General features: G+C 34.1%; 43 protein-coding genes (2 of these 43 running past the window's edge). 20 read left to right on the forward strand and 23 right to left on the reverse strand.

The window, feature by feature from the left end; translation table 11 throughout:
• On the forward strand, positions 1 to 142 hold the 3' portion of the coding sequence (locus tag OYT91_RS12875; protein WP_269224484.1) for a lysophospholipid acyltransferase family protein. It extends 1,661 nt beyond the left edge of the window; only the last 142 of its 1,803 coding nucleotides appear in the window; its start codon lies off the left edge, out of view; it ends in the stop codon at positions 140 to 142.
• A 63-nt stretch (positions 143 to 205) separates the two neighbouring features.
• Here the strand turns inward: OYT91_RS12875 and OYT91_RS12880 are convergent, their stop codons facing one another.
• From OYT91_RS12880 to OYT91_RS12890, 3 genes are all read right to left on the reverse strand, one after another.
• Positions 206 to 643 (reverse strand): DUF2752 domain-containing protein, encoded by a 438-nt coding sequence (locus OYT91_RS12880; RefSeq protein WP_281238286.1) that lies wholly within the window; start codon positions 641 to 643, stop codon positions 206 to 208.
• Positions 644 to 645: 2 nt separating this feature from the next.
• Positions 646 to 1,029, reverse strand: a complete 384-nt coding sequence (locus tag OYT91_RS12885; RefSeq protein ID WP_269224482.1) for a DUF4234 domain-containing protein — start codon at positions 1,027 to 1,029, stop codon at positions 646 to 648.
• Between the two features lie 92 nt (positions 1,030 to 1,121).
• Complete coding sequence (locus tag OYT91_RS12890) at positions 1,122 to 2,072, reverse strand: 2-hydroxyacid dehydrogenase (RefSeq protein WP_269224481.1); 951 nt, start codon at positions 2,070 to 2,072, stop codon at positions 1,122 to 1,124.
• Between the two features lie 253 nt (positions 2,073 to 2,325).
• Here OYT91_RS12890 and OYT91_RS12895 point away from each other — a divergent pair, with 253 nt between their 5' ends.
• From OYT91_RS12895 to OYT91_RS12930, 8 genes are all read left to right on the forward strand, one after another.
• Positions 2,326 to 3,222, forward strand: a complete 897-nt coding sequence (locus OYT91_RS12895; RefSeq protein WP_281238287.1) for an OmpA family protein — start codon at positions 2,326 to 2,328, stop codon at positions 3,220 to 3,222.
• 26 nt (positions 3,223 to 3,248) lie between these two features.
• On the forward strand, positions 3,249 to 3,797 hold the full coding sequence (locus tag OYT91_RS12900) for a hypothetical protein (protein ID WP_281238288.1): 549 nt from the start codon (positions 3,249 to 3,251) through the stop codon (positions 3,795 to 3,797).
• Positions 3,798 to 4,043: 246 nt separating this feature from the next.
• Positions 4,044 to 5,210, forward strand: coding sequence for a Na+/H+ antiporter NhaA (nhaA, locus tag OYT91_RS12905; protein WP_281238289.1), 1,167 nt, complete (start codon positions 4,044 to 4,046; stop codon positions 5,208 to 5,210).
• A gap of 146 nt (positions 5,211 to 5,356) precedes the next feature.
• Complete coding sequence (locus tag OYT91_RS12910) at positions 5,357 to 6,016, forward strand: hypothetical protein (protein ID WP_281238290.1); 660 nt, start codon at positions 5,357 to 5,359, stop codon at positions 6,014 to 6,016.
• A gap of 91 nt (positions 6,017 to 6,107) precedes the next feature.
• Positions 6,108 to 8,102 carry a hypothetical protein gene (locus OYT91_RS12915; RefSeq protein WP_281238291.1) on the forward strand — a complete coding sequence of 665 codons (1,995 nt, stop codon included), beginning with the start codon at positions 6,108 to 6,110 and terminating at the stop codon, positions 8,100 to 8,102.
• 3 nt (positions 8,103 to 8,105) lie between these two features.
• The gene (locus tag OYT91_RS12920; protein ID WP_281238292.1) at positions 8,106 to 9,479 is read left to right on the forward strand and encodes a hypothetical protein; all 1,374 of its coding nucleotides are present in this window, start codon (positions 8,106 to 8,108) and stop codon (positions 9,477 to 9,479) included.
• Between the two features lie 172 nt (positions 9,480 to 9,651).
• Positions 9,652 to 11,493, forward strand: coding sequence for a DUF1800 domain-containing protein (locus tag OYT91_RS12925; RefSeq protein WP_281238293.1), 1,842 nt, complete (start codon positions 9,652 to 9,654; stop codon positions 11,491 to 11,493).
• An 87-nt stretch (positions 11,494 to 11,580) separates the two neighbouring features.
• The gene (locus OYT91_RS12930; protein WP_281238294.1) at positions 11,581 to 13,188 is read left to right on the forward strand and encodes a DUF1501 domain-containing protein; all 1,608 of its coding nucleotides are present in this window, start codon (positions 11,581 to 11,583) and stop codon (positions 13,186 to 13,188) included.
• Positions 13,189 to 13,507: 319 nt separating this feature from the next.
• On the opposite strand, the gene OYT91_RS12935 is transcribed toward OYT91_RS12930, so the two are convergent.
• Entirely contained in the window at positions 13,508 to 14,377 is an 870-nt protein-coding gene (locus OYT91_RS12935; protein WP_281238295.1) for an endo alpha-1,4 polygalactosaminidase, read from the reverse strand.
• Between the two features lie 323 nt (positions 14,378 to 14,700).
• On the opposite strand from OYT91_RS12935, the gene OYT91_RS12940 reads away from it, so the two are divergent.
• Together OYT91_RS12940 and OYT91_RS12945 are read left to right on the forward strand one after the other, a co-directional pair.
• On the forward strand, positions 14,701 to 15,219 hold the full coding sequence (locus tag OYT91_RS12940) for an outer membrane beta-barrel protein (RefSeq protein ID WP_281238296.1): 519 nt from the start codon (positions 14,701 to 14,703) through the stop codon (positions 15,217 to 15,219).
• Between the two features lie 219 nt (positions 15,220 to 15,438).
• Positions 15,439 to 17,355 carry a M1 family metallopeptidase gene (locus tag OYT91_RS12945; RefSeq protein WP_281238297.1) on the forward strand — a complete coding sequence of 639 codons (1,917 nt, stop codon included), beginning with the start codon at positions 15,439 to 15,441 and terminating at the stop codon, positions 17,353 to 17,355.
• Between the two features lie 108 nt (positions 17,356 to 17,463).
• Here OYT91_RS12945 and OYT91_RS12950 read toward each other — a convergent pair whose 3' ends face one another.
• From OYT91_RS12950 to OYT91_RS12960, 3 genes are all read right to left on the reverse strand, one after another.
• Positions 17,464 to 18,003 (reverse strand): DMP19 family protein, encoded by a 540-nt coding sequence (locus tag OYT91_RS12950; protein ID WP_281238298.1) that lies wholly within the window; start codon positions 18,001 to 18,003, stop codon positions 17,464 to 17,466.
• A 130-nt stretch (positions 18,004 to 18,133) separates the two neighbouring features.
• Positions 18,134 to 18,283, reverse strand: a complete 150-nt coding sequence (locus OYT91_RS12955) for a hypothetical protein (RefSeq protein ID WP_281238299.1) — start codon at positions 18,281 to 18,283, stop codon at positions 18,134 to 18,136.
• A 288-nt stretch (positions 18,284 to 18,571) separates the two neighbouring features.
• Entirely contained in the window at positions 18,572 to 18,991 is a 420-nt protein-coding gene (locus OYT91_RS12960) for a lipocalin family protein (protein ID WP_281238300.1), read from the reverse strand.
• 302 nt (positions 18,992 to 19,293) lie between these two features.
• On the opposite strand from OYT91_RS12960, the gene metG reads away from it, so the two are divergent.
• The 4 genes from metG to OYT91_RS12980 all read left to right on the forward strand — a co-directional run bounded on the left by metG (position 19,294) and on the right by OYT91_RS12980 (position 24,384).
• Entirely contained in the window at positions 19,294 to 21,381 is a 2,088-nt protein-coding gene (gene metG / locus OYT91_RS12965; RefSeq protein WP_281238301.1) for a methionine--tRNA ligase, read from the forward strand.
• Between the two features lie 77 nt (positions 21,382 to 21,458).
• On the forward strand, positions 21,459 to 22,148 hold the full coding sequence (locus OYT91_RS12970) for an HAD family hydrolase (protein WP_269224466.1): 690 nt from the start codon (positions 21,459 to 21,461) through the stop codon (positions 22,146 to 22,148).
• A gap of 134 nt (positions 22,149 to 22,282) precedes the next feature.
• A complete protein-coding gene (locus OYT91_RS12975; RefSeq protein WP_269224465.1) occupies positions 22,283 to 22,912 on the forward strand; it encodes a chloramphenicol acetyltransferase in 630 nt (209 codons plus the stop codon).
• Between the two features lie 53 nt (positions 22,913 to 22,965).
• A complete protein-coding gene (locus OYT91_RS12980; RefSeq protein ID WP_281238302.1) occupies positions 22,966 to 24,384 on the forward strand; it encodes a hypothetical protein in 1,419 nt (472 codons plus the stop codon).
• A 64-nt stretch (positions 24,385 to 24,448) separates the two neighbouring features.
• Here the strand turns inward: OYT91_RS12980 and OYT91_RS12985 are convergent, their stop codons facing one another.
• The 7 genes from OYT91_RS12985 to OYT91_RS13015 form a co-directional block, all read right to left on the reverse strand.
• On the reverse strand, positions 24,449 to 27,277 hold the full coding sequence (locus OYT91_RS12985; RefSeq protein WP_281238303.1) for a M16 family metallopeptidase: 2,829 nt from the start codon (positions 27,275 to 27,277) through the stop codon (positions 24,449 to 24,451).
• Between the two features lie 189 nt (positions 27,278 to 27,466).
• Complete coding sequence (locus OYT91_RS12990) at positions 27,467 to 29,008, reverse strand: hypothetical protein (protein WP_281238304.1); 1,542 nt, start codon at positions 29,006 to 29,008, stop codon at positions 27,467 to 27,469.
• A 429-nt stretch (positions 29,009 to 29,437) separates the two neighbouring features.
• Complete coding sequence (locus OYT91_RS12995; protein WP_281238305.1) at positions 29,438 to 30,175, reverse strand: hypothetical protein; 738 nt, start codon at positions 30,173 to 30,175, stop codon at positions 29,438 to 29,440.
• Between the two features lie 253 nt (positions 30,176 to 30,428).
• A complete protein-coding gene (locus OYT91_RS13000; protein ID WP_281238306.1) occupies positions 30,429 to 31,010 on the reverse strand; it encodes an LOG family protein in 582 nt (193 codons plus the stop codon).
• 194 nt (positions 31,011 to 31,204) lie between these two features.
• On the reverse strand, positions 31,205 to 31,732 hold the full coding sequence (locus OYT91_RS13005) for a hypothetical protein (protein WP_281238307.1): 528 nt from the start codon (positions 31,730 to 31,732) through the stop codon (positions 31,205 to 31,207).
• A gap of 205 nt (positions 31,733 to 31,937) precedes the next feature.
• Entirely contained in the window at positions 31,938 to 32,351 is a 414-nt protein-coding gene (locus tag OYT91_RS13010) for a type II toxin-antitoxin system VapC family toxin (protein ID WP_281238308.1), read from the reverse strand.
• A complete protein-coding gene (locus tag OYT91_RS13015; protein ID WP_269224458.1) occupies positions 32,348 to 32,596 on the reverse strand; it encodes a DUF6364 family protein in 249 nt (82 codons plus the stop codon). The genes OYT91_RS13010 and OYT91_RS13015 overlap by 4 nt, the downstream gene beginning before the upstream one ends.
• Positions 32,597 to 32,886: 290 nt before the next feature.
• On the opposite strand from OYT91_RS13015, the gene OYT91_RS13020 reads away from it, so the two are divergent.
• Positions 32,887 to 33,288, forward strand: coding sequence for a hypothetical protein (locus OYT91_RS13020; protein WP_281238309.1), 402 nt, complete (start codon positions 32,887 to 32,889; stop codon positions 33,286 to 33,288).
• Between the two features lie 166 nt (positions 33,289 to 33,454).
• Here the strand turns inward: OYT91_RS13020 and OYT91_RS13025 are convergent, their stop codons facing one another.
• The 3 genes from OYT91_RS13025 to OYT91_RS13035 all read right to left on the reverse strand — a co-directional run bounded on the left by OYT91_RS13025 (position 33,455) and on the right by OYT91_RS13035 (position 35,947).
• Positions 33,455 to 34,108, reverse strand: coding sequence for an HD domain-containing protein (locus OYT91_RS13025; protein WP_269224456.1), 654 nt, complete (start codon positions 34,106 to 34,108; stop codon positions 33,455 to 33,457).
• A gap of 103 nt (positions 34,109 to 34,211) precedes the next feature.
• The gene (locus OYT91_RS13030; RefSeq protein ID WP_269224455.1) at positions 34,212 to 35,198 is read right to left on the reverse strand and encodes an acyl-ACP desaturase; all 987 of its coding nucleotides are present in this window, start codon (positions 35,196 to 35,198) and stop codon (positions 34,212 to 34,214) included.
• 14 nt (positions 35,199 to 35,212) lie between these two features.
• Entirely contained in the window at positions 35,213 to 35,947 is a 735-nt protein-coding gene (locus OYT91_RS13035) for a lysophospholipid acyltransferase family protein (RefSeq protein ID WP_281238310.1), read from the reverse strand.
• Positions 35,948 to 36,414: 467 nt separating this feature from the next.
• Here OYT91_RS13035 and OYT91_RS13040 point away from each other — a divergent pair, with 467 nt between their 5' ends.
• From OYT91_RS13040 to OYT91_RS13055, 4 genes are all read left to right on the forward strand, one after another.
• The gene (locus OYT91_RS13040; RefSeq protein ID WP_281238311.1) at positions 36,415 to 36,963 is read left to right on the forward strand and encodes a hypothetical protein; all 549 of its coding nucleotides are present in this window, start codon (positions 36,415 to 36,417) and stop codon (positions 36,961 to 36,963) included.
• A gap of 69 nt (positions 36,964 to 37,032) precedes the next feature.
• Complete coding sequence (rnpA, locus tag OYT91_RS13045; protein WP_281238312.1) at positions 37,033 to 37,413, forward strand: ribonuclease P protein component; 381 nt, start codon at positions 37,033 to 37,035, stop codon at positions 37,411 to 37,413.
• 89 nt (positions 37,414 to 37,502) lie between these two features.
• On the forward strand, positions 37,503 to 38,339 hold the full coding sequence (locus tag OYT91_RS13050) for a DUF4349 domain-containing protein (RefSeq protein ID WP_281238313.1): 837 nt from the start codon (positions 37,503 to 37,505) through the stop codon (positions 38,337 to 38,339).
• 2 nt (positions 38,340 to 38,341) lie between these two features.
• Positions 38,342 to 39,979, forward strand: a complete 1,638-nt coding sequence (locus tag OYT91_RS13055) for a S41 family peptidase (protein ID WP_281238314.1) — start codon at positions 38,342 to 38,344, stop codon at positions 39,977 to 39,979.
• An 86-nt stretch (positions 39,980 to 40,065) separates the two neighbouring features.
• On the opposite strand, the gene OYT91_RS13060 is transcribed toward OYT91_RS13055, so the two are convergent.
• The 6 genes from OYT91_RS13060 to OYT91_RS13085 all read right to left on the reverse strand — a co-directional run.
• Positions 40,066 to 40,512, reverse strand: coding sequence for a GNAT family N-acetyltransferase (locus OYT91_RS13060; protein ID WP_281238315.1), 447 nt, complete (start codon positions 40,510 to 40,512; stop codon positions 40,066 to 40,068).
• 607 nt (positions 40,513 to 41,119) lie between these two features.
• The gene (locus tag OYT91_RS13065; protein ID WP_281238316.1) at positions 41,120 to 42,091 is read right to left on the reverse strand and encodes a DUF4837 family protein; all 972 of its coding nucleotides are present in this window, start codon (positions 42,089 to 42,091) and stop codon (positions 41,120 to 41,122) included.
• A 184-nt stretch (positions 42,092 to 42,275) separates the two neighbouring features.
• Positions 42,276 to 44,318, reverse strand: coding sequence for a LysM peptidoglycan-binding domain-containing protein (locus tag OYT91_RS13070; RefSeq protein ID WP_281238317.1), 2,043 nt, complete (start codon positions 44,316 to 44,318; stop codon positions 42,276 to 42,278).
• Between the two features lie 647 nt (positions 44,319 to 44,965).
• Positions 44,966 to 46,153: a phosphoglycerate kinase gene (locus OYT91_RS13075; RefSeq protein WP_281238318.1), complete on the reverse strand. Its 1,188-nt coding sequence runs from the start codon at positions 46,151 to 46,153 to the stop codon at positions 44,966 to 44,968.
• Positions 46,154 to 46,634: 481 nt separating this feature from the next.
• Positions 46,635 to 47,597 carry a PorP/SprF family type IX secretion system membrane protein gene (locus OYT91_RS13080; protein WP_269224444.1) on the reverse strand — a complete coding sequence of 321 codons (963 nt, stop codon included), beginning with the start codon at positions 47,595 to 47,597 and terminating at the stop codon, positions 46,635 to 46,637.
• 40 nt (positions 47,598 to 47,637) lie between these two features.
• Positions 47,638 to 57,671: the 3' portion of a T9SS type B sorting domain-containing protein gene (locus OYT91_RS13085; RefSeq protein WP_281238319.1), read on the reverse strand. It continues 4,654 nt past the right edge of the window; the window shows 10,034 of its 14,688 coding nt (coding positions 4,655-14,688); its start codon lies off the right edge, out of view — the gene reads right to left on this strand; the stop codon is at positions 47,638 to 47,640.

Consider the following 57,671-nt stretch of genomic DNA (forward strand, 5'->3'; position numbering starts at 1 on the left):
TAACGTAGATCCTTTATTCAACAATGCAATAGACGGACTGATGTACATTCGAATTTCGGACATTCCAGAGAGCACCATGAAACCAGTAATGGAGGAATTTCAAGCAGAATTAGAACGTAAGTTGAATGATAAAGAAGAGTAGTTTAGACTGCAGAACGCAGAATTTAGATTGCAGAATTATAAAAAAATCCCTTTGGGGATTTTTTTATTTCCAAATGGATTCTTTTAGAATTGAATCGTAGGTATTGTTTTCTACAAAATAGGTTATTCTAACTATTTGATAAAAAATCAAAAAACAGGCTAGAAAGTAGGCTAGTTTTTTATTGTATAAAATTCCGTTGAAGTATTCTTTTTTAGTAATTAATTCGGCAATTAGAACAACTATTGTCACCAAACAAAAAAGAACCACAAATGGTCCTAAAACATGGTAATACATGCTTTTGTACAAATCCCCTTCATAGAGATACACCAATGATTTGGTAATTCCACAGCCAGGACAAGGAAAACCAGTAAGCATTTTGAAAGGACACAAAGACTGATCGGTTTCAAGATGATTATTCTGATTGTGTAACATTAAAAAAAACGGAATTACAAGGGTTATCACAGCCCCTATAATTCCGAGTATTTTACGGTCTCGTTTCATTGTTATGAATACAATTTATTGATCTCACTTTGCACAATCATTGCAGCGACCATTGGAAATAATAATCCTAATACTAATAAAAGTACAGAATCATCTTTGACAGGCAATCCGAGTCTTTTTTGTGTCGCTGGCAATCCGTCTTTACCCACCAAATAAAAGAAATAGGCATTTATTGGATAGCAGCATCCTGCAAAAATAGCTATGGGGCTCGAAATAATTTCTTTTTCTCCTACTGCATTTAATACTTCGGATGCTTTTAAATTCCAGTAAATTAAATACAAACCACAAGTTAAAAAACTTAAAATTAACACCACCACTGGGTCTACTTTGAATGTTGGGATTGGATTCTTGGGTGTATTCCAAGTTTCTTCAGGTTTATTTTCCATAATTTATTCTTTTAGTTTTTGTTTGTTATCGGACGAAATTATGAAAAATAACACAAAATCCTATTTTTTAAACAATTAAAAATCTTACAAGCCTAGCTTTTTCCATACAAAGCTTTAATTTTATCTACAATTACTTGCGCCAATCTTTCATGACTTTCATATGTCCATCCTGCTATGTGCGGTGTAAGAATCACTTTTCGACCATCCAATAAATACTGAAAAGCTTCGGGGGTATTTTTGTCTTGAAAGAGTGTTTCAAAAGATAATTTTTCGTATTCTAAAACGTCCAAGCCAGCACCAAGAACTTTTCCGGATTGCATAGCGGTAACCAAATCGGCAGTAATAATATTCTTTCCCCTTGAGGTATTGATTATCCAAATATTTTTTGCGAAAGCATTTATAAAATCCAAATTTACCATTTTATCCGTCTCGGGTGTCCACGGAATATGCAAACTCAAGACATCGGTTTTTTGTTGTAATTCTTGTAATGAAACCTGTTTGGCATTGGCATCACCTACATTTTCTTTGATGTCGTAACACAAAACTTCAACCTCAAAACCACGAAGTTTTTTAGCAAATGCTTTTCCCATGTTACCATAACCAATAATCCCAACGGTTTTACCATCGAGTTCGTATCCGCGATTTTTCTCTCTGTTCCATTCACCAGAACGAATTTCGCTATCGGCTATGTTTAATTTGTTGAAGAGTGACAAAATCATTCCCAAAGTATGTTCGGCAACGGCATTACAATTCCCTTCGGGTGCGGCAATGAGTGCAATATTCTTAGAGATTGCATAATCACAATCGATACTTTCAAGCCCCGCGCCCACACGAGCAATGAATTGCAAATTTGTAGCTTTGTCTAGGAACTGTTTGTCTATTTTAAAACGGCTTCGAATAACAATTCCTTGATAATCTTGAATTTTAGCTTCAATTTCTTGTTTTGAAGAAGTAAAATCGGCATGATTGATAAAACCTGCTTGTTCCAATTGATCCCAAAGTAAAGGGTGATTGCTGTCTATATGAAGGATTTTTATGTCCATAAATTTTGTTTTTTTAGTAATCAAAATAACAAAAAAAATACGGTTTTTAGTAACAAAACTTACTATAATTAATGGAGATTCTTCGTATCACCGACTAAATGAACTATTATAGTTTATAAAATTATGGTATAAAAAAATTATAATGCTTTAAAAATTACTCAAAAAAAATTGAACTAATAAATTTATTTCCAATTAGTTACAAAATATATCTTAATATTTTTTAAATTTGAGTAAACTTCTAAATTTTAATCCTATGTCAAAAAAATTTTTATACCTATTGGGTATATTATTGGCAATGCTTCTGGGAACTTGGATGTATCCAGATGAATGTTGTGCCAATGAGGAAAAACAAGGAACAGATGAAAAGATTATGGATGTTACAGCATCTGGTAATTCGTTTCAACTACAGGGAAATGGTTTTGATTATAAAACCAATCAAAATTTAAAATTCTTAAATGATGACAGTAATTTATTGAATCCAATAAGCGATTCGATCAACATTGGAATTGTTAAATTAAAAGAATTTCTGGATCAAAGTCCAAATCAAAAACTACTAATTACGGGTTATGCTACTTCACTCGAAAAAAACACGACTAGTTTTGAAAATTTAGGATTTGCAAGAGCAGAAAATATAAAGAACTATTTTGTCACTATGGGAATACCTAAGGAAAAATTCACTACTGATGGAAAGATAATCGATTCATGGAAAAGGAGCGGCGACACTTTATTAGGCCCAGCCAAATATCAATTCATATCAACAGAAGCTACTTCTAATGATAACAAATGGAATAGCCTTAGAGACTCAATAAATGCTAATCCATTAGTACTTTATTTTAAAACCAATCAAATAAACATCCAATTAAATCAAGAAGAAGCTGCAAAAATCGCAACTATTCAGAGGTATTTAGAAAAAGTTCCAGACAGCAAAATTTCGGCTATAGGGCATACGGATAATGTTGGTTCTCCTGAAAACAATATGCTTTTAGGTCAAGAAAGAGCCGATTTTGCCAAACGATATCTAATTAAAAAAGGCATAGACGAAACTAAAATAATCAGCACTTCTAAAGGGCAAACGGAACCAATTGCTGACAATGAATCAGCTGAAGGAAAAGCCAAAAATAGACGTACCGTAATCACAATAAATAAATAGAATTTATAAACTAAAACAATATAATTATGAATATACCATGTTATTTAATTCCCGCACTTGTTGGACTAATAAGTGGAATTTTAGGCTATTTGATAGGAAAAGCATCAGGAAATAATGATGAAGACAAAAACACAACATTACAAGCAGAATTAAACGCTTGCCAGAGTAATACTCAGAAACTTAAAACAAAAATTAACAATCTTGAAGCGGAACTCAACAAGCTACATGCCGATTCCACCGCAAAAATTCAATCTTTCGCCGCTACCACAACTAGTTTACCATTTGACTCCAATTTGGCTTTTACAATTTTTGGCAAAAAAATTATTGAAGATGATTTAAAAATCATTGAAGGAATTGGACCTAAAATTGAGGAATTGTTTCAGCAAAATGGCATCAAAACATGGAAATTACTGTCTGAAACTAGTGTTGATAAATGCCAAAGTATTTTAGATTCTGGTGGTGAACGATTTGTGGTACACTCACCATCTACATGGCCTAAACAAGCCGAAATGGCCTACCTAGGTAAATGGAAAGAGCTAAAAGAGTGGCAAGACAACTTAAAAGGCGGGAAATAATTTATATTAATTATTTCTTATTAATTTATTTCTTTTATCTAAGGCAACGAAAATAAAACGGGCGATAACTTATTGAGAAGTTATCGCTCATTTTTTGCTGTATTTTATACTAAAAATTAAATAAACCCCGAATCGCATTTAAAATCTACTATATCTGGGTTAAAAAAACATGGTTTCTGGTTATATACTAAAATAATTAACCTACAATGATTAAATTAGCGAATCGTATTAAAACCAATGCAAAAAATGAAATTAAGCAAAACATTTGATGCTTTTTTCCAAAGTGAAAAAGCTGGAGGAATAATCCTTTTATTAGTTACAATACTGTCATTACTTTTGGCGAATTCTTCTATTCAAACCGAATACATCGGCTTTTGGAATACCGAAATTGGACATCATTCTATAACCCATTGGATTAATGATGGATTAATGACAATCTTCTTTTTATTGATTGGACTGGAATTAGAACGAGAAATTTATGATGGTGAATTGTCCAACATCAAAAATGCGATACTTCCAATTTTTGGAGCATTGGGAGGCATGATTGTTCCCGCTGGAATTTTTTTGGCATTCAATTATGGCACTCTTACTCAAAACGGTGCCGGTATTCCTATGGCTACAGATATTGCTTTTGCCATTGGTGTTTTGTCATTATTAGGGAATAGAATTCCTGCCTCGTTAAAAATATTCTTAACAGCTCTTGCAGTCATTGATGACTTGGGTGCCATACTTGTGATTGCCATATTTTATACTCAAACCATTGCATTTGATAATTTATTAATTGCATTTGCTATTATGGGGTTCCTCTTTATCTTAAACCGACGAAAAGTACATCACCTGGCACCTTACTTAATTGGAGGTGCATTTATGTGGTATTTTATGTTGAATTCAGGCGTTCACGCCACTATTACTGGTGTCTTATTAGCATTTGTCATTCCATTTGGTGACGGTAGTTCAAAAACAGCTTCTTATCAATTGCAACATTTTCTTCATAAACCGGTTGCCTTTTTTATCCTTCCCCTTTTTGCTATTGCCAATACTTGCATAGCTATAAATTCGAACTGGCATGCGGGATTAAGCCATGAAAATTCAATAGGAATTATATTAGGACTTGTCATAGGAAAGCCTTTGGGCATCTGGTTCTTTTCATTTCTGGCAGTAACCTTAGGCATTTGTACATTGCCTAAAGATTTAAAATGGAAAAACATTTTGGGAGCAGGCATGCTCGGAGGTATTGGATTTACCATGTCTATTTTTATCACTTTATTAGCTTTTAAAAACGATGGTGAAGAAATTATAACCTATTCTAAAATAGCCATTTTGATTGCTTCCTTTCTATCTGGAACTTTTGGTTTTTTATGGTTAAAACTCACTTTTAAAAATCCAATAAAAAAATTAAAATCAAATAAATAGGACTAAAAAACGTCTCAAAACATTTGTAAAATAAAATTTATTCTTTTCTTTGTAGAGAAAATATTTACAAAGATTACGTTTTCCATGTCATAAACTATTAGAATCTTAAATTATTTTGTTCTATAAACCAAGTGATGCATGTAATCATGAAAAAAATATATTTTTTGCCTTTATTGTGTTTCACTTTTTTATTTCAAAGTTGCTTTGAAGTGATCGAAGAAGTAAAAATGAAGGATGATGGATCAGGGCATTTTAATTTCGTGATTAATTTTAGCCAAAGCAAAACTAAAATCAATTCGGTTTTAAAAATGCAAAAAATTAATGGCTACACCATTCCTTCCAAAGAAGAAATTAAAAAGGAAGCCAACAAACTAGAAGAACTAGCTCAAAATACCACAGGAATTTCAAATGTAAAAACCAATATTGACTTGACGAATTATATTTTTGTAGTTGATTTGGATTTTCAAAAAATTACTTATTTGAATGCTGTTTTTTTAAAACTTAAAAAAAGTAAAAAAATAGACCCTAGCATTACAACCGACTATTTTTCGTATAACGATAAAAAATTTATTCGCAGTCAAAAAGTACCTATAAAAGCGCTGTATGACAAAATGGAAAAAGCAGATGCAGCAGTTTTTGAAACTGCAAAATATACCTCTGTTTACAAATTTGATTCGACTATAAAATCATTTTCTAACAAAAACGCTACTCCATCTAAAAGCAAAAAAGCCATAAAATTAAATAGCTCAATAATCAACGTGATTAACGGCAACGAAAAAATTGAAAACACCATTACACTCAATTAAAAACAAATGAAATCGCTATGACAGAAGTCGTCACAATTACCAATAAAGAACTAGCGAAACCATATCTCCTCAATTAAAATAGTATTTAAAAATGAAAAATTTTATAATAATCCTTATTATTTGCTTCTCAACTACTTCACAAGCCCAAGATTTAGCAAACAAAGTTCCTGAAAACGCTCCTTTTGCTTTAAGCTTCAACGGTAAAAACATAAACGAAAAAGTCCCCATAAAAACCATACAAGACTACCCGTGGATGCAGTCTTTAATAGAAAAAGAATTGAAGTTTTTACCTAAAGATTTAACCCAAACCGGTATAGATTTCAATAACAAGCACTATCAATACTACATCAAAAAAGATTCTGTGATGAACTATGTAATTTTGATACCATTAAATAATACCTCCCTATTTGAAAAGCTAGTTCAAAGTAAATATGGAGATAGTCTTAAGATAAAAAACCAAGGATCATACTCCAGAGTAAGTACCTCAAAAAAACATCATTTGGCTTGGAATGACAAATTTGCTGTATTAATCAATGCCAGTTATACCAAACCATACCAGTATAATGATACCGATCCGTATGCAAACCTAACAAGTATGGACACAACTGGAGTATTAGTTGATACAGCAGCAGTCAATTATGACATGGCAGCACCAGCTTATGAGGCTGAAGAAACGGTTAAAACTACTCCAGAGAAAAAAACAAAATCAAAAAAAGGCAAGAAATCAAAAAAAGTAAAAACAGAGCCTGTAATTGTTGATCCAACAGAAGAGGAAATTTATGCTGCACAAGATAAAGCAAATGCAGAATTAGAAGAAACCAATAGAAAACTTTTAGAACTTGAACTTAAGAAAACAGATTCTATTGAGAGTTTAAAAATAAATCCGATTGTAGATTTAATTTTTAAAGAGGCATTTGATTCCAAAACAGAGTCGCCAATGGGTAATTCTATACTCTTTAAAAACAACAATCCTAAATCTGATTTTTATGTTTTTGCAGATTTGGATACCTTAACTAATCAAGTATATACTTCATTATTAGGAAGTAATTCACATTTGTCAGGGATTTACAAAAATGGATTATTGAATAGTAGTTTCTACGCAAATGTATACTTCGAAAATGACAAAATTCGATTGAGTCAAGTCGTAACTCCTAAAAACGAAGAAACAAAAAAATCATATCAAGGGATGTTTAATTCAAAAATAGATAAAAACCTTTTGAACTATGTCGGGAAAAATGTGATGGGGTATTATTCCATTGCGATGGACACCCAAGCCATTATGAATTATGAATATACCATTTTGAAAAACACATTGAATTCAGCTTACCAAACGTATGCCAAAGACGCCAGTGGTAAAGAAGCCGATGTAATTATTGATGCTCTTGCTTTGCTCTTGGATGAAAAGGCCATAGCAGATTTAGTTCCGGGTACTGCCCTTTTTGTGCTTCACGATTTGAAAAAAGTACAAAGAGATTACGTTTCCATTACATACGATGAAAATTATGAACAACTGGAAACAAAAGGCACTAAAGAAGAAATTCAACCTGATTTTACGTTTCTTATGAATACGAGAAACGAATCATTTGTGAATAAATTATTGCAGCTTCCGCTAAACAAAAGCAAATTTACAGCGACCGATTACCAATTGACTAACGGGTATTATTCGATTCATTTTGAAAAAGACAATATTTTAGAATACTTATATATAGGTTTAAAAAATGGTGCGGTAATGATCACTACATCCAAAGAAAACATAGAAAACCTCATCAATCAAAAAGTAATGCCAATACAAGAAGCATTCAAGAAATCCATCTCCAAAAACAATTCGGCAGTCTGGATCGATCTTCAAAAAATAATTAAAGCTTCTAAAACTGAATTTGACAAGGAGTCCAAAACCAATTATTTTGATATTGCCCTAAAAAATGCTGGAGAAATTTCGATGGAAACCAAATATAAAAATGGGAACATTGTTTCAGAATCTTCATATACTATTAAAGGGGAACACTCCAATAGTTTACAATATTTCTTTGATGTTATGAACGAAATGTATACGGAAAGCAAAAAAGAACCAACTGTTACAGAATAATTGATGAAATTTTTTAAAAGTATTTTCTTTAAAGTTGTCATACTTCTTATTGTTTTAGGAAGTATGACAATTTTTTATTGGTACGGATACCCTAAAGAATTTGATGCCAAATGCATTCCTAAAAATGCGGATGGAATCGTGATGATAGATGTAAAGAATCTCAGAAATTGTTTTATGTATTCCTATCTAAAAAATCCTTCTAAATGGTTCCATAATAAGAATGAAAAAGGAATAAATGAAACATTTTCTTTTTCTAATTCTGGTATTAAAACCCCCAATTATCTGGCTTTATTTCACCTCGAAAACCAATCCTTAACGCAATGGTATTCTGTTTTAAAAATTGAAAATGAGACAGCATTTGAAAGTGCAATATTAAAAGGGAAATTCAGCAAACTAAAACTAAAAAACGGTTTGAGTTGCTATCATTCCAGTGCGATGGAGATTCTAATTTTAAAACATTCAAATCAAATTTTAATTTCGAATCTTTCAGAAAAACAAAAAGCAATTGGAATACAAACCGCAGAAGAGTTGTTCTTGAAAAAGCAGTTTTTGAATTCTGAAAAAATAGCGAAAACAATAGACACTCCGAATGCAATAACTATTTGGATCAAAAAAAACAGTTTTCTAGAAGACGATGGAATTGTAAATATTACTTTGGAAGGACAAAAAATTATAGCAGAAGGACAATTAAAATTAGATTCAAAATATAAAAAACAAACTCGATTTTCTCAAAATCCAGATGCATTGATGTCACTTGGTTTTGATTTTGGAATGATTCAGAATCAAAAAATCATCACTGGAAATTCCGATAAAATCAAAAAAACTATGGGATTCAACTTGGATTCTATTTTGGCTTATAAACCAAGTAAAACGGAACTATTCATCTATCCAATGATGGAAAAGAAAGTTTCTGCAATAAGTTATGATTATGATGACGACTTTAATCTGGCGAAAAAAATAACTGTACATACGAATCGGGAACCTTCTTTTTACTTTTCAATTCAATCAAAGAATTCTCAAAAAGTCTATAATTATCTTAAAACTCAAAAAACGATTGATAACCATAGTGTTTTTTTGAACTTTCCTTTGGCAACGACCAAAGCATATGTTAAAAACAACACTTTAGCATTCGAAGCAAATCCATCAAAACAAAGCATTTTAAAGGCTTCAGAACCTAAAATTGGTTATTTACTATTAAATTTCAAAAAGCTAGAATCGAAAGATTGGAAGTCTATTATTGGCAAAAACAAAAATTTTGAACTTCTAAAATCGTTTGAACACTTTGAAATTAATCTTAAACAAGAAAATAATCTAGGACATTTTCAAGCTGAATTAACAACCAAAAAAGGAAAAGATCTTATTACTATTTTGAAGTAAAAACACTAAAAAAGAGTCAGTATTATAATGTAGTAAATATTACAGTTTTTATTCACATATTACGTAAAAATACGTGTTTTGTCGTATTTATCATCCCAGTTATACCTATTTGAATATATTTGTCGTTTGTAGTTAGTCATTAATCATCACTACTAAATTTGAATAAATATTTATGGGAAACAGTATACTAACAAGGCGCGCTTTATTTACAAAATTACTGAAAAGGTTGTTAGTGAATGCCCAGGAAAAGGACCCTCTTTTTGAAAAATATTCTCGTAAAATATACAATGGCCGTCGTTATTCTTCTTTAATAAACCCAAAAAAAGACCAAACCAGTAAATCAGGTTCAGAAACCGAACGCGTGACGAATGTTACAAGCGGTCTTGCTCCTTACACAGGTACATGGTCAACATCTGAAGCCTTACATTTATTAAGAAGAACAGGATTTGGTTTCCAAAAAAAGGATGTAGATACTTTATTGGGACTTTCCATGAATCAAGCCGTTAATCTAGTTTTAACGATTGATACTACTCCTCCTGCCCCTCCGGTAAATCATTACAATAACGAAAAACCAGACGAAAATGGTCTTCCTTATGGTGCCGATTGGACAAATGATGCTTTTATTACAAATGATATTGGTGGAAACACAAATGGCAATCGAACTTCAGGACTAAGTTCATGGTGGCTGGGACTTGCTTTCAATCAAGATATTAGCATTCGAGAAAAAATGACACTCTTTTGGTATCACTTTATTCCAGTAGATTTTGAGTTTATAAAGCAATCATCAAATGAATATTGCAATACCAATTCGGCTCGAATTTGTTACAAATACATCAAAATGTTTCGGGATAATGCCACTGGGAATTACAAATCCTTAATTCGCAATATGGCCACACAACCCGCAATGATGTTCTATTTGAACAATCAGGCCAATACCAAATCAGCTCCCGATGAGAATTTTGCCCGTGAAGTTATGGAGCTTTTTACACTTGGTAAAGAAGAAGCCAGTCAATACACAGAGGCCGATGTTATTCAAGCCGCCAAAGTACTTACAGGATGGAGAGTTCAAAATCTTAACACTATTAACGAGGCCACTAATTTTGTAGACAAACTGCACGACACAAGTACCAAGAAATTTTCTTCTTTTTTTAACAATAATCCTATTGCAAACACTGGGGCAGGAGAATTGGATTTATTTATAGATATGATTTTCTCCAAATCGAAAGTAGTCTCCGAATACATTTGTCGCCGTTTGTACCGTTTCTTCGTGTATTATGATATTGATGCCAATATAGAAGCCAATGTAATTGTTCCTTTGGCACAGCATTTTGTCGCTAATAATTGGAATATCTTACCCGTTTTGGACAAATTATTTAAAAGCGAACACTTTTTTGACATGGCTAATCGAGGTGTTTTCATCAAATCTCCTCTGGATGTTATTGTCGGAACGATGCGGACGTTTAATCTCAATTACAACGTGGCCGATGCCACCAATTATGAGGCACAATATGATCTTTGGAACACCTTTAATTATGCGATGTACGACATGCAGCAAGCTATGGGATCTATTCCAAATGTAGCAGGTTGGCAAGCTTTTTACCAAAAACCCTCTTTTCATGAATATTGGATTAATTCCAATTCGATTCAAAGACGTTATGGCTTGATTGAATATTTATTTTATGGTTTTGATAAGGAAAAAAATGGTTTAATCACCAGAATGGAAGTCGATGTCATTGCTTTTGTTAAACAATTTCCAAATGCAACTTGTAAAGATCCAAACGCATTGGTTAACGAATGTATCAAATATTTATTACCAATCGATTTTAGTATGGGTGCCAAAGATGCCATTAAAACGCAAACCCTTTTAACAGGGCAGGCTTCCGATTATTATTGGTCTAGTGCTTGGCAAACCTATATCAATAACCCAAACGAAATGAACCTTCAGATAGTCAAAACAAGAATACGAAGTTTATTGCTCACTATTGTTGAATTTGCAGAATATCAGTTAATGTAGCTAAATAGAGGCTAAGATTCTAAGTTGCTATGGCGCTAAGATTCTTAGAAACTCAGAAGGGTAGGAACTTAGAAACTAAATAAAAAAATGGAAAGAAGAAAATTTATAAAGACAACTGCTCTTGCATCAACAATACCTTTGGTTTTTAATCATATTCCCGTAATGGCATCTTCTCAAATTGAGAACAAAAGTTTGCAATTACTAGCTAATGCAGCAGCTGGTTGTGGAAAAATTTTAGTTATTATTCAGATGAATGGTGGAAATGATGGACTAAATATGGTTTTACCCAGAGATAAATGGAGCGAGTTGACCAATGCCCGTTCTAATATTTTAATGAAAGAAACCGATGTTTTGCCTTTGCATTACAACGAAACAACAGGTTTACATCCCGCCATGAAGGAAATGCAACAATTGTACAATAACGGTAAAATGATGATCGTACAAGGAGTTTCTTATCCCAATCCAAGTTACAGTCACTTTAGAGCAACTGATATTTGGTTCACGGCCTCGGATAGTGATGAAACATTGCAGTCGGGATGGCTCGGAAGAGCATTAGACACTGTGTATCCTAATTTTCCAACAGGCTATCCTAATCTAAATATGCCAGATCCTTTGGCGATACAAATTGGATCAACTTTGCCATTTTCATTGCAAGGGCCAAAAATAAACATGGCCTATAGTGTCCCTAAACCTGAAGATTTATTGAATGTAATAAATGCTACTTCGGATCCAACACCCAACTCTGATTATGGCCATGAATTGACCTTTTTGAGATTGATGAAAGACCAGAGTAATGCCTATAGAGAATCGATACAAAAAGCCTATAATGTACCTAAGCCGCAATCGCCAAACTATCCCAATAAAAATGGATTGGCTGATCAATTAAAAATTGTGGCTAAACTCATTAATGGCGGATTGCAAACTCCTATTTATGTGGTGAACCATCCCAAAGGTTTTGACAGTCATGAAAATCAAGTATTGGATTCGGATAAAAAATTAGGCAAACAAGCCGAAAATTTAAGTATTTTGTCTCAAGCTATCGGTGCATTTCAAGAAGATTTAAAGTTAATGGGTAAAGCCGATATTGTAACTGGAATGACGTTTAGTGAATTTGGACGACGTATCAAAAGCAATGACAGTTCAGGTACTGATCATGGTTCAAGTGCTCCAGTTCTCTTTTTTGGCGCGGCATTAAATACAGGTCGAGGAACTGTAGAGGGAACACCTAATCCGGTTTCGGGTATGATAGGGACTTCTCCCAATTTGCCACAAACTGCAACAGTAAATGATCAAATTCCTTTTCAGTATGATTTCAGACAAATTTATGCTACCATAATGCAAGATTGGTTGTGCATGAGTGAAGCGCAATCGGATGCGGTTTTAGGAGGTTCATTTGAAAAATTACCCATTTTTAAAACAGACAAAACGATTTATTATCCAAATACGGATTTCATGAGGATTTTTCCAAATCCAGTAACAACCAACCAAATAAATCTACAGTTTTATAACTTTATAAACAGTACCGTTCAGGTAAATATCTATTCTATGTTGGGTTCTAAAATTTTTGGAAATTCCTATTTGGTAGATGGCGATATTTTGAGTTTTAATACAACCCAAATATTTTCAACAGGCACCTATATCGTTCAAGTAATTTATAATGGAATAAAATATAATGCCAAAATGTTAGTACTGTAATTATTATTTAAAACACGTTTTGTAAAATTATTTTTTGCCATATAGAAACCAATTTCGTTTGCTTAAGGAACTCTCAGACCAAACTCGTTTAATTTGTCATTTCGACCAGCGGGAGAAATGACAAAACCAACTCTTAAAGAAACGACATTGACATAGAATCATAGAATTTATAGTTTTTAAAAGAAATAGACGTTTTACTATTCACATAGCTATTCTATGTGAGAAATAGTGCTATTTCTATTTATTCTTGACCTTTTTAATACTAATCTATGATTCTATATGGTTAAATTTTATATTTTATTTAATTTCACCCAACGGGTTATTCATAATATTCATATGCATCAATAATATCTAAGTAAACTCCATCAAAACCAGCATCTAGAATTTTTTTTACATAGGAATCATCATTTCCATAAATAATTTTCTGCCATTCAGGATACCAATATTTAACTTTAAAATTCCCAGCCCAGTCCGGATTTTCAGAATCAATCCATTTGGGTTTTGAAGAATTCCAAGTGCTTTGCCAATAATATCGGTAATTTTCGGCTTCGCCAATAGACATATATGAAATTACCAATCTCTTTCCTCCATTAGCTTTATTTCGTAAAGTATTTATTTCTGATTTTGTAAAGCTAGTTCCATCATGAAAAAATAAATCCATAATAATTAAATCATAATTAGTAGCAATCACTGCATTAATAAAGGCAGTTTTTGTTGCGAAATTATCAGGATTAATCAGATACAGAAAATTTTTGATTTCAGAAATTTTTGAAATGACTTGATTGTTTTCTTGATAAACTGTAGTTGAAGGAATATTATTTAATTCTCGCTGATTAGCGGCAAATGAAACATATCCTAATTTATTATTCTCAAAATAGGAATCGTTTATTTTTGAAATTGTGCTACAATAATCGGTCACAAGTATTGTTTTTCCAGCTTTTTTGGAAAGATTCAAAAAGTTTTTTAAATATAAAGTTGTTTCAACTGGTGTAGCTTTATCATCAGTATCATATCCATACCACAAATCTTCTTGACCGTTGGCATCTATAGCGTTGAGATAATCGGAATTCGATTGTGTACTATTTTCTCCATCACTACTTACAAGTTCAATCCCATTCTGCGGAATGATATTGAAATTAGGATTTATTGCTTTGGCAAATTGACTAATTCCTATTACAAATTCCCTCATTTTTTGTTTGGAATTGGCTATAGATTGAGGATTGCTATTGTCCTCTTTACTGCAGGATCCGAAAAAAAGAATAAAAAACAGAAAAAAATAGTGTAGTCGCATATAGGATTCTTTCTTACAAAACGTTGTTTGCCTTTTAAAATTGCTTTACTAGTGCAAAAATCTTTATCTATTATCCAAAACTATAGTATTTCAATTTGCAAAACAGGTATTTACAAAAGTGGATATTTGTAAAATTCACTGAAATCTGACATTTTTACCAAAAATTAAAAATAAAACCATGAAAAAAATATACTTTTACGTTGTATTAAAAAACAAAAATTATGAAAAAATTTATTCTAATAATTGCCTTTGGTTTTATATCAAACGGTGTATTAGCTCAAAGTCCACTTGAAGAAGGTGGAGTACAATTAAACGCAGGTTTAGGTCTTTCTGGTTGGGGTGTTCCTGTTTATTTTGGTTTGGATTACGGAATCGCCAAAGATTTTACACTTGGTGGTCAACTGTCTTTTCAAACAGACAATGACCCATACTATTATGGCGGTAAAGATTATAAATACAACTCAACTGCTATAGGAATTGGAGCAAACGGAAATTATCATTTCAACAGAATATTAGATATCCCAAGCAAATTTGACTTTTACGCGGGTGCCAGTCTTACCTATTACATTTGGAATTATAACGACTACAACAACAACCCTCACCCAGACAATACATCTTTAGGTCTTGGACTTCAAGTAGGTGGTCGCTATTTCTTTACCGATAAATTTGGTATTAATCTAGAATTAGGAGGAAACACAGGTACGAGTGGTGCTAAATTTGGGGTTACTTTCAAAATCTAAAATCACTAAAATAACATATTACGATAAGCCAACTGAGAAATCAGCTGGCTTTTTTTTATGTAAAAAACCGAATTTCAACTTAACTGGGAATTATTTTCATTCGAACTATAAATTGTTTTATTACATATCCTTTGCTAACCCATTTAGAAAAGAGAGAGTAAATTGAATTAGTACGTATTTCGAAATGGTATTACTATATTTGTGTCTAATCTATTCCAAATGAAAGCAACTTTTCTCTATTTTCTACTCTTTACTGTTTTTCTAGTTTCGGCTCAAAAAAACGATCTTCAATTGGATGAAATTGCACATTCTGAAATGAAAATGGCTAGTAAAAAATTGAATTTATTAGTCAATCCCAATACTCAAAATTATGACATTACTTATCATGAACTTCGCTTTAGTGTAGATCCTGCCAATTATTACATTTCTGGGGTTGTAACTACTACTTTTACAGCATTATCAGATCTTTCAACAGTTACATTTGACTTAACCAATCAATTGACAGTAAATAGTGTTACCCAAAATGGAATCCCGTTGATGTTTGCACAAAACAGCAACAATGAATTGGTTATTACTTTACCAAGTGTACTTACCTCAAATACTCCCGCAACAGTTGTCATATCTTATTCTGGTGCTCCCGCAAATGGAGAACAGGCCTTTACCACATCAATACATAATGGCTCGCCTGTTTTATACACTTTATCCGAACCTTATGGCGCCCGTGATTGGTGGCCGTGCAAACAGGATTTGAATGATAAAGTAGACGCTATTGATATTTATATAACTGCTCCTTCCCAATATGTAAGCGTGGCAAATGGTATTGAACCAGAAGCACCTGTGATTAATGGCATTAATAAAACAACACACTTTCATCATAACTACCCAATACCTGCCTATTTAATTGCTATTGCCGCAACCAATTACAGCATATACAATCAAACGGGTGGTACTATTCCCAACCAATATCCCATTATTAACTACATCTATCCAGAGACTCTAGCATCGGTACAAACACAATTGGATCAAACACCTTTGATACTAAATTTGTATGAAAGCCTCTTTGAAATCTATCCTTTTCACAACGAAAAATACGGTCACGCCCAATTTGGATGGGGCGGCGGAATGGAGCATACCACGGTTTCGTTTATGAATAGTTTTGGTCGAAGCCTCATCGCTCACGAAATGGCACATCAATGGTTTGGTGACAAAATCACTTGTGGCAGCTGGAAAGACATTTGGCTCAACGAAGGTTTTACTACTTATGTTGCGGCTCTGGTCATCGAAAACTTTGATGGACAAGCGGCTTTTGTAACCGAAAAATCCAAAATGATTAGTAACATAACTTCCCAAACCAATGGAGCAGTATACTTGACAGATGCACAACTCACAGATGTCAATCGGATTTTTAGCTCAAGATTAACCTATAATAAAGGAGCGATGGTACTGAATATGCTCCGTTTCAAAATGGGAGATGCTCTATTTTTTCAAGGAGTAAAAAATTATTTAAAAGATGTAAATTTAGCCTACAAATATGCCAAAACTCCCGATTTACAATCGCATTTGGAAGTGGTTTATGGCAGTAGTTTGACCGAATTCTTTAATGATTGGATCTACAATCAGGGCTATCCCATTTATACAATATCAGGTCAAAATATAGGAGGCGGTCAAGCCAAATTTACTATCAATCAAACGCAATCGGACGCTTCAGTATCGTTTTTTGAAATGCCCGTACCCATTCGTGTTTTTGGATCGGGTGGTCAACAATTGGATTTGGTTTTGAATAACACCGTGAATGGAGAAAATTTTATTGAAAACGTTCCATTTACTATTTCTAGTATCACTTTCGATCCAAATAAAAATATCATTTCAAAAGGAAATACGGTAACCTTAGGAAACGAAAACTTTGAATTGAATGCTTTACAATTGTACACGAACCCATCCAATACAATTTTGAATCTAGCTTTACCAACAGGAATAATCCTAGAGAAAACGGTCTTTTATAATGTAACTGGACAAAAAATAATGACAAGTAATTCGGCAACTTCATGGGATATTAGTTCTTGGTCAACGGGCGTCTATTTTATAAAAATCAACACCGATTCGGGCTCTAAGAAATTGAAGTTTGTGAAGAATTAAGCGTTACAAAAAGACGCGCAAAAGTGACACAACCATTAGCAAAGTTTTTTTTAATTTTCTTCGTGTGTCTTTGTGGTTTTCTTTGCGTGACTTTGCGATACAACTAAACTATTCCCTTTTAATTTCATGACCCACAAATTCTTCCAAAGCAGCAAACATATCATCTACCGAAAGCACTTCGAAATCAGGATGGGATTTTAGAAAATTGGCATTCAAAGTAACTAGGTTTTCTTCGATTTCAAAAAAAGTGTCGTTAATAAGCAAATCTCTAATAGGATTTACACCTTCTAACTTTCCTTTCAGAAATTTATTGAGCTTTACACTGCTCATTAGTTTTACTTTCTTGCTTTGCTGTTTGAATAATTCCAAATGCTTTTCGGCACCAATTAATGCCAAACCTTCTTCCAGCAATTCATTTAATTCATTGTTCCAACCCGAATGGTGTACAAATTGAGCAAAATTTCCGGCGACATATTGTGAGTAATAATAGTCCAAATAATAACTCATCAGCGCATCTTCATGAATTAATTCATCTTTCACCCCTTCCTCACGCATTAGGTTGATCACCGAGATATTAGAGTGAATCACATCTTGAGCATTTTCACTGTTGAAGGCCGTTTCCGAAACTATTATTCTACCGAATTCCATAGGATTTTGTTTTTTGAATATTTGCTGCAAATTTCCGTTAAATAAAAACAGAAAAGAAATTTTCTTTAGACTTTGTAACCTTTGTCAATCCCGATAATTATCGGGATGAACTTTGACAAAGGTGTTGGTACTATTCTTTTTTCTGATTCATTCTTGCGACCAATGCTTTCAAACGCAATGCTTGGGCTTTTTTCTCTTCTTGAAGTTTAGCCTTTTTTCTATTAAGCAATTTGGTATGCAAAGCCTTGTTTTTGGTATTTTTTTCGGGTCCTTTTGCCATGATTCAGATCTTCTATAATTCAGGTTACAAATATAAACAAATGAATAGATTAGATCATTACGAAACCGTTCTGAAACCCCAAAAGCCTAGCCCCGATAGTAGTGAAAATCCTTTCTATTTTTTCTTTAAAAATAGAAAGATTGCAACGGATAGCGGGAAATAGCTTCTAATAAACACCATTTTCATTCTTAACAATTCAATCCATAAAAAAACGGAAATGACTTTTAAAATCATTTCCGTTTCTTACTATTTCTCAAAAAAACTTTATCCAACACCAGAATAAAGGAATTATCTGATGTAAACTGAGATAGCGTTGCCTTGTCTTAACTTCAAATCGGTAAGTGTAAGATTAACAATATCATAAGTTGTAGTCACTCCATTTATAACCGTTGTTAATTTACTATCTGGTCTAGAATATGTTCCTGACACAGTTGTTAGAGCACATGGGCTAACAGCAGAATCATAATCTCCAGATGTTAATGTATTATCAATCTTTAGATTAAGATAATCATGATCACAACCGCTCGTGTTTTGTGGCGGATCTACCAATGTTTCAATACCATTAATATTGGTACCCACTTTGACAATACTCCATTTTCCAGTTATTGGTGTTATCGTATCTCCTTTGTTTTCATCATTAGAATTACAAGACGTTGCAAATAATCCGATACTTAATGCTAATGCAAATAATATGCTTCTAGTTTTCATGCTCTATTTATTTATAATTAATAATGGCTAAATTAGTTTTAGAGTGTATGAAAACTGTTATATAATTATTGATATAGTTTGCATTATTATTTCGAGAATTTAGAAATTACCACTCTCTCCAGTGAATAAAAATGACTTTTGTTCTTTCTCTAAAAAGAAAAAGATTACCTCATATAATTTTATAAAACTAAGAGTTCAGTAAATATATTTGCAACGGATAGCAGGATTAGCTCCTAATCCTTCGATTTCGCTCAGTATGACAATAAATAATTGCTTATTTTTGCAACAAATTAAACTGAATTATGTTACAGAATCCAAAAAGATATACGATTACAGCGGCATTGCCTTATACGAACGGGCCTATACACATTGGTCATTTGGCAGGGGTTTATGTGCCTTCGGACATTTATTCACGCTATTTGCGTTTACAGGGAAGAGACGTTTTGTTCGTTTGCGGAAGCGATGAACACGGTGTTGCGATTTCGATGAAAGCAAAAAAAGAAGGGATTACGCCACAGGAAGTAATTGATAAATACGATGGAATTATTAGAAAATCATTCTCTGATTTCGGAATTTCATTTGACAATTATTCCAGAACTTCGGCAAAAATTCATCACGATACCGCTTCGGAATTTTTTAGAACGCTATATGATAAAGGTGATTTTATTGAAGAAGTAACTGAGCAATTGTACGACGCCAAAGCGGATCAATTTTTGGCAGACCGTTTTGTGGTGGGAACTTGCCCTAAATGTGGCAACGAAGAAGCCTATGGAGATCAATGCGAAAAATGTGGTTCTACGCTAAATGCAACCGACTTAATCAACCCAAAATCGACTATTACGGGTGAAACTCCTATATTGAAATCAACGAAACACTGGTTTTTACCTTTGGATCGTTATTCAGACTTTTTGAATGAATGGATACTTGTTGGACATAAAAACGACTGGAAACCGAATGTTTACGGACAAGTAAAATCTTGGATTGATGGTGGATTGGAGCCTCGTGCGGTAACCCGTGATTTGGATTGGGGAATTGACGTGCCAGTTGAAGGTGCCGAAGGAAAAAAATTATACGTGTGGTTTGATGCGCCAATTGGCTACATCTCATCGACCAAAGAATGGGCAGAGCGCGAAGGAAAAGAGTGGGAACCGTATTGGAAAGATCAAGATACGAAGCTGGTTCACTTCATTGGGAAAGACAATATTGTTTTTCACTGTGTGATTTTCCCAGCGATGCTAAAAGCCGAAGGAAGTTATATTTTGCCAGACAATGTTCCTGCAAATGAGTTCTTAAACTTGGAAGGAAACAAATTGTCGACTTCTAAAAACTGGGCCGTTTGGTTGCACGAATATTTAGAAGAATTTCCAAACCAACAGGATGTTTTGCGTTATGCATTAACATCAAACGCACCTGAGACTAAAGACAATGATTTTACTTGGAAAGATTTTCAGGCGAGAAATAACAATGAATTAGTAGCGATTTATGGTAATTTCATTAATCGTGTAGTGGTTTTGACCAACAAATATTATGAAGGTATCGTACCTCAACCAAGCCCCCTAACCCCCGAAGGGGGAACTCCTAGCTTCACGGATTATGACAATGAAGTATTAACCGAGTTGAAAGCCTATCCAGCCGTGATTTCGAGTTCATTGGAAAGATACAGATTCCGTGAAGCTTTGGGCGAAATGATGAATGTAGCCCGTTTAGGAAACAAATATTTGGCAGACGAAGAGCCTTGGAAAATGGTCAAAACCGATCCAGCTCGCGTACAAACCCAAATGTATGTAGCCTTGCAAATTGCCGCAGCATTGAGTTCACTTTGTGAGCCTTTCTTGCCATTTACAGCGACAAAATTATCACGAATCTTAAAAATTGAATCGCCATTAGACTGGAAAACGATTACAGACAGTTCTGATTTATTGCCTGCGGGTCACCAAATTGGAGAAGCTGAATTATTGTTCTCTAAAATTGAGGACGAGGAAATTCAGAAACAAATAGACAAATTGGAAGCAACAAAAACTGCCAACAAAGCCGAGAATAAAGTTGCAGAACCTCAGAAAGACTTAATTCAGTTTGAGGATTTTGCCAAAATGGATATCCGTGTAGGAACCATTCTGGAAGCGGAGAAAATGCCAAAAGCCAACAAACTTTTGATTTTGAAAGTGGACACTGGAATTGATGTTCGTACTATTGTTTCGGGAATCGCAGAGAGTTTTAAACCCGAAGATATCGTTGGAAAACGCGTAACGGTTCTTGTGAATTTAGCCCCAAGAAATCTTCGCGGTGTAGAAAGTCAAGGAATGATTTTGATGACCACCAATGCCGAAGGAAAACTGGTTTTCGTAAATCCTGATGCAGATGGTGTTGGGAATGGGGAGACGATAAATTAAAAAAATACATCACAACCCTTTCAGAGTTAAAAACTCTGAAAGGGTTAAATACTCTGAAAGGGTTAAATACAACTAAAATGAACCTAAAAGTAATTGCTTTCGACGCCGATGACACCTTGTGGATCAACGAAACGTATTTTGATGAAACCGAGAAAAAATTCTGTGGTTTGATGGAAGATTACTTGTCACATCAGGGAATTTCGAAGGAACTTTTTAAAATTGAAATCGATAATCTCAAATTGTACGGTTACGGAATCAAAGGCTATATTCTTTCGATGATCGAGGCGGCGATGAAAATTTCGAACAATACCATTCCGATTGAAATAATTGAAAAAATTATTCAGTATGGAAAAGAGTTGTTAGAAAAACCGGTGATTTTATTAGACGGCGTTGAGGAAACTCTACAAGCCTTACATGGGAAATACAAATTGGTCGTTGCCACCAAAGGCGATTTATTGGACCAACGCCGAAAACTGCACAATTCGGGTTTGGGGCATTATTTTCATCATATTGAGGTGATGTCAGACAAGCAAGAAGTAGATTATTCGGATTTGATCAAACGCTTGGAGATTCAATCAAAGGAATTTTTTATGATTGGAAATTCTTTAAAATCAGATGTTTTACCTGTTTTGGCAATTGGCGGATACGCAGTACATATTCCGTTTCACACCACTTGGGCTCATGAAAAAATTGACCATAAAGTAGAACATAAAAACTTTCAGGCCTTCGAAAAAATAACAGAAGTCTTACAATTATTAGACGTTTAAAAATCGTTTTTTTAATCTTTTGAACCTAGTTAAAATGCTTTTTATTTAGTATTTTAGCTAGGTTTTAAATTTAGGCCTATTTCGGTAAAAAAGTTTGCACAACTATCCCATTGAACTCAAATAAACACTAAAAAATGAAAACGATTTTAGACCTAGACAATTGGAATAGAAAAGAACATTTCCTTTTCTTTAAACAAATGCAAGAACCTTTCTTTGGTGTTACAGTTGATATAGATTGTTCGAAAGCATACATAAATTCTAAATTTTTAAACACTTCCTTTTTTATTTATTATTTACACAAAACCCTAACCGCCGTCAATGCTTTTGAGAATTTTAGATACCGAATTTTAAATACCCATGTCTACATTCATGATCGAATTGATGGATCAGCAACCATAAGTAGGGCTGATGGTACTTTTGGATTCTCTTTAATTGAATACCATCCCGATTATCAAATTTTTGAAGAAACCGCATTGGCAGAAATTGAACGCATTCAAAATACAACTGGTTTATTTACCCGTGAATTTAATGGTGAAAACCTGATTCACTTTTCGGCCATACCTTGGTTAAAATTCACATCCCTTTCTCACGCTCGCAGCATGACTTTCCCAGACAGTTGCCCAAAAATATCTTTTGGTAAAATGACAATTGACCAAAATGGCAAAAGAACCATGCCGATGTCTATTCATGTGCATCATGGATTGATGGATGCCATGCATGTAGGGCAAATGGTAGATTATTTCCAAGAAATAATGAATCAATAAATTCTATTGATAGAAATGGAATCCCTATTTTTGGATCTATTTTAAACGAACTTATGAAGAAAATCATTCTTTTTTTGATTCTAAGCCAATACAACCTGCTATTTAGCCAAACTATATTGGCCACTTATCCATTGGAACTCAAAAAATCCAAAGAATACAAACAAATTGTAAATGCCGAAAATACAAGTACACACGATGTATTTGTGTTTGCTTCCGACAAAGAAACGGTTACGATCCTAAAGTACAATAGCGCTTTGTTTCTTACCCATCAATATTCGCTTCCAAGACCCGATTTAACCTATAAACTAATAACAGGTTATAGTTTTAATGCCGAAGGAAACCCTACTCTTTATTGGTCATCTGAAGATTTAAAAAAAATAATGGCCGTACAATATGATCTCAATTCTAAAACCACTGTGGCAATTTTGAATTATGACCTTCCTTTTCACAAGGAATCGATTGTCTGCCAATTTCAAGAGAACAATACTTTTTATATCCTTTCGGAAAAAGATTCAGAACAAAAAATGGTTCTGTATGTTTTTGAAGATGGTAAAAAAGAAGAAAAAATACTGGATTTCACTTCTTTTAAATTTCAAAATAAGAATACCGAAGTCTTAACAATGAATCAGATACTAGAAGTTTGTCCCATTGAAAAAATGGAAACCAATCAGTTCAATCCATTGTTCAAAGGCACTCAAAAAACAAAACTGTATGTTTTGAAAAACCGATTACTCCTCACTTTTGATCATAATTTTAAGGAAACTCAAACCTTTGATATTGATTTAACCACTTTTTTAATTCAGGAAAAAAGGTTTTTGAAACCAGCCACCAAAAAACAAACAGGAGTGTCTAATTCGTTTTATCACGAAAAAAAAATGTATCAAATTACCGCCAACGAAGATGAATTACTTTTTGAGATAAAGAAATATCAATCTGGCGAGAGTATTAAAAGCATTACTGTTTCAAAAACAGATACTATTTCCTTTAAAAACTCGCGTTTATGGATTCAAATGAATGGCCAAAAACCAAGAGAACTAAAAAACACAGCTAAGTTCCTGCAACGAATGTTGTTTTTGAATGTTGGATTATCGGTTTACAAAACGCCTAAAGCTATTTTAATTACACTAGGAGGAACAAACGACGGTCAAAGCAATTACGACCTCTCAACAGGAATTAACGCCGCTATATCAGGTAATTTTACCGATGTTGCTTATGACTTGCTAAATTATTCTGGCCCAACAACAGTTTATTTTGAAAGTGTATTCGACAAAAAGCTAGAACATAGCGCACAAGAACAAGATCCGCTTGCTGTAGATTTTATTTCTCGTTTTGAGGAAGAGCATTCAGAAGTAAGTTTACCAAGTATCATCAGATTCAAAAACTATTACATTTTGGGATATTATGATTCCTACGCCAAACAGTATACTATGCGGAAATTTACAGATGGTTTTGATCGTTTGAATACTTTCTAAAAAAAGGCTGTTCGAAAAACACTTTCCGCACAGCCTTTTTTTTGTATTCTAATCAACAATCTATTTAGTTCTTCGGATTTAACACTATCGGTTTCCCAAAACCTAATTCTTCTAATTTTTGCAATTGCGTTGCTGCATCGCCCACTACCAGATAAATCATTTGATTGGCATCAAGATATTTTTCAGCCAATTTTTTTATATCCGAAACGGTTGTGTTTTTGGTTTCAATTTCTTGCTTTTGAACATAATTGTTTGGATAGTTGTAATTGCATATTTCGTTTAACATACTAAGCTTAGCATCCAAAGTTTCAAAAGCGCGTGCATTACTCTTAATCAAATATCCTTGAGTAATTTCTAAATCATTGGCATTAAAATTTTTGCCATAATTCTCTAGAATTGTTTTTATTAATTGAAGTGCTTCAAAAGTAATATTGGTACGCACATTGCTATTTATTGAAAATAGCGCTTTATTTGCAGTACCATCAAAACTGGAACTAATACCATACGTATAACCTTTTTCCTCTCGCAATTGCTGTAACAGTTGAGAGGCAAATCCGCCACCACCTAATCGATAATTCAATACATTGGCTAAATGATATTCGGAATCAGTAGCCTTCAATGCAACAGATCCTATTCGAACTGCTGATTGTTTGGCGCCAGGAACATCATAAAAATACACAACAGACTTCGTTGGTTTGGCTGGCATCACAGGAGAAGGAATTGTTACTTTTTTTGTAGCCCAGTTTTTATTCAAATGGTCTAAAGCAGCCAAAACATTTTTCATAGGAACAGCACCCACAATTTGAAAATTAGTAACTGAGGGAGAAAGATTTTTATTGTAAAAATCCTTTAAATCTTCGATTGTAATGGTACCAACAGTTTGTTCTGTTCCCATTAGAGCATTCGAAAATGGACTTTCTGAACCAAAAACTAATTTTCGGAATTGATTTCTGGCAATACTATTCGGATCAGCATTTTGCTCCTTAATTTGACTTAAAGTACTTTGTTTAATCAAATCAAATTCCGTTTGATCCCAACGAGGCTGCGTAATAATCTCATCTACTAATTGCATCGTTTTTTCAAAATTTTTCGCCAATGAAGTACCTGAAATTACAATATCTTCATCGGTAGCATTCACATTAATGGTTGCTCCTAAAATTGCAATAGCATTTTCTAATTCTTGTGCCGTTTTGTTTTGGGTTCCTTTGGTCATCAAATCGGCCAAAAGATTTGAAACACCTATTTTATCTTTATTCTCAAGTAGTAAAGCCCCTTTTAATTGCATCTGAAACTGAACCAAAGGAACTTCGTTATTCTCTATTCCATAAAGTTGAATCCCTGAAGAGAGTTGCTTTTTCCAAACAGCTGGCGCTTTTACAGTGGGATTTTCTCCATAAGGCGGTTCTTGACTGCGATCAAAACTAGAGGGTGTCTTTGGATAGCTTGCTTTTACACTTGCATCAAATGAATCTTCTTTATCGGCTGTAATTTTCTCTTCTACGATGTCAGCCAATATAGCGTTTTGCAATACTAAATGGGTTTGGTTTTTTGGAACAAAACTAGATGCCACAAAATATTTTCCTTTGATGTATTTTTGATACACTCGCATCACATCTTCAATTTTAACTGACTGAATGTTCTTGATATCCTGATTAATAAAACTTGGCGATCCGGTATAAATGGTATATTGTGCCAGTTGAAATCCTTTACCCAAAACACTGGACAGATTGGTATAAAAATCGGTTTCTTGTTTGGCTTTAATACGATCCAGATCTTCTTGAGAAATGCCTTCCTTTTCGAATCTTGAGAAACCTTCTTCAATACCATTTAAAACTAAATTTAAATCTTTATTTTCGAAAGCACGAACACTAAGCATATATTGCCCCGCTATTTCTGAATTGTACTGGTATAATGATACTTTATCTGTCAATTTTTTATCTTCTACCAAAACTTGATACAAAGGCGCCTTTTTTCCTTTAGACAAATAAGTTGCCAATACTTCTAAAGCATAACTATCCGGATGAAATTCGTAAACAGTAGGCCAAGCCAATGTTAATTGTGGTAAGCGAGCAAAATTATCTTCATAATAATACTTTTTGGTTGCTGACAAAACAACTTCTTGTTTAGCAACTTTCGGAATTTCGTTTCCACGTTTGATTTCTCCAAAATATTTTTCAATCCAGATTTTGGCTTGTTTCACATCAAAATCACCCGCAATTGTAAGTGTTACATTATTTGGCACATACCATTTATTGTAAAAACTCTTAACGTCTTCTATAGTAGCATTTTGCAAATCTTCCAAAGAACCGATAACTTCCCAATTATAGGGATGAGTTGTAGGGTATAAATTTTTATTGATTACCGCAAAATTGTGTCCATAAGGTCGGTTGTCATAGGATTGTCTTTTTTCGTTTTTTACAACTTGCTTTTCTTTGGATAAAACAGGTTCTGTAACTGTATTGATAAAAAAGCCTAATTTATCGGCTTCGGCCCAAATCATTTTTTCTAAAGCGTCATTTGGAACGGTTTGAAAATAATTGGTTCGATCTCTACTTGTAGAACCATTGGCTCCTTCACCACCGATTTTGGCACTCATTTTATCCAATCCACCTTTACCGAGGTTTTCGGATTCTAAAAAAAGTAAATGTTCAAACAAATGAGCAAAACCAGTTCTTCCCGGAATTTCCCTAGCAGAACCCACATGACTGGTAAGCGCCACAGCGACCACTGGATCTGACTTGTCAATATGTAAAATAACATGCAAACCATTGTTTAATGAATATTCTTCAAAAGGAACTTCAAATTCAGATTTTAAATTCGGTTTGTTTTGGGCTTGAATATTAGAAATACTCAAAAGAAGCATTGGAAGTAGAAGGCAGAAGGTTGATTTCATTTAAATTAACACTAATTAGATTGTAGCTTTTTTAGGAATCTAAGATAAGTATTAAACCTAATTTTTGCATAAGAAATCTACTTTATCTGGATTCTAAGGCTGAATCTGGGTTAAAATGAATTTCGATTGTAAAAAAATATGGATTGTAAAAAAGAATTTACAATCCATATTCATCTAATCAACAGTATATTAATTCTCGCTAAATGTTGCTATTTGTTGCAAATGTTGCTCAATTTGGTATTTATTGAAGTTATTCCATTTTGGAGGAAAATTATTTTTTTGTCCACACATCAAATCCAAGCACACATTATTGTCTTTGTATTTGTGATGTAAAACTTCTACTATTTTAAAGAAAAATTCATCCAACAATAGGATTGCTTCAAATTCAGCTTTTAGAACCGTATAATTAGTTTGTGATGCATCTATCAGCTGCAATAAATCAATAACTTCTTTCTTCTCGTCTGCATTAATTTCTGTCAAGTATCCGTATTTTAAGCTTTTGAAAACCAAATTATTCCACACCACACTATCATGACCCCAAGTTACATTGGGTAAATTCAATGCATGCTCACAGATTAAAATAATGGCAAAAAGCACATCGTTTAAATAACTCGCTGGAAATTCATCAAAACTTCTAAACTCAAAACCGCTTTGATACATTTTTTCCTGATTAAAATCAAGTCCCACTTCGGCAAGCAATTCATATTCCATTTCCAATTCAATTTGATCGCGCCACCAAATATTATCTTCTTTTTCAAACTTTAGCAGTTTTCTAAAATCATCCACTTTGTAGGTTAAAATTTTCCCTTTCGGCATGGCTTTGTTATAAGTGCCCACACCAATGTAACGCGACATCGCATTGCGCATGGAACCCAAAGTGAATTTTTTGTTCAAATCATACTTCGTACTAATTACACCCATAATGTCAGGACTCCCTAAAGTAGTGATAAAGAAGGGCTCAAACCATTGCAGTAAATAGATAGCATTTGCATGTTTTTCCTCAAAATCTTTATAATCTACAATCCTGCTATGCTCTGTTATCGTTGGTAAAGTAATGTGAAAATGATAGGTTCCGTTATTGAACAAAACCAGATTTTCTTGATTGGTCATGAACATATTAAGTCCATTGTTATACTCTGGAAAATTCAATTTTTCTTTGATCAAAGCCGATTCATTGATAGTGTCTAGGAACAATTTTTTGGTTGCTTTCAATTCGTCACAAGACTCGGAAATAGTACGATTTTCAAAATATTTAGTTACAAATTCTATTGAATCACCATCAAAGTGTACCGATCCCATCGTTTTATTTCTTTGGGTAATCATACTTTGAATATTGTAAGGTTGGTCCTCAAGGAAAAGTTCCATAATTGATTTTCCTAGATATTCGGGATTTTCAAGAGGTTGTGCGCTCACCTCAGCAGTTTCTGTATCAACAAATGGTTTTACTGGCGACAACATTTTGTGCTGATAGTTGATATCTAATTTTTCTAGCGAATGACTATTAATCATTCGACTAACTTTGTAATTTTCATTTTTATAAAAAGCAGATTGCAACATTGGAGCTAAACTCTCCGGTTTGTAACATTTTCTATAATCAATACTGTATTTCTCAAAACCAATTTTTTCTTGTATAAACGCACCAGAAACTATAAGAGATTCTTCAAATTGCATGTAGGTTTCGTTTTCCAATCCAATTCCCCAATACTTTTTTTGTGTCTGATTGTCTTTCATTTATACTTTTTTCTTTTTTTTAAATGGTTGGTTCAAGATGTTGTTTTTTCAAAAAACAATTGCACTGACTTTAAAGCATACAAAAACAGGATTTTAGTGGATTAAGCACAATATTTGCCTCCATTAAAAAAGTCGTTTTTAACTTTTAAACTATAGGAATTGTATTTCAGTCTCAGAAATTATAACCTTATATCGACTGAATCTTTGGTGAAAATTGAAAATTTTAAAAAGAAGATTTAAAATTACTTTCGGCTTTAAACCCTTTTACACCAATAACTTAAGTAGATGAATAGTCAAAATAGTTTTTGGGCTATTCTTATTTTTTCTAAGTTGCGAAAGTAGTTCTTTATTACATCAATTCCAAGTACTTAATATACTGATAATCAATAAAAATGAAGACTGATAGTATAATCTTATTAATTACTTCGTTTAATCGTGGTAATAAAAAACATAAGAAGAATACAATTCGTCTTCCCACCAAGCTTCTTTTTCCTTCGAGAAGTAATTAAAATTCAGTTTTCCTGCTTGTGACTGCAAAGGATATCGCACAACTCCATTTTCTCGGTAGGCTTGGTGCAAAACCGATTCGGGGACTACAGGAACAATGTGGCCAGAGAGGCCTTTTATTTTTCTTTTGGCACAAATAATACCAACACCTCCATTGCTATTGACTTGTGATTGCATTTCATCTACGCTATACATTCTTTTCCAACCAAAACTAACTCCCCATTGCAAAAACCAATCATGAATGGCACTGGAGTAAATATGGTCTACGGTTTCTTCATAAATTACTGGCACTTCTTCTCCATTCAATATTTTTTGAAGTGCTTCCTCTGTCCACCAAATCGTTGGAACATACACTTTGGAAAAATAACAATAATCGAAAGTATAGACATTACAATAAGTATCTTCTATCGTTTTTTGATATCGAATACTTTTCTCAACATTTAGTTTTTCTATGAGTTTAAAATAACTTTCCTTTTTGGTTTCAGGATTGGTCAAATCTCTGAATGGAATAGTAGCATCATAAATTGGCTTCCATTTCATTTCCATAGAATCCAAACGTGACTCAGGATTGGGGGCAAAATTTGCTATACGAATTCGGTGATCCACTTTTTTGTTTTCAATAACAGAAACTATTGGTTCAGAAACGGTATCATTATTCATTATGATTGATTTTAATCCATTTTTATGGACTTCTTGGCTTTCGAAAACTACGAAATGACCCTTTAAAACGCCCACATTCAAAAATATTTTTCTAAAAATTTAAATGTAATCAAAAAAAACACAAGAGGAAATATAATTGTACTGTAAATCAATATTTTTTGTTTTATGCCTTTTTGGGAACAAGAAAACTATTGCAAAACCCGAAATGACAGCAAATGCATTAGATAGCTTTTATAATTTGATTAAAGGGATACTAAACATTTTCCTTGTTAATCCATTTTCCAACGTTTGGCGCAATATAGTTTTCCATTTTATCTAAAAGGTCTTCTATTGAATTGCTTACCAAAAGCATTTTTTGGTTTACTTCTTTCAAAAGCCCTTTGTCTACCATCATTTGTACAAAAATGAGTAAAGCATCATAATAACCATTAACGTTCAAAATGGCAATTGGTTTTTTATGCAGACCTAATTGTGCCCAAGTCAGCATTTCGAATAGCTCATCCAATGTACCAAAACCACCAGGCAAGGCTATTACACCATCACATAGGTCATTCATTTTGGTTTTTCGTTCATGCATGGTATCGACCAAAATTAATTGGGTGAGATTTGGGTGAGCGATTTCTTTGGAACCTAAAAAATTGGGTAACACTCCGATTGCTTTTCCGCCTTTGCTCAAAACACCATCGGCAACAGCTCCCATAAGTCCAACTTTGGCTCCGCCATATACTAATTCTATGTTTCGTTTGGCTAATGTTTCTCCAAGAAAAGTCGCTTGCAAAGTATAAATTTCTTCGGTTCCGGAACTGGAGCCACAAAATACGGTTATTCGTTTCATTGTTTTGTCGTAATTATTGATTTATTTATTGAATAAACATGCTTCATTTCATTAATAAAAGTAGTTTCGTATTAAATCAAAAGGTATTTCCGGATTTATGAAATTATTCCAAATATAAATCCATTTTCCCAGTAAGCCAATTGCCCAAATCCTATGTAGTCGCTTTTAACAAAGGTTTATTTTAGCCCTAATTTTTATTTCCAAAAATCATTTATTTTGCTAAATTGTTCTTCGTTACTACCTTGATTTTCATATTTATATAAATTATCCCAGTATAATTTTCCGCCAATTTTAACGAATACTTTATAATATCCTTTTGCAAGAGTACCTATGTCAATTTTAAAACTGTTTGAAGTTTGTCCGCTAATAGAAAAATTTGAATTTGAGATAATGGATTGTTCATTATACAAATTTGTACTCAAAACATTGTTGAAGTTTATTTCTTGATAAATTTTTTCTGGATTTGCTGATACAAACCAAACATCTGTAACATTTTCTTCTGCTAAAATATAAACGGATTCGTTTGCTGGATTTGGATAAAGTAAAAATTTATTATTCACTAAAACATTTGGGTTTCCAAGTTTTAATACTGTGCCGTCTTTGTCTTGTCTAAAATTAATTCCTGTGACTAAATTTATTGAATTCTTATCAGTTTGAACACCTGTTTCATCTTTGTTACAGCTTATTGCCAAGATAGAGATAAGGATAAAAAGTCTTTTCATATTAATTATATTTTTATTTCCCAGTTGCGGCAAAATGTATGCTAACGTTCTGGTTCAAAACTGGGTTTGGGACTAAATTAAACATTTTTCGAATTTGCCACGTGAGCGATAGCGAATAGACGAAGCAAATTATTCCAAATACAAAAACAACTTCCTATTAAAACTATTGCTCAAATCCGATTTAATAATTGTTGGTGGTTGTGCTTTATATTATGCTACTTAAATACTCCTCAGCTGTCATAATTGCAATTGTAGACTGCTTAAAGTCTTTTCCGTTTCTAGTTAAAATTATTGAACAGTTAGATTGTAAAGCAGAAAAATATTGAACAGCATCTTCAAAATCTTTAAAACTCGAATTCAGCGCTTTGTCTATTGTTTCTTCGTTAACCTCACAAACCTCACAGATTATTTTAAACTTTCGAAGTTTATTCAAAACAGATTCTGATGTTTCGTATTTATTTAAAACGTAATTTATTGTAGTGAATGAAAGAGGAGAGACAATTAGAGTAAGCTTTTTTTGATCTGCCAAAGTAGCAACCTTAGCAATTGAGTCAAAAAAAGGTACTCTTTCTCCCAACAAATCTAATATTACATAGGTATCTAAAAAAATTCTGCTCATTTGTACTTTTGATCTAAATAATCAGCACGTTCTTTTTTATAATCGTAATCGGCTGGAATTTTAATTCCTGAAGAAAGACTCTTTACAAACGGAGAAATTTGTAAGTCATTATTTGTTTGATCTGAAGTCAATGAATTAAGATAATTTTCTATAAGTCTGGATAAACTTAATTTTTTTTCAGATGCATAATGTTTCGCTTTTTCAATTATCTCTTGGTCTAGCTTTAAAGTGAGTTTAGTATCCATAATATAAAATATTTATACGTACAAATATATAAATTTTGAACGTAATCATTTATAGCGTTTCGATTTATTTTGCACTCTCTTCCAACTATTCTTTAAATACATTAAAAAACTCATACCCATTTTAAAACTTCATGTTCAATTTAGAACCAAAAAAATGATGCTATTTTTATTGAAATGAACGATTACAAAAAGAATTACTATGCATTCCTATGATTATCTTGAGCGCAAAAGCAATTTGTTTGGTTTCAAAAACTTAATTTTGCATTTCGATAATACCTAAAAATAAAATTATGTCGTTTCAACCTGTATTTGCTGAGTTTTGGGAAAAAGTAAAAGAAAGCATTGCTGATAAAACATACGCCAAACTGACTTTGGCCAAAACCATAGGCGATACTGAACTGAAAAATATTTATGTGCGTCCTGTTTTGAATGATGGTGTTTTTAGTCTTTCGGTTACGGCGCGCTACAAAACAGAAGAGATTGAAAGTTTTCATTCGCTTGACGAAGCTTTTATAGTATTGGCTCCTTATATGAACAATCCGTTTCTAACGGCACTTTTGTTCACCACCGAAAATGATATTACCTTCAAATTGAATAAAAAACGTGTGGGAAGTATAATCGAACAAGCGCCTACTTTTAAGAATGCTTCGGATGTGATTCTAGAAATGAAAGAAAAAGGAATTTCGATTTAAGAGCTACAAAATAGGAAAAAAATTCCACAGAGTTTCACAAAGAAAGAAACGCAAAGTCACCCAAAAATAGTAAAACTAAACTCTTAGTGAGTCTCTGTGTTTTCTTTGCGTCTCTTTGCGAAATAACATTTCTGAATTCCGCTATAAAATCTTCTGAGGTTAAAATCTATTGCTCCCCATCCCATTCCGCATAAAACTGTGCCAAGAACCCTTGCATATAGCGATGCCTTTCTTTGGCAATTTGTTGACCGGTTGCAGTATTCATTTTATCTTTTAGCAATAACAATTTTTCATAAAAATGATTGATTGTTGGCGCTTGACTATTTTTGTATTCTTCCTTACTAAGATGCATATTGGGAGCTATTTGAGGATCATACAACAATCTGTTTTTGAATCCTCCATAATTAAAAGCTCTAGCGATGCCAATGGCACCTATTGCGTCCAACCGATCTGCATCCTGCACAATATCCAATTCGATTGACGAGAATGTCTTTGCCGTTTTTCCACCTTTAAAAGAGACATTTTCAATAATTTGAATCACCTGTTCAATAATTGCTTCTGGTACAGCTTCATTTTCCAAAAATTCACGAGCAATTATAGATCCTAATGTTTCATCTCCTCCATGAAACTTGCTGTCGGCAATATCATGAAGCAAAGCACCTAATTTTACGATAGTTAGATCACAGGTTTCCCCATTAGCAATCAAAAGTGCATTTTTATAAACCCTTTGAATATGAAACCAATCATGTCCACCTTCGGCATTCGCTAATTTTTCTTTTACAAAAAGTATCGTTTTATTTATTAAATCTGGATTGCTCATAAATTGGGTATTTTTTATAAAAAAATGCCGATTCTTAAAGCGAAAACTTCAAAAATCAGCATTTCAATTTTTATTCTAAAATCGTTACTCTTCAATCTAAAATTTACAATCTTGCAGGTTCTACCCATTTAAATTGAAAGGATTCTTGAGGTATTACCAATCTTTCAGAAATTTTTGCCATTCTACCTGGTAATTTCATCAAATAATCACGGGCTTTTTCGGCTTCATCCGTTAAATTTCCTATTTTATCAATTTCCCATTTATCAATTAATTTTTGCATGATTTCAACATAATCATTGGCGGTATACACCCCTATTCGCTGTGCTGAATCAGAAAAATGTTCAAATGCAGAACTTATTTTGTTTCCAGATTCTCTCAAGAAATGAGCTGGCATAACAATTTTAGCTTTCATCATGTATTGAAAAGCAAGCATCATTTCACTTGGATCTATCTTAAAAATTTCCGATACAAAATGACTGTACGCATGGTGATGACGCATTTCGTCTCCAGCAATCATTTTACACATTTTAGACAATTTTTTATCACCATAACTTTTGGCCAATTGCGAAACTCTATTGTGCGAAACATAAGTAGCCAATTCTTGAAAACTAGTATAGACAAAGTTTTTATACGGATCTCTACCAGTTCCAATATCAAAACCATCGTTAATCAAGTGCTGAGTAGTCATTTCAATTTCTTTCATATTTACTCGACCTGACAAGTACAAGTATTTATTCAATAAATCACCATGACGATTTTCTTCACCTGTCCATTGGCGAACCCATTTGGCCCATCCATTTCTTTCCAGATTGTCCACACCTTCAACTTCCATCAGCCAATTTTCGTAGGTTGGTAAAGCTTCCTCGGTGATCATATCGCCAACCATGGCAACCCAAAAATCATATGGTAAATCTTTGGATATCTCTCTAAGTTCTTTTACTTCTTCTAGAAAATTATCACTTTCTGAATTGGGTAAAAAGTCCGAAGGTTGCCAAATTTTTTCTACTGGTATTAAGTATTGATCAACAAAACTTTCCACCTTGTTTTCTAGAAACTGCATTACTTCTAGACGAATGTTTTTTATAGACATTATTTATAAATTAATTAAATTTTTATTCCACTAACGACCGCCGATTCCGTTTTTTCCATGATTTCACTAAATTCAAAATCCTTTACCGCAATGGCTTCATGAACCACAAAGGTAATACGATTTCCCAAACCATAAGGAAAAGTTCCATATTTCATTAATTTCCATGAATTATTAATACTTATAGGTACAACATAAGCCGATGGTGCATTTTTGCATAAAATCTTCAAACCCGTTTGTGCAAACTCTTTAGGTTTCCCAGTTCTACTGCGGGTTCCTTCTGGAAAAATCACTGCAGAACGCTTATGCTTTTCAATATAATTTGCCATTTTTTTGATCGATGGAATGGCTTGTTTAGGATCTTTTCGGTCTATCAATACGGAACCTCCATGGCGCAAATTAAACGAAACGCTCGGGACTCCTTTCCCTAATTCTTTTTTGCTGACAAATTTGGGATGAAATTTTCTTAAAAACCAAATCATAGCAATAATATCATACAAACTTTGATGGTTGGCCACAAATATTATCGGCACTCCTTTTGGAATTCGTTCTCTATTCTCAAAACTAAAAGTTACACCCAAAAGCAAAACAATTCTTAGCAATATAAAATTCAGATAATCGACACTTTTTTTATGAGCTTGGTATCCAAAAACGTGCAAACAAATCCATTGAATAGGATGAAACATCACCAAAGCCAACAAAACAAGCACTAAAACAATAAAAGATAAGGGATACGAAATAATTTTTTGCATACTGTTAAATTTGCCACAAAAGTAATAAATATATTTTTAGGACAATTTATAACCACACCAAATTAAAGCCAATTAACCTATTTACTTACCAATCAATACAAAACAAAAACTAGGAGCTCTTTTTCGTTAGTAAAAATTTGGGCGTGACCCCATTGAGCAAAGTGGCTTACTTTTGAAACCGCTTATTTAGCCACTTTACTCAACACGGTCGGGCTATCACGAGCGCATGGCGCCTTGCTCTATCCCTCACGCAAAGGCGCAAAGTTTAGATACGATTTCTTCGCGTCTTCGCGTCTTTGCGAGAGCCCTATTTTTAAAAAGCATGGTGAAAAATCCATATTTTAAGGATATTCCCCTCAAGCACAATGTCTTTAAGTTAAGCTTTGTATTTTCTCTCCAAGACGCAAAGGCGCAAAGTTTAGAGACGATTTCTTCGCGTCTTTGCGAGAGCCCTAATTTTAAAAAGCATGGTGAGAAATCCATATTTTAAGGATATTCCCCTCAAGCACAATGTCTTTAAGTTAAGCTTTGTATTTTCTCTCCAAGACGCAAAGGCGCAAAGTTTAGAGACGATTTCTTCGCGTCTTCGCGTCTTTGCGAGAGCCCTATTTTTAAAAAGCATGGTGAGAAATCCATATTTTAAGGATATTCCCCTCAAGCACAATGTCTTTAAGTTAAGCTTTGTATTTTCTCTCCAAGACGCAAAGGCGCAAAGTTTAGAGACGATTTCTTCGCGTCTTCGCGTCTTTGCGAAAGCCCTATTTTTAAAAAGCATGGTGAGAAATCCATATTTTAAGGAAATTCCCCTCAAGCACAATGTCTTTAAGTTAAGCTTTGTATTTTCTCTCCAAGACGCAAAGGCGCAAAGTTTAGAGACGATTTCTTCGCGTCTTCGCGTCTTTGCGAAAGCCCTATTTTTAAAAAGCATGGTGAGAAATCCATATTTTAAGGATATTCCCCTCAAGCTGTTCTCTTCTAAAGCTCATTTATTTGAACCAAATCAAAAACCATTGTAATCAAACAGTCTATTGCACGACTGCACTTTAATCGTACCTTTGTTACCAATAACTCTGTCCTTTTATAAAATGAACTTTACTTATCCCAAAAACGAGAAACTCAAAAGCAAAATCACTATTGGATTATTATTCACCGAGGGCAAATCGGTTTCAAAATATCCGTTGCGATTGGTTTACAATGCGGGAACTTTTGATGAAGGAGAAAAAATAAAAATAGGAGTATCTGTTTCCAAAAAATATTTCAAAAAAGCAGTAGACCGCAATTATTTCAAACGCGTACTTCGAGAAACCTATAGACTCAACAAACATTTACTATTGGATAATCTGGACCAACCGTATTCCTTTATGCTTTTTTACCAAAGCAAAGACCGATTGTCATATGCAGAAATCAATACCAAAACCATACAATTGTTTGAAAAGTTCTTACTGCAAATAAAAAAAGAACAATAACCCCTTATTTTGCGCGATTATAAAACAGAAATCGATGGCTTAGTTGTTATCTAAATTAATTTTGTATTTTTAGATCTAAATAACGCTCTATGAACTCAAAAATTTTATTAGCCCTTTTATTTTTTGCTTTTTTAAGTTGCAAAAAATCTGATACTGAAGCATTTTCCTCTGACGAAGTATCAATCCAAGCAATTAAATTATCTTCCCATTCCAAGAAGATAGCTGAAGTTGGCGGTAATTATGAAGCTCCAACTTCAGAAAACAAAAACATAGCTCAAAAAATAATAAAAAATGGCAATATTAAGTTTGAATGTAAGGATTTAGAAACTACTTATGAACAAATAAAAACGGCCGCTAAGAAAGGAAAAGCAATTATCCAAAATGATAATGAAGGAAAAGATTATGGTACTGTTTATAGAAAATTAACTGTACGTATTCCAAGTGAAAATTTTGATTTTTTTATAAAAGACATTTCAACTGGTGTTGCTTATTTTGACAATAAAGAAATCAGTTCGCAAGATGTAACCGAGGAATACATTGACATTGATGCCCGACTAAAGGCAAAAAAGAAACTAGAAAACAGGTATTTGGAACTTTTATCAAAAGCAACCAAAATGTCTGAAATGCTAGCCATCGAAGCGCAACTTTGGGCTATTCGAGAAGAAGTTGAAGCCAAAGAAGGGCAATTACGATATTTACAAAGTCAGGTTTCACTAAGCACCATAAACATAGAATTCTACAAAACGGTAGCCGAAGAAGAAGGCATCACTGTTTCGTATGGCGAAAAAGTTTGGAATGCCATAAAATCAGGGTTTAACAGTATCTCAAGTTTCTTTTTGGGAATGCTGGAAGTGTGGCCTTTTTTACTTATTGCAACGGCTCTAATTTATTTTATAAGAAAACGATTCAAGAAAAAAAACATATAATCATGCGCACTATTTTCCAAAAAAAAATCATTATTCCAGTTGTTGCATCTGCTTTTTTATTTGTGGGGGTAAGCTTCAAAGACGACTATTTTGAGATTGCCAAACAATTGGAAATTTTTACAACTATGTTCAAAGAGCTGAACAAGAATTACGTGGACGAAACTACACCAGCCCAATTGATGAATAATGCCATAAAAGGCATGCTGAGTTCACTGGATCCGTATACTGTTTTTTATAACGAACAAGAAGTACTCAAATTCAAGATCAATAATACGGGTGAATACACTGGAATTGGGGCATTAATAACTCGAAAAGACGACAAGTTAATTATAAAAGAAGCCTACAAAAATTTTCCAGCAGACAAAGCAGGACTCAAAGCAGGAGATGAAATTGTTCAAATTGGTGACACCCCTTTGGCCGACTTTAAGGACGATGCTTCGCAACTATTAAAAGGGTCAAAAAACACCAAAATTGATATAAAATACATTCGCCAAGGCAAACCTTATACTACCATAATAACCTTGGACGAAATCGAAATAAAATCGGTTCCCTATTTTGCTAAGATTGATGACAAAACGGGATATATTGTACTGGCTCATTTCAACAAAAAAGCATCAAACGAAACCAGAGACGCTTTGGAACAACTAAAAAAACAAGGGGCCGAAAGAATTGTATTGGATCTTAGAGGAAATCCTGGTGGATTATTGAACGAAGCAGTAAATATCTGCAATCTATTTGTACCAAAAAACGAAATTATCGTAACCACTAAGTCCAAAATAGAAAAACACAACAATACCTATAAAACATCCAAAGAACCAGTTGACACTACTATTCCATTAGTGATTCTGGTTAATGGTCATAGCGCTTCCGCCTCGGAAATTGTTTCTGGAGCTTTGCAAGATTTGGATCGGGCTGTGGTTTTGGGAAGTCGAAGTTTCGGAAAAGGATTGGTGCAAAGACCCGTTGAACTAACATACGGAACACAACTCAAAGTAACCATTTCCCGCTATTACACCCCATCAGGAAGATGCATCCAAGCGTTGGATTATGCCCATAAAGACAAAAATGGTCTAGCCACCAGAACCGATGCCAAAAACTACAACACCTTTAAAACCAGAAAAGGACGCACCGTATATGATGGTGGCGGTGTATTGCCAGACATCGAGATGGAAGAAACTAAAACTAGTCCCATTGCTAATGCATTACTAAAAAATGACGGTATTTTTAATTATGCTACGCAATATTACTACAAAAACCCAAATCTAGGCAACAAAATCCCTGTAATAACGGATACCGATTACACGGATTTCAAGTTGTTTTTGAAAACACAAAAATTCTCTTTTGACACTGAAACTGAATTGGCTTTGAAAAATACTTTGGCCACAGCCAAAAAAGAAAAACTAGATGAATCAATTGCTTTAGAATACCAACAATTGTATAATGCTCTCCAAAAATCAGAAAATGCATTACTGGACAAAAATCAAAAGGAAATAAAAGGACTACTACAGGATGAAATCATCAAACGGTACCAATACCAGGAGGGACTTTATGATTATTACATCAAAAGCAACCCTGAAATAAAGAAAGCAGTTAGTATTTTGAATACTCCAACAGAATATAATTCTATTTTGAAAATTTAAAAAAATAGAACTAAACGAATACTAAAAATGGTTTGTATTGGATGAAAATTCCAAAACAAACCATTTTTTTTTAAATACCACTGCAATTAGCTCTTAATCATTTCAATGTGTGGAATGTCATCTTCTAAGTACATTTCGCTCGTTTGAACAAAACCATGACTTTCATAAAATTTCTTAAGATACAATTGAGCGCCAATAGTGATTTGGCTTTCGCCAAAGTGATTAAAAATTCCAGCAATTGATTCTTTCATCAAATCATGTCCCCATTTTCTATCTCTATAGTCTGGATCTACCGTTACTCGGCCTATGGATGCATTATCAAATGAAATTCCCGATTTAAAAAGCCGAGCATGAGCCACAATTTTTCCATCAAAAGTACCAAACAAATGCAAAGCCACTTTATCCTTGCCGTCTAAATCAAGATAGACACAGTTTTGCTCCACTACAAAGATCCGACTTCGCAATTGCAGAATATCATATAATTCATTAACAGTTAATGCCTCAAAAGGCTTTATTTTCCATTCTATAGTCATGAGTGCAGGCTTAATTAGTAATTAAATGATTTAATAAAAATAGAATCCAAAAATAACATTCTTTTGATAAATCAAATGCAAAAATTTAATTCCGTTTGAGAAAACAATCACATCGAATAGGACATCGACCGAAACTAAAACCATTTCACAAAATTATTCCTTATCGTCTATCAATTTAAAATATAATACTTCAAAAATCTCATCTTTTAAATCAGATTCTACATTAAAATTTAGATTTATGTTTCCATGTCATTTCCTTAAGGAACTCTCATACCAAACTCATTTAGTTTGTCATTTCGACCAGCGGGAGAAATCACATTACAGGAACACATAATGTGATTCCTCCTACGTCGGAATGACAAAACCCACTCTTAAAGAAACGACATTGATTTAAGTTTAAAAAATGGCCTAATGTAGTTACATATTGCGGAAACAATATCGAGCTCTATTTGAAACTTACAAAAGTAAAGATTGGACAAAAAGTAGTGCTTATTCAAGTTAGCCCTAACGGCTTGTAAAAACCGATACGTTTTCAGCTAAACTATAAAATCGTTTGACCAAATCATGATTCCCTTTTACATTTGGGATTTTAGATTCGAAAAAGAAATCAACGGATTGTAACTCCTTTCAATATCGTTTCCAATTCTTGCATAAAATCACGTCTGTCTTTTGAAGGCAAGTAACAAAAACCTTCCAGAAAAATAATTCTATTTTTCTTGTTGTCCCAAATAAGATAATTTACAAAAGGCCCAAACATAAAACTATTTTTCAAACGCCAAGTCCCTTTAATTTCGTAGGTGCTTTTTCCATTCAGAGTCGTTTTGAAAACATAAAGCGGAAACGATTTGTCAATATACATTTTGGATGTAGCATCAGAACTTTTGATATATAGAGCACCAAGAGAATCGTGTATTCGAATAAACTGTTCCAGAATATCAGCATCAGTATTAATATCTTTTATAGGCAATTGAGTCAAAATAATACTCGTACTTCCCGTGCTATACTCTTTTTTCAGCCAAACAAAATCCTGTTGTTTAAATATATAGCTATATGGTTTAGGGATTTGTAAAGTAAGAGCAAATTGTTTTTGAATAAAATCAACATTTTGCAGCGGCACTTTTAATAATCGTTGCTGTTCTTTGAGTTCTGAAGTTTCTAAAATTTTAATTATTTGAGGTGTTCTTTGCTCAATAATCTTCACAAGATCAGTAAGTGACCTTCCAGCTATATGAATTACATTTTGAGGTGTAGCGTATTTATTTTTCTTAATTTCAAAAGAATTCTTAGTGCCTTTTTTGACAACAATAATTATCCTGCTTTTGGTAACAAATCCTTCCATTAAATGAGTTGGAAATTGATTTATATCGAATCGTGGTTCTTCTGTAGGCAACCCTTCTACTGGACTGGCAAATTTGTTTCTAATACTATCACCAACAATCCCGTTCCATAATTGATCATCTATTACAACCGAAATAGCATTTAGTTTTCCTGTTGAAGAGATGTTCCTATCTTTACTTTTATTAGTGCAGGAAAACAAGAAAACGACTAAAAACAATATTAAAATAGAATATTTACTCATAGATAAGAAAGAAAAGAATTCAAATATACAGGAGTTTATTCAAATATTTATAGCTACCCAAAATTAGTTAAAGCTAAAAACAACAAGTAGTAACCCATGAAAAATTCTAATATTATAAAGGATGCAGCAAAAAAAGAAACTTGACACGAAAAGACTAAAATTAATTAGTTTTAAGTATAGTAAATTACCCTTTAATTTTCAATCCCATTCCTGGTTTTAAATCTTCCCCAGTGATATTATTCCATTTTTGTAAATCGGCTACTGTAACACCAGGATATTTTTGAGAAATACTATATAATGAATCTCCTTTTTGAACCAGATAATTAACATCACTGTTTTTAGATACAGCTGTTGAAATTTCTTTTTTCTTAAAAGAAGCGACAGTGGCATTATTGGTAATTATAGCTACTTCATTTTTAGCAACAATTATTTTATTACCAATTGACAAATTGTTAGTATGTAAAGCGTTCCATTGTCTTAAATCAGACAAAGAAGCACCAAATTTTTTAGCTATACTTCCAAGATTGTCCCCTTTTTGAACTTCATATTCAATATCTTTGAGCTCTGGAGTCACCATTGCAACTGATTCTTTAGTCTCAATAACCGCATTAGAAACGAGTAAAGATGAACCTAATTTGATATTTGGAGAAGTCAAATTATTCCATTCTTTAATTTCAGTAACCGTTGTATTAAATTTTTTGGCAATCGTATTTAGATTATCCCCTTTTTGAACGATATATGAATTGGATCCATTTACTAAAAGTGTATCTTTTTTATCCGTAATTGATTTGGTATCTACAGCAGCTACGTTAGTATTTTCTTTGACAATAATAGGTTTGCTTTTTTCAATATTGGAGGCCAATCTTGAGGAAGAATCTTCATTATTGAGACTATAAATCTTTAATGTCTTTCCAGCAGGAACCGTTTTTCCAACAATATTATTCCATTTTTTCAGATCGGATACGGCAATACCATTCTTTTTGGAGATAGCAATTAGATTATCGCCACGCTTTACTTTATAATACTTTACTTTTGAATTAGAAGAAGCTATATATTTCAAAGAATCTTTAACATAATTTGTTTTCCAATTTTGATTTGATTTTTCTCTCTTATCCAATTCATATTGCACATAAGCATAGATTTTATCTTCATTGGAAGTAAAAATTGCAATTTTTGAAGAGGGCAATGTCAAATAATGATATTTACCTTCATAAGTTGGAATAACGTTACGCTTGTAAGATGGATTTAATGCTTGCAATTGCTCAATAGGCAAATCTAATAAATCTGATATTTGCGCAAAACTCATTTCTCTTTTTACCATTACCGTATCGGTTTCAAAATGCTTAACCAAAGCTTTTTTTGGTACAATACCGTGTTCTTTATGGTATTCATAAATATACATCGTGGCCAAAAAAGCAGGTAAATAACCTTGCGTTTCTAAGGGAAGGTATTTTTTTATGTTCCAGAAATTTTGTTGTCCACCCGATCGACGAATGGCTTTTGTAACATTTCCAGGACCCGAATTATAGGAAGCTAAAACGAGATCCCAATCATTAAAAATAGCATACATATTAGTCATATACTGAGCCGCAGCTTCCGAGGATTTTAAAGGATCTGAACGTTCATCAACATAAGAATCTATATTCAATCGGTATTGTTTTCCAGTATTGTACATGAATTGCCACAAACCAGTAGCGCCCATTTTTGAAACAGCTTTTGGGTTTAAAGCAGATTCTACAACCGCTAAATATTTAATCTCTAATGGTACGTTTTGTTTGGCTAATGCTTCTTCAAAGGTTGGAAAATAATATTCTGCAACTGCCATTTGATTGGCAAAAGCTTTTCGCCTGTTTTTAAGAAAGGACTTTATTAAATTCTCTAAACCTTGATTGTATTCAATATTGAAAGGAGATTTAGCATCTAAGGCTGCCAAACGTTGTTTTAATAATTCCGTGGGTAATTCTTTGTCAATATCTTTATCAATATTAACGGTATTGATTTCGGTCTCTAAATTATTATAAATATCTAAAGTATTCCCAATCTGATTCATCCATAAACTGTCAGATTTTACAGTTCGATCATAAGAAACAAAAGATTTTTTGATAGAATCTAAAAATGATAAAGGCTTCTCTGATGGGATTACTACAGAATTCTCAACACTATTTTGAGAAAAAGCAGTAAAAGAAAGTAAAAATAAAAATGAAAAAGTGGTATTTAATAATTTCATATCCAGATAATATTTTTTATCGATTACATGTAATAACGCTATCCTAATGGCATAACTTACCAAGAAACAAACATTTATTTACAAACTAAGACCGTTTTATAGCTTAATATGGTATCGTCTATACTCAATATTTAAAACGTTTTGAATTGGGACGATATATTAAATGCAATCACAATTTGTTATGATACAACAGATTACAAATTAATTATTGCAAACTTAAAAGGTATTTTCCAATTAAAATCACAAATAATGTTAAAAATACAAAAAAATTCGATATTTAACCTTTTTTTTTGCTTTTTGTGCGTAATATTTTTCAATAATATACTTAAAATGAAATTTTTCAAACCAAAAAAAAAGGAATGGAAAATCCGAAAATTGGTTTCAAAGTTGAAAGGCTAATTATTAGAACCGTTGGGTGAAATTATTTTTTAGCACATAGAAACCAAACGCGCTAGCTTTATTATTTCGAAATTTGGATTAAACTAAACCAGAAACGCTACAAGGAGTAGAAATTTTTTAATTGAACTATATTAAAAAAACAAAAACCTTTAATTGCCAATACAAGCAACTAAAGGTTTTATTGATTTTTAATATAACTAACAAATTAAAAATCTAAGAAATAGGAATTGAAATAAAATAAATTGAAACTAGTCTAGAATTGCAGCAATTCCAGGTAAAGTTCTACCTTCTAGCATTTCTAACATAGCCCCACCGCCAGTAGAAACGTAACTCATTTTATCTTCAAATCCGAATTGTTTAACTGCAGCAACAGAATCTCCTCCTCCAACAAGTGAAAAAGCTCCTTTTGCAGTAGCAGCAGCGATATAATTTCCAAGGGCAATAGTTCCTTTAGCAAATGTTTCCATTTCAAAAACACCTAATGGACCATTCCAAAGAATAGTTTTTGATTCCATAATCACCTTCTCAAAATTCGCCAATGATTTAGGCCCAGCATCAAGACCTTGCCATCCATCAGGAATTTCTCTAACATCTACAATTTGTGTATCGGCAGTATTCGAAAAATCATTTGCAGCCACTACATCAACAGGAATATGAATTTGAACTCCTTTTTCTTTGGCTAGTCTTAAAATTTCCAACGCTAAATCCAATTTATCATCTTCACAGATTGAATCGCCAATTGTTCCGCCTAAAGCTTTTACAAAAGTAAATGTCATTCCACCACCAATAATCATATGATCTACTTTATCCAAAATATTTTCGATAACCGTAATTTTAGATGAAACTTTTGAACCTCCTAATACCGCGGTAACCGGTTTTTCGCTGTTTTTTAAAACCTTGTTTAAACTATCGATTTCTTTAGCTAATAATAGTCCAAAACATTTATTTTCAGGAAAAAACTGAGCTATAATAGTTGTAGAAGCATGTGCTCTGTGTGCAGTACCAAAAGCATCATTTACATAAATATCTCCAAGGGAAGCTAATTCTTTGGCGAAAGCAACATTTCCAGCCTCTTCTTCATCGTGAAAACGTAAATTTTCTAATAATAATACTTGACCGGGTTTTAAATTTTTTGCAGCTTCTTGCGCTTCTGAACCAATACAATTTGAAGAAAATTGAACCGGAACTCCTAAAATATCAGCAGTAGCTTTTAGAATATGTTTTAAAGAATATTTGTCTTGAACTCCTTTTGGTCTTCCTAAGTGTGACATTAAGATAACACTACCTCCTTGCGCCAAAATAGCATCAATAGTAGGTTTTGCCGCTTCAATACGATTGGTATCTGTTACGGTATAATTTTCATCCAAAGGAACATTAAAATCTACTCTTATTATTGCTTTTTTATTTTTAAAATCAAAATTATTCAAAGTCTTCATGGTTCTTTTTTTTAGTTGTTTTTGAAAGAATAACAAAGATATAACATTTAAATAAGTATTAAATTTGAAAAATCTAAAAAAATTATGAATTTACTAACGAAATCGATGTAATTCACAATAGTTTAAGAATTACCCATTTAGGTATAACCCAAAATTCATACAACTCTTTTTACTAAAATTTTGTTATTTCAAATCGATCATTGTGACGAACTATGAAGTTAGAAGTTAGAGGTTAGAAGTTAGAGGTTAGAAGGTAGAAGGTAGAAGGTAGAAGGTAGAAGGCAGAAGGCAGAAAAAAGAAAGTAGAAAGTAGAAAGCAGAAAGCAGAAGGAAGAATGTAAAAAGTAGAAAGGGGAACTCAGAAAGCAGAACATAGAAAGGAGAAAGGAGAACTTAGAAGAATAGTATTGTAATAGAAAAAGGCTCAGATTATAAAATCTAAGCCTTTAATTATGCAAAATCTAAAAACAATAACGCTAGTCTAATCGTGGACAGGACTTTGTGTACAAGGGCAATTACTAACCCCTTGCAAAAATCGAAACCCGATAGTCAAAGAATGGGTACCCGAATTACGAGATACCAAATCGTTGTTTAATGTTACTTGGTATGAATAACCCATTGAGAAATATCCTTTTGTAAATCCAACCATTGGACCTATACCAAGTGGACGACCTATTTGATCATTCAAAAAACGATAAGTAGCTCCTATCCAATAATAATCTTCATACCTATTGAATTTTCGGTATTTTAAATTTAAATCGGTATTGGAACGGCCATCACTTTGAAATAATTGATAAAAAGCAGAAGGTTCTAATTCGTCTCTATTCCCTAAATCAAGCACATAACCACCATACAATTGATAATTGGTAAGCAAATTAGGTTCCAGTTTAGTCGTTGTAAAATCGATATTTTTTTGCAAAATATTAGTAGCCGTTGCACTAACATAGAATCCTTTGTTACGATATAAAAACCCAATTTCAAAGTTATTATTCGTAGTAGAACGGTTATCCGTAATTCCTGGATCGTTAGGAACAGTAGCTAAATCAGGGACTTCAATACGAAATGAATTATAAATATACGAAAGTCCAAAGGATAGATATTGCTTGGAATAATAGTCCAAAATTATGTGATGCGCAAAAGTTAATTTGCCCCCAGCTTGTTTAGTATTTCCATTGGAATCATTATACAAAGTCAATCCCACTCCCGACTGATCCAACACTCTAAAATCGGCATAAAGTGCTTGACTTCGAGGGGCGTCTTCAACACCAACCCATTGTTGGTAACCATTGAGGTTTATTCTAAAATTATCCCCAATTCCAGCATAAGTAGGCGAAACCACATAAGGATTATCAGCTAAATATTGAGTAGCTACAGGAACATTCAACTCCTGACTGTAACTGGCTGTTACAGTCAAAAGGAAAATACTGATTAAGATTTTTTTCATTTTAATTTTTTTCATTTTAGGATAACTCCTCACACTCCTCTTATCTGTATAGGGTAAAATGGCCCATAAATTCACGATCATCTTGATTGTGTCTTAATTTCAACACATACCAGTAATCACCCATTGGCAATTCGGTACCATTGTATTTACCGTCCCAGGATTGTCCTGCGCCAAATGTACCAACTACACGACCGTAACGATCATAAACCACGAACTTAATATCTGGATAATTCTCTGTATTAGTTGGTTTCCAGCTATCATTCGTACCATCTCCAGTTGGTGTAAATATTGGTGGTATAATGATATCAATAAATTCAAAATACTTGGTAGCTGATGCAACACAACCATTACTGTCGGTTACCGTTACGGTATAATTACCAGATTTGAAATAAATATATTTATTATTAGACCCAATAGACACCCCATTTACAGTAAATTGATATACTGATGAACCTCCAGTAACAGTCGCAACAATTTCATTAAGTCCACCTAAATCAATTGTAATAGCCAATGGATCAATTTTATCAATTGGAAACACAGGAGTAGCATCGTCACAACCATTTTTATGATGCACCATGATGTAATGATCTCCAGGAGTAAGATTGTTAAACACATTGCTATTTTGTTCAACCCCTACAGCATCCAAACTGTATGTAACATCAGCAGGAATATTACTAGGGTCAATAGTTACAGTAACCTTATTGGCTGGCAAATCATTAACACACTCGTTAGAAACAGTAGCTACCGGATTAAGAATAACTGATGGGTCTAATGCTACTGCCAATTCAAATGTACAAGAATTAGCGTCTTTGATATAAACGGTATGATTTCCACCGGAAAGACCAGAAAAAAGAACTTGATTTAGAACATAAATCCCATTCTTATTATCGATACTAGTGCTGTATGGCGCTGTTCCAGAGCCAGGCGTTATCACAATACCAAACGCTCCTGTTTTCTCCCCAGCACACAACTCTTGCACTATTGGAACCGAAACATCGACTTTGGCATCAATTGCATTTGGCTCCTTAATTTTGAAATCATAAACATAATTACAACCTTTCAAATCCTGAATGATTGCTTTATAATCACCCACCTCTAAATTCTCAAAATTACTAGTGGTCACAAATTTACTTAACTCAGGCGATAAAGCATAAACTATAGCAGGGCTACCACCAGTAGCACTGATTTCTAGTTTACCATTAGCGTAACCATTACAAAGCACATCAGTTACTTTTGGAATATAATTTAATTTTGAAGTAGGTTCTCCAATTGTAATTGGTTTACGAGCAGATATACAATCACCACTTTTTACTTCCATTAAATAACTTCCTGCCGCAAGATCTGTAAAGAAACCTGGCGTAGGTTGTGTTGGAGAAGGAACAATAAGGTTACCAGCACTGTTCAATAAGGTATAAATGTAATTTCCAGAACCTCCTTCTGCCATTGCAGTAATTTGTCCATTACGATCTCCTAAACAATTGATGAATGGAGCATCATTTTCAAATTTGAAATCTAAAGGTTCTAATGGAGTTACAGAAACACTATTTGATGCCGTGCTTGAACAACCATTTACATCTCTTACATAAAATAAAGGATTTATACCAACTGCAGTAAACGGAACTGTTATTAGTGTTGAATTTGCAAATGTCCCAAGTACAGTAGCAAAATTTGGATCTGCACTATACGTATATGGACCAGTACCTCCAACTGCAGATAATGTAAGCGTAGCAGGGTTTAAACAAGTTTGTACAGAAGTCTGAACCAAACTAGCCGACACTACTGTAGGTTCAGTAATCACTAAAGTATTAGAAACACTAGAACAAGTCCAAGTATCTGTTACAATCACTTTATAACTTGCAGCACCTAAATTGGTGAATACATTAGAAGGTTGTGGACCATCAAGCGTAACTGTTCCATTAGGATAGGTTGCTTCTAGCGCAAAATTGTAAACTCCAGATCCTCCTATTGGTAGTGGTATAGTAATTGATGCATTAGTATCACCATAACACAAAAGTGTGGCATTGGTAATAATCGGCGTAAAGGTTATTAGTGCTGGTACTACCAATTGTACAGTTTTGAAATCATCACATCCTTTTGGATCTCTCACTTTAACTACATAATTTCCAGCCGTCAATCCATTAAAAGAACTAGTTGTACTCCAATCAGAAATTACCGAAGCTGACAACGTTTCTTCCAAACGGAATTCATAAATTCCTGACCATCCACCAGTAGCGGTAGCTGAAATGGAACCATCATTGTTACCCGTAACACAAGTAATATCACTATGGGATTCACTAATAACTAATGATTCACTTGGTCCTGTAATTGTAAAGTTTTTACTTACGGTACAGAAAGGCGTTTTAGTCAAGGTCGCAGTAAATGTATACGTACCTGCAGCTAAATTAGGCAAGGCCACTGTGCCTGCGGCTGTTGAAGTACCATTTGGTAAAGAAATTCCGAAAGCATCTACTAAAGTATATGTAAACGGCCCAGCATCATCCACTGGTGAAGGTACTGTATCAATTAGCCTAATATCCGCACTTCCGTTGGTTCCACCAAAACATTTGATATCTACTACATTATCGATAGTTAAGTCGAAAGTACTTGGCTCGTTCACATAGTGTACACCGATGATTTCACAATTTGTATCTAAGTTTCTCACTGTGATTTCATAATTACCTACTGGCAAATTAGTGAATGTAGCCACACCAGCAACTATTGAAACTGGAGGTAGATTATATAAAGTTCCTTTTGTTGCAATCGGAGGCACACTATTGTCATAAGTTACATCTTGAACCGTAAACTGCAAATTAGCAGGTGCACCACCAATTGCGCTAACCGAAACAGCAATGTCTTCTGTTACAGGAGCACAAGTGATTGGACGCGTAACATTCACATTTACTTTATCCAATTGGATATAAGGCGCAATGTCAATTGGGGTAGTTGATGTTCCGATACATCCTTTACTGTCATATACATTCACCACATAAGAACCTCCTGAAAGATTCGCTTCGGTATACATATTGCTAGCACCAAATTGAACTACTGTATTTAGTGTTCCAAGCTTAATGAATTCATAATTCAAGAAGTTGTCTGAACCACCTGTAACTCCAGTAACCGTAATGGTAGCTAAGTTCCCCGTATTGTCGGCAGTACAACCGAATTGAACCGGAACTATAGTTGGCACTACAATTGGAGCTGGTTGAGCAACAACAACGGTTTTGGTAGCAGTACACCCTCTTGCCGAAGTCACAACTACGGTATAACCATTCACATCTGAAGCTGGCAATCCAGTAAATATAGGTGAGGTTTGCAGTGGCGCTCCTGTTGCAGGAATAGTCAATGCTAGACCTCCAATAGTAGTTCCTGTTAAAGAATATGTATACACCGGATTATCATTTACTCCCGCTGCAGGAGTAGTCATCGATGCCGTAATTGTACCATCGCTATCACCATTACACGTCACGTCTGTTTTAGCTAGTGCAAAACCTGTGATTGGAGTGGCTGCTTGAAGATTTATCGTAGCAAATACAGTACATAAAGTAGTCGTATCTCTAACTCCGATGATATGAGGACCAGAAGCCAAATTAGGGAACGAAGCTACTAAAGCATAAGCACCTCCATCAATATTATACACATAATTTCCTGAACCACCTGTTGTACTTACCGATATCACTCCATTGTTGATGGTACAAGATACTGGCGTAGTAACCGTTGGGGTTAGAATAAGTGGATCTAAAATCGTTATTGGGAATCCAGCAGAAGGACATCCATTAGCATCTTTTACATAAATAGTATAATTACCTGGAGCATTAACCGTGATGACATTACTTGGTTGATAATTAGTACCATCAGCGCTGTATTGGAAGGTTGGCTGATTGAATCCTGTAGCAATTACAGTAATATCATAAGTACCTGTAGCACTTACACAAGCGGTATGATTGGCAGAAGTAATTACTGGATTAGCATCAGTTAAAATCGTTACAGAATCAGAATCAACACAACCATTCGCATCCATTACATACACATCCCAAACCATATTGGCTCCAGAGTTCGTATCTACAGTAAGTTGGTTGCTTAAGCCATAAGCCGTTGGTACTGGTGCAGCAGCTGTAGTTGGAACCACCGCGTATTTGTAAGCAGTAGTTCCTCCAGTAGCAACAACAGTAATCGTTGCATTATCATTGTTACAATTAATTTTCGTTGCAGTAGCCGTAAAATCTAAAGCTGCAGCCGGTTGGCTAATGGTTACCGTAGCTGTGGCTTGACAACCTGTGATAGCATCAGTAACAATTAATGTATGTAGCACCGGGGTTAAATTAGTAAAGGTTAATTGTGCCGTACTTACATTAGCGAATGGTGTGCCATCAAAAGTATAATTATAGGTGCCTCCAAAATTAGCCACATCAAAAGTAGCGGTACCATCACCCGCGTTAAAACAAGTCACATTTGAAGTAGCCGAAGCCGCGACAGTAATGTTAGTCACTGGAGCAACCGTGTATGATTCTTGATAGGTACAACCAAAAGTATCAGTCACTTTGAACATATAATCACCAACAGGTAAATTATTAAATACTGCTGAAACAGCAAAACCTGCGGTAATTTGTGGTGGATAAAGCGCTGTTGGAGCACCATTAAATTGAATAATTTCGAAAGTCAAAGCTCCCACACCATTAGTAGCAGTTACTGTAACACCTGATGTTGGTGCTGGACAAGTTGGTGCCGTAGAAACTACGAAATTCAAGTCAGTTGGTTTGTTTAACGGATTAACATCTATAGTTTGAAGTAAAGTTTCGCAACCATTCGCGTCTTTTACTCTATAACTTATAGTTTGAATACTTCCATTATCATTTACAGTATAAGTAGGATCAGAAGTGTAGCCTAATCCATTAAAATTATATAAATAGCCTGAACCTGTACCACCGCCAGCAGTAACTGTAATTACAGTAACTGTGCTACAAGTAGTATTGGCTGGAAAAGTAGCATTAGCAGTTAATGGAGTAGCTGGAGCAACGATGACATTCGTATCATCAAATCTACAACCTCTTCCAGAATTTACTCTAACAGTATAAGTACCCGGTTGTAAGCCTGTAAATATATTTGAAGATTGAGCAACTGCCAATTGAGGCCCTGCAATAATTTCATACGTATAACTTGGGTTGTTATTACCTGCCCCTAAAGTCACAATTATCGTTCCGTTACTATCTCCTACACACAAAGCTGGAGTAGTAGCCGTAGTAAATGTAACTGGAGTTGGAGCCCCTAAAGTAACTACCGCAGTTGTAGTACAATTAGTTGGTGTCGCGGTATCTGTCATGGTTACCGTATACGTTCCTGCTGGTAATCCAGAAATAACTCCTGTTGCATTATTTATGACAACACTTGGAAATGTTGGCAAAATCGTAAAGGTATAAGTACCCGCAACAGGCCCACCTGTTCCTGACATTGTGATTATACCATCATTATCAGCACAAGTTGGTAATGCAGTAATAGCAGGTGTAGCTACTAATGGCTCATCGATAGTTATGGTTTTAGTATCAGTACAACCATTAGCATCTTTGATAATAATAGTATGTAATCCAGAATTTAATCCTGTTACTGTGTGCGGTAAACCAAGTGGTATACTTGCAAACGTACTACCGTCCACACTTATAGTATAAGCACCTGTTCCTGCAGTCGTAGCTGTCACGTTAATACCAAAAGTACCTTGTGGCGCACATTTATTTACAACATCTAAAGCGATAACTGGTACTGGATCTTTTGCAATAGTCACTGGTACATTAACTGTACAACCATTAACATCTCGCACTATTATGTTCCAATTTAAATCAGTACCTGCAACACCTGGATCTAAAGTCAGAACATTTCCTGATGCAAAACTGCTTGGTACAGTAGGCGCAACAGCATAAGCATACTGATAAGGTCCTGTTCCTCCAGTTGTGGTTAAGGTTACCAATGCTCCAGAATTACAAGTAGCATTTACATTTGAAGTTACTGCTGATATAAGCGGTTGTATTGGCTGTGTTATATCAAAGGGATAAAACTGTGCGCATTTTGTACCATCAACTTCCTCCACTTTTAATGTATATGCCCCAGAAGCTAAACCGGTAAAGCTATCTGTTATAGAAGTTAATGAAGCAACTGGTACAATTTTAAAAACTGGTGGAACTAATGATGTATTGGTTAATTGATCTAAAATCTCTAAACGCAATTGAGTTACTGATGGTGTATAATCAGAAACTGTAAAGTTTATAGCCCCATTTGTAGAAACTGGTGATGTATTACAAGTAACATTAGTTACTGTAACAGGATCAATTTTAATAAGTGATAATGCATCAATTTTCACTTCAACAATTGAAGAACAATTATTGTTATCAATAACTTGAAAAAAGTAGGTTTGCCCAAAATTCAATCCTGTAAACGTAGCTGTTGTAGATGCAGTCGCAGGCTGAACGGATGATGGATCACCATATATAGAATAAATATAATTTGGTGCAGTTGGGAAAGTTGTATCCAATTGCAAATTTACTGTAGCGCCAGTTATACAATCTCCTGATATTACAGGTGGCAAAAATGTTAAATAAGGAATTGAATTAATTCTAAGTTTGGTACTTTTAAATTCACAACCTTTAGCATCAGATACCGTAACATAGTAATCCCCAAAATTTAAATTGTTTGGAAATACATATGATGTTGATGGAGTGTTTACTGAATTTAAAACATTATTAGCGGAATCTAACAAAGTGAACTTATAAGGTGCTTGTCCATCAATCACATTCGTTATTTCAATACTACCAGGAGTATCAGCAAGATTACAAGTTATGTCATGAACACTTATTGCTGCTTGAAGTGGTGCAGGATTATTTAAAACAATTGCTCCTGAAGCTTCACAACCTTTGGCATCTCTAACAATATAATTGTAAGTACCCGCCGCTAATCCCCCAAAAACATTAGATGAAACTAGACCTCCAACACCGGAGATACTATAAGTAAATGGTGCAACACCTGAAGTAGCCGTTAATCGAATTGAACCATCAGTAAATCCATTACAAGTTGGGTCAACATGTACTTCACTTGCAGTAACTGGTGCTGTTGAATTTGTTGAAACTACATTCGTTAGAGCGGTACATGGAATACCATTAGCGTCAGTAATTTCAAATCGATATGATTTTCCAATAGTAATACCTGTATCAGTGTAATTAAATGTTGTTCCTCCAAAAGAAGTAGATGCACCAAAACCAGCTCCATTAATATCTACTTTATAACTAAAAGGAGCGAGTCCGCCTAAAACATCAACCTTTATAGTAGCCTCTTGAGGTAATGAACAAGTAATATCTTTCGTAACAATTGCCGTTCCAGTTAACGCTTGGTTTACCGTAACCGTTGTAGTAGCTGGACAACCATTAGCATCTCTTACTGTAATGGTATACGTTCCTGCTGCTACAGTAAACGTGTTGGCTGGACTTGGTGCCAAACCTGTGTTTATAGTATAAGTATAAGGAGCTAAACCACCTGATCCGACAGCCACAATTTGGAATGAACTTCCACTTGCGCCACATTGATTAGTAACCGATGCAGTTACTGATGGAGAACCGTTATTAATTATAGTAACGGGAAACGGAAGCGTGGTACAACCTTTCGCATCTCTTACATATACATCCCAAACTAGATTTGCTCCAGAATTGGTATCTACAGTAATTACATTTGAAGTTCCAAAAACTGTTGGCGCTGAAGCTCCAGAAAGAACTGCAGCATAACCATAATTAGTAGTTCCGCCTGTAGCTGTTACTGTAATTTGTGAATTGTCATTACTACAGAACACGTTAGTTGCAGTTGCATTAGTAATAGTTAAAGCCGCTGTTGGTTGAGTAATAGTAACAGATTTACTATCCGTACAACCTGTTAAAATATCAGTAACACTAAAAGTATAGGTACCCGCAACTAGACCTGTCAAAGTACGCACATCTCCCGATGGACTCAAAGCGTTAGGTAAACTTGCTGGCGTAGAAGATACGGTAATGTTATAATTTCCTGTACTACTAAAACTAGAAACTGTGAATCTTGCAGACCCTGTAGTATTTCCAAAACAATCCACATCGGTCAATTTGGTAGCGGTAACGGCAATTGGGGTTAATGCTGGTACGTTATGAGATTTTGTTGCGAAACAACCATTGGCATCCGTTACTTTAAACACATAAGTACCTGCGGTTAATCCTGTAAATATTCCAGTTGCTGCTCCTGTAGTATTAGTAGTAGCAGCCGCTGGTGAAGTTATAGTGTAGGTAGGTGTTCCTACACCTGTTCCTGCGGTTACAGGCACAGTTACTGTACTAGTTGTACTTATAGCAGGTGCACAATAAATTGGCGTATTGGTAATGGTAGCAATCGTTGGTGGGTTTAATGGTGCTAAGTCTATTTGTTGCATAGGTGACAAGCAACCATTCGCATCTTTTACGATTATTTTAATGGATTGAATTGTTCCGTTGTCGTTTACTGTTAACGTATTATTGTTTCCAAAAGAAGTTCCATTATTATAACTATAGGTATACCCTCCAGTTCCACCTGTTGGTGCAACCGTGATAGTAGCGGCTTGTTTAGTATTGGTAGGACTACAGCTAAAAGTAGTCGTTACTGTTGCGTTGGCAGCTATCGGAGTTGGATTGGCAATCGTAACTTGAACTACTGCAGAAGGACATCCTTTACTATCAATTACTTTGACATCATAAGTCCCTGCAGGTAAAGTTGTAAATTTATTCGTGATTTGCGTAGTATACGTTGGCGCTGTACTTAGTTTAATAGCATAAGTATAGGCGCTTGTGAAACCAGCCGAAGCCGTTATAGTAATGGTTCCATCTGTTAAACCGTTACACGTAATATCTGTTTTGCTTGGACTGGCCACTGGAGTGGTTTTAGCCGTTACTGTTATCGTATTACTAGTAGCAGGACAGCCTCTACTATCAGTTACGGTAAACACATACGTACCGTGAGTAGTTGCTTTATAAGGGAATGATGTTACTGCCGTTGCAGCACCACCATTATGAGAAACAGTATAGGTATACGGTCCTCCATTACCATTAGTAACTACTGGAGTGTCAATAGTAGCATCTACTAAACAAGTTAAATCATTGATTAAAGAAACGGTTAATCCTATTTGTGGAGCAATAACTATACTCGAAATAGTGTCATCACAATTCTTGCTGTCGGTTACTAGTACAGTGTGAGTTCCTGGCGCTACATTGGTAAAGGAATACGTCGTAGCAGCTGAACTTACCGCAGCATTAGCATCTAATTTATAGGTAAATGGTCCTGTACCACCTGAAACCGTAACATCTAAAGTTGCAGGGTTAGCAGTGGTATAGCAATAATCTGTAGTAGTAGCTAAAGCCGCAGTTAAGGCTGGTGCTGCATCAACAGGTACAGCCTTTCCAACAGGAATTTCACAAGTATTGGCATCTTTTACAAAAACAGTATAATTACCAACTGGAACATTAGTGAATACTCCACCGTTATTGCTGTATCCAAAACCAGGGACAAGAGTTACTCCATCTGCCTTACGCAATTCGTATTGATAGGCAGGAGTTCCCCCACCACCAACAGCCGTAATAGTAGCTCCTGTGGTACATGTTGCTAATTTAGTAACCGAAGCGCTTAGTGTCAAAGCAGCAGGTACACTAATCGTTACATCAAACGGTTTTGCACAGGCAACAATTGAAGAACCTACTGGGCGAACCACAACTTTATACAATGCTCCTGCCAAAGTTTTAATTGTAACAGGTGAACTAGTCATTGCGGCGCTCCATGTCACACCGTTGTCGATAGAATATTCAAAACCTTTGATGGCGTCAAAATTTTGAGCCGCTATGGTAATTTCACCATTGTTTAAACCATTACAGGTTACATTTTGCTTTCCTGAAATTTGTGCGGCAAAGGCCTTTCCAGTTGGTACATTGACATTAAATCCTTGGGTAGACAAACAAGTTTCTGGCAGTTGGTACACTCTAATGTCATCAATAGCCACATCGTTACCATTTGTACCGATTTTATTAGATCGAATAATAAAAGTTAGCGAGGTAT

The sequence above is a fragment of the Flavobacterium praedii genome (genome assembly GCF_026810365.1).
Taxonomy (GTDB): domain Bacteria; phylum Bacteroidota; class Bacteroidia; order Flavobacteriales; family Flavobacteriaceae; genus Flavobacterium; species Flavobacterium praedii.

Coding starts and splice junctions, on each gene's coding strand:
- OYT91_RS12880 (WP_281238286.1), bottom strand. CDS start 643: ATGAAACGAGACCGTAAAATACTCGGAATTATAGGGGCTGTGATAACC.
- OYT91_RS12885 (WP_269224482.1), bottom strand. CDS start 1,029: ATGGAAAATAAACCTGAAGAAACTTGGAATACACCCAAGAATCCAATC.
- OYT91_RS12890 (WP_269224481.1), bottom strand. CDS start 2,072: ATGGACATAAAAATCCTTCATATAGACAGCAATCACCCTTTACTTTGG.
- OYT91_RS12895 (WP_281238287.1), top strand. CDS start 2,326: ATGTCAAAAAAATTTTTATACCTATTGGGTATATTATTGGCAATGCTT.
- OYT91_RS12900 (WP_281238288.1), top strand. CDS start 3,249: ATGAATATACCATGTTATTTAATTCCCGCACTTGTTGGACTAATAAGT.
- nhaA (WP_281238289.1), top strand. CDS start 4,044: ATGAAATTAAGCAAAACATTTGATGCTTTTTTCCAAAGTGAAAAAGCT.
- OYT91_RS12910 (WP_281238290.1), top strand. CDS start 5,357: ATGAAAAAAATATATTTTTTGCCTTTATTGTGTTTCACTTTTTTATTT.
- OYT91_RS12915 (WP_281238291.1), top strand. CDS start 6,108: ATGAAAAATTTTATAATAATCCTTATTATTTGCTTCTCAACTACTTCA.
- OYT91_RS12920 (WP_281238292.1), top strand. CDS start 8,106: ATGAAATTTTTTAAAAGTATTTTCTTTAAAGTTGTCATACTTCTTATT.
- OYT91_RS12925 (WP_281238293.1), top strand. CDS start 9,652: ATGGGAAACAGTATACTAACAAGGCGCGCTTTATTTACAAAATTACTG.
- OYT91_RS12930 (WP_281238294.1), top strand. CDS start 11,581: ATGGAAAGAAGAAAATTTATAAAGACAACTGCTCTTGCATCAACAATA.
- OYT91_RS12935 (WP_281238295.1), bottom strand. CDS start 14,377: ATGAGGGAATTTGTAATAGGAATTAGTCAATTTGCCAAAGCAATAAAT.
- OYT91_RS12940 (WP_281238296.1), top strand. CDS start 14,701: ATGAAAAAATTTATTCTAATAATTGCCTTTGGTTTTATATCAAACGGT.
- OYT91_RS12945 (WP_281238297.1), top strand. CDS start 15,439: ATGAAAGCAACTTTTCTCTATTTTCTACTCTTTACTGTTTTTCTAGTT.
- OYT91_RS12950 (WP_281238298.1), bottom strand. CDS start 18,003: ATGGAATTCGGTAGAATAATAGTTTCGGAAACGGCCTTCAACAGTGAA.
- OYT91_RS12955 (WP_281238299.1), bottom strand. CDS start 18,283: ATGGCAAAAGGACCCGAAAAAAATACCAAAAACAAGGCTTTGCATACC.
- OYT91_RS12960 (WP_281238300.1), bottom strand. CDS start 18,991: ATGAAAACTAGAAGCATATTATTTGCATTAGCATTAAGTATCGGATTA.
- metG (WP_281238301.1), top strand. CDS start 19,294: ATGTTACAGAATCCAAAAAGATATACGATTACAGCGGCATTGCCTTAT.
- OYT91_RS12970 (WP_269224466.1), top strand. CDS start 21,459: ATGAACCTAAAAGTAATTGCTTTCGACGCCGATGACACCTTGTGGATC.
- OYT91_RS12975 (WP_269224465.1), top strand. CDS start 22,283: ATGAAAACGATTTTAGACCTAGACAATTGGAATAGAAAAGAACATTTC.
- OYT91_RS12980 (WP_281238302.1), top strand. CDS start 22,966: ATGAAGAAAATCATTCTTTTTTTGATTCTAAGCCAATACAACCTGCTA.
- OYT91_RS12985 (WP_281238303.1), bottom strand. CDS start 27,277: ATGAAATCAACCTTCTGCCTTCTACTTCCAATGCTTCTTTTGAGTATT.
- OYT91_RS12990 (WP_281238304.1), bottom strand. CDS start 29,008: ATGAAAGACAATCAGACACAAAAAAAGTATTGGGGAATTGGATTGGAA.
- OYT91_RS12995 (WP_281238305.1), bottom strand. CDS start 30,175: ATGAATAATGATACCGTTTCTGAACCAATAGTTTCTGTTATTGAAAAC.
- OYT91_RS13000 (WP_281238306.1), bottom strand. CDS start 31,010: ATGAAACGAATAACCGTATTTTGTGGCTCCAGTTCCGGAACCGAAGAA.
- OYT91_RS13005 (WP_281238307.1), bottom strand. CDS start 31,732: ATGAAAAGACTTTTTATCCTTATCTCTATCTTGGCAATAAGCTGTAAC.
- OYT91_RS13010 (WP_281238308.1), bottom strand. CDS start 32,351: ATGAGCAGAATTTTTTTAGATACCTATGTAATATTAGATTTGTTGGGA.
- OYT91_RS13015 (WP_269224458.1), bottom strand. CDS start 32,596: ATGGATACTAAACTCACTTTAAAGCTAGACCAAGAGATAATTGAAAAA.
- OYT91_RS13020 (WP_281238309.1), top strand. CDS start 32,887: ATGTCGTTTCAACCTGTATTTGCTGAGTTTTGGGAAAAAGTAAAAGAA.
- OYT91_RS13025 (WP_269224456.1), bottom strand. CDS start 34,108: ATGAGCAATCCAGATTTAATAAATAAAACGATACTTTTTGTAAAAGAA.
- OYT91_RS13030 (WP_269224455.1), bottom strand. CDS start 35,198: ATGTCTATAAAAAACATTCGTCTAGAAGTAATGCAGTTTCTAGAAAAC.
- OYT91_RS13035 (WP_281238310.1), bottom strand. CDS start 35,947: ATGCAAAAAATTATTTCGTATCCCTTATCTTTTATTGTTTTAGTGCTT.
- OYT91_RS13040 (WP_281238311.1), top strand. CDS start 36,415: ATGGTGAGAAATCCATATTTTAAGGATATTCCCCTCAAGCACAATGTC.
- rnpA (WP_281238312.1), top strand. CDS start 37,033: ATGAACTTTACTTATCCCAAAAACGAGAAACTCAAAAGCAAAATCACT.
- OYT91_RS13050 (WP_281238313.1), top strand. CDS start 37,503: ATGAACTCAAAAATTTTATTAGCCCTTTTATTTTTTGCTTTTTTAAGT.
- OYT91_RS13055 (WP_281238314.1), top strand. CDS start 38,342: ATGCGCACTATTTTCCAAAAAAAAATCATTATTCCAGTTGTTGCATCT.
- OYT91_RS13060 (WP_281238315.1), bottom strand. CDS start 40,512: ATGACTATAGAATGGAAAATAAAGCCTTTTGAGGCATTAACTGTTAAT.
- OYT91_RS13065 (WP_281238316.1), bottom strand. CDS start 42,091: ATGAGTAAATATTCTATTTTAATATTGTTTTTAGTCGTTTTCTTGTTT.
- OYT91_RS13070 (WP_281238317.1), bottom strand. CDS start 44,318: ATGAAATTATTAAATACCACTTTTTCATTTTTATTTTTACTTTCTTTT.
- OYT91_RS13075 (WP_281238318.1), bottom strand. CDS start 46,153: ATGAAGACTTTGAATAATTTTGATTTTAAAAATAAAAAAGCAATAATA.
- OYT91_RS13080 (WP_269224444.1), bottom strand. CDS start 47,597: ATGAAAAAAATCTTAATCAGTATTTTCCTTTTGACTGTAACAGCCAGT.